Annotated in this window: 44 protein-coding genes, 9 tRNA genes, 1 pseudogene and 1 riboswitch; of the genes and pseudogenes, 30 read left to right on the top strand and 24 right to left on the bottom strand. The window is 72.0% G+C overall.

Annotated elements, in window-relative coordinates; genetic code table 11:
- The first annotated feature begins 587 nt into the window (after nt 1–587).
- From ACFSL4_RS32260 to ACFSL4_RS32250, 3 genes are all read left to right on the top strand, one after another.
- Nucleotides 588–2,357, top strand: coding sequence for a hypothetical protein (locus ACFSL4_RS32260; protein ID WP_381090884.1), 1,770 nt, complete (start codon nt 588–590; stop codon nt 2,355–2,357).
- 691 nt (nt 2,358–3,048) lie between these two features.
- The gene (locus ACFSL4_RS32255; protein WP_381090882.1) at nt 3,049–4,548 is read left to right on the top strand and encodes a N,N-dimethylformamidase beta subunit family domain-containing protein; all 1,500 of its coding nucleotides are present in this window, start codon (nt 3,049–3,051) and stop codon (nt 4,546–4,548) included.
- Between the two features lie 86 nt (nt 4,549–4,634).
- A complete protein-coding gene (locus tag ACFSL4_RS32250; protein ID WP_381090880.1) occupies nt 4,635–5,534 on the top strand; it encodes a phosphoribosylaminoimidazolesuccinocarboxamide synthase in 900 nt (299 codons plus the stop codon).
- A gap of 157 nt (nt 5,535–5,691) precedes the next feature.
- Here the strand turns inward: ACFSL4_RS32250 and ACFSL4_RS32245 are convergent.
- From ACFSL4_RS32245 to ACFSL4_RS32230, 4 genes are all read right to left on the bottom strand, one after another.
- Nucleotides 5,692–5,764, bottom strand: a tRNA-Gly gene (locus ACFSL4_RS32245).
- Nucleotides 5,765–6,348: 584 nt separating this feature from the next.
- Nucleotides 6,349–6,424 (bottom strand) — tRNA-Gly (locus tag ACFSL4_RS32240).
- Between the two features lie 117 nt (nt 6,425–6,541).
- A tRNA-Gly gene (locus ACFSL4_RS32235) sits at nt 6,542–6,613 on the bottom strand.
- A 187-nt stretch (nt 6,614–6,800) separates the two neighbouring features.
- Entirely contained in the window at nt 6,801–7,118 is a 318-nt protein-coding gene (locus ACFSL4_RS32230; RefSeq protein WP_381090877.1) for a histone-like nucleoid-structuring protein Lsr2, read from the bottom strand.
- Nucleotides 7,119–7,478: 360 nt separating this feature from the next.
- On the opposite strand from ACFSL4_RS32230, the gene purS reads away from it, so the two are divergent.
- The 7 genes from purS (at nt 7,479) to purM (ending at nt 15,594) form a co-directional block, all read left to right on the top strand.
- The gene (purS, locus tag ACFSL4_RS32225) at nt 7,479–7,742 is read left to right on the top strand and encodes a phosphoribosylformylglycinamidine synthase subunit PurS (RefSeq protein WP_019982969.1); all 264 of its coding nucleotides are present in this window, start codon (nt 7,479–7,481) and stop codon (nt 7,740–7,742) included.
- Entirely contained in the window at nt 7,739–8,419 is a 681-nt protein-coding gene (gene purQ, locus ACFSL4_RS32220) for a phosphoribosylformylglycinamidine synthase subunit PurQ (protein ID WP_381090873.1), read from the top strand. Before purS ends, purQ begins: the two co-directional genes overlap by 4 nt.
- Complete coding sequence (gene purL, locus ACFSL4_RS32215) at nt 8,416–10,674, top strand: phosphoribosylformylglycinamidine synthase subunit PurL (protein WP_381090870.1); 2,259 nt, start codon at nt 8,416–8,418, stop codon at nt 10,672–10,674. The genes purQ and purL overlap by 4 nt, the downstream gene beginning before the upstream one ends.
- Nucleotides 10,675–10,828: 154 nt before the next feature.
- Nucleotides 10,829–11,665: a maleylpyruvate isomerase family mycothiol-dependent enzyme gene (locus tag ACFSL4_RS32210; protein ID WP_381090867.1), complete on the top strand. Its 837-nt coding sequence runs from the start codon at nt 10,829–10,831 to the stop codon at nt 11,663–11,665.
- 394 nt (nt 11,666–12,059) lie between these two features.
- Nucleotides 12,060–12,872, top strand: a complete 813-nt coding sequence (locus tag ACFSL4_RS32205) for an META domain-containing protein (RefSeq protein ID WP_381090864.1) — start codon at nt 12,060–12,062, stop codon at nt 12,870–12,872.
- Nucleotides 12,873–12,957: 85 nt separating this feature from the next.
- Nucleotides 12,958–14,484, top strand: coding sequence for an amidophosphoribosyltransferase (gene purF / locus ACFSL4_RS32200; RefSeq protein ID WP_381090861.1), 1,527 nt, complete (start codon nt 12,958–12,960; stop codon nt 14,482–14,484).
- 42 nt (nt 14,485–14,526) lie between these two features.
- On the top strand, nt 14,527–15,594 hold the full coding sequence (gene purM / locus ACFSL4_RS32195) for a phosphoribosylformylglycinamidine cyclo-ligase (RefSeq protein WP_381090858.1): 1,068 nt from the start codon (nt 14,527–14,529) through the stop codon (nt 15,592–15,594).
- A 69-nt stretch (nt 15,595–15,663) separates the two neighbouring features.
- Here purM and ACFSL4_RS32190 read toward each other — a convergent pair whose 3' ends face one another.
- Complete coding sequence (locus tag ACFSL4_RS32190) at nt 15,664–15,912, bottom strand: DUF3073 domain-containing protein (protein WP_381090855.1); 249 nt, start codon at nt 15,910–15,912, stop codon at nt 15,664–15,666.
- A 301-nt stretch (nt 15,913–16,213) separates the two neighbouring features.
- A complete protein-coding gene (locus tag ACFSL4_RS32185; RefSeq protein WP_381090852.1) occupies nt 16,214–17,308 on the bottom strand; it encodes a Leu/Phe/Val dehydrogenase in 1,095 nt (364 codons plus the stop codon).
- A 234-nt stretch (nt 17,309–17,542) separates the two neighbouring features.
- On the opposite strand from ACFSL4_RS32185, the gene ACFSL4_RS32180 reads away from it, so the two are divergent.
- A complete protein-coding gene (locus tag ACFSL4_RS32180) occupies nt 17,543–18,385 on the top strand; it encodes a DUF8083 family protein (protein ID WP_381090850.1) in 843 nt (280 codons plus the stop codon).
- Nucleotides 18,386–18,958: 573 nt separating this feature from the next.
- Nucleotides 18,959–19,135, top strand: coding sequence for a BldC family transcriptional regulator (locus tag ACFSL4_RS32175; protein WP_381090892.1), 177 nt, complete (start codon nt 18,959–18,961; stop codon nt 19,133–19,135).
- 485 nt (nt 19,136–19,620) lie between these two features.
- Here ACFSL4_RS32175 and ACFSL4_RS32170 read toward each other — a convergent pair whose 3' ends face one another.
- From ACFSL4_RS32170 to hrpA, 3 genes are all read right to left on the bottom strand, one after another.
- The gene (locus ACFSL4_RS32170; RefSeq protein WP_381090847.1) at nt 19,621–19,815 is read right to left on the bottom strand and encodes a DUF6274 family protein; all 195 of its coding nucleotides are present in this window, start codon (nt 19,813–19,815) and stop codon (nt 19,621–19,623) included.
- 436 nt (nt 19,816–20,251) lie between these two features.
- Nucleotides 20,252–20,326 (bottom strand) — tRNA-Asp (locus tag ACFSL4_RS32165).
- Between the two features lie 117 nt (nt 20,327–20,443).
- The gene (gene hrpA, locus ACFSL4_RS32160; protein WP_381090844.1) at nt 20,444–24,463 is read right to left on the bottom strand and encodes an ATP-dependent RNA helicase HrpA; all 4,020 of its coding nucleotides are present in this window, start codon (nt 24,461–24,463) and stop codon (nt 20,444–20,446) included.
- A 723-nt stretch (nt 24,464–25,186) separates the two neighbouring features.
- On the opposite strand from hrpA, the gene ACFSL4_RS32155 reads away from it, so the two are divergent.
- Entirely contained in the window at nt 25,187–25,648 is a 462-nt protein-coding gene (locus ACFSL4_RS32155) for a hypothetical protein (protein ID WP_381090841.1), read from the top strand.
- A 180-nt stretch (nt 25,649–25,828) separates the two neighbouring features.
- On the opposite strand, the gene ACFSL4_RS32150 is transcribed toward ACFSL4_RS32155, so the two are convergent.
- Entirely contained in the window at nt 25,829–26,455 is a 627-nt protein-coding gene (locus ACFSL4_RS32150; RefSeq protein ID WP_381090838.1) for a hypothetical protein, read from the bottom strand.
- 351 nt (nt 26,456–26,806) lie between these two features.
- Between ACFSL4_RS32150 and ACFSL4_RS32145 the strand changes: the two genes are divergently transcribed.
- Both ACFSL4_RS32145 and ACFSL4_RS32140 read left to right on the top strand, forming a co-directional pair.
- Complete coding sequence (locus ACFSL4_RS32145) at nt 26,807–27,001, top strand: hypothetical protein (protein ID WP_381090835.1); 195 nt, start codon at nt 26,807–26,809, stop codon at nt 26,999–27,001.
- Between the two features lie 427 nt (nt 27,002–27,428).
- A complete protein-coding gene (locus tag ACFSL4_RS32140) occupies nt 27,429–27,650 on the top strand; it encodes a tyrosine-type recombinase/integrase (protein WP_381090832.1) in 222 nt (73 codons plus the stop codon).
- Between the two features lie 98 nt (nt 27,651–27,748).
- Here the strand turns inward: ACFSL4_RS32140 and ACFSL4_RS32135 are convergent.
- The 4 genes from ACFSL4_RS32135 to ACFSL4_RS32120 form a co-directional block, all read right to left on the bottom strand.
- Nucleotides 27,749–27,822, bottom strand: a tRNA-Phe gene (locus ACFSL4_RS32135).
- 24 nt (nt 27,823–27,846) lie between these two features.
- Nucleotides 27,847–27,921, bottom strand: a tRNA-Asp gene (locus tag ACFSL4_RS32130).
- Nucleotides 27,922–27,958: 37 nt separating this feature from the next.
- Nucleotides 27,959–28,031, bottom strand: a tRNA-Glu gene (locus tag ACFSL4_RS32125).
- An 80-nt stretch (nt 28,032–28,111) separates the two neighbouring features.
- A complete protein-coding gene (locus ACFSL4_RS32120) occupies nt 28,112–29,701 on the bottom strand; it encodes a metallophosphoesterase family protein (protein ID WP_381090829.1) in 1,590 nt (529 codons plus the stop codon).
- Nucleotides 29,702–29,786: 85 nt separating this feature from the next.
- Between ACFSL4_RS32120 and ACFSL4_RS32115 the strand changes: the two genes are divergently transcribed.
- The 4 genes from ACFSL4_RS32115 (at nt 29,787) to ACFSL4_RS32100 (ending at nt 33,755) form a co-directional block, all read left to right on the top strand.
- Entirely contained in the window at nt 29,787–30,137 is a 351-nt protein-coding gene (locus tag ACFSL4_RS32115) for a metallopeptidase family protein (RefSeq protein ID WP_381090826.1), read from the top strand.
- A 146-nt stretch (nt 30,138–30,283) separates the two neighbouring features.
- Nucleotides 30,284–30,862, top strand: a complete 579-nt coding sequence (locus ACFSL4_RS32110) for a hypothetical protein (protein WP_381090823.1) — start codon at nt 30,284–30,286, stop codon at nt 30,860–30,862.
- Between the two features lie 254 nt (nt 30,863–31,116).
- Nucleotides 31,117–33,474 carry a DEAD/DEAH box helicase gene (locus ACFSL4_RS32105; RefSeq protein ID WP_381090820.1) on the top strand — a complete coding sequence of 786 codons (2,358 nt, stop codon included), beginning with the start codon at nt 31,117–31,119 and terminating at the stop codon, nt 33,472–33,474.
- A 208-nt stretch (nt 33,475–33,682) separates the two neighbouring features.
- Nucleotides 33,683–33,755 (top strand) — tRNA-Lys (locus ACFSL4_RS32100).
- 99 nt (nt 33,756–33,854) lie between these two features.
- On the opposite strand, the gene ACFSL4_RS32095 is transcribed toward ACFSL4_RS32100, so the two are convergent.
- Nucleotides 33,855–34,349 carry a DUF6415 family natural product biosynthesis protein gene (locus ACFSL4_RS32095; protein WP_381090817.1) on the bottom strand — a complete coding sequence of 165 codons (495 nt, stop codon included), beginning with the start codon at nt 34,347–34,349 and terminating at the stop codon, nt 33,855–33,857.
- The gene (locus ACFSL4_RS32090) at nt 34,346–34,522 is read right to left on the bottom strand and encodes a hypothetical protein (protein WP_381090814.1); all 177 of its coding nucleotides are present in this window, start codon (nt 34,520–34,522) and stop codon (nt 34,346–34,348) included. Before ACFSL4_RS32090 ends, ACFSL4_RS32095 begins: the two co-directional genes overlap by 4 nt.
- Before the next feature lie 229 nt (nt 34,523–34,751).
- On the opposite strand from ACFSL4_RS32090, the gene ACFSL4_RS32085 reads away from it, so the two are divergent.
- Genes ACFSL4_RS32085 through ACFSL4_RS32075 form a run of 3 tightly spaced genes read left to right on the top strand, consistent with a single transcriptional unit; the run spans nt 34,752 to nt 36,394 of the window.
- A complete protein-coding gene (locus ACFSL4_RS32085) occupies nt 34,752–35,018 on the top strand; it encodes a hypothetical protein (protein WP_381090811.1) in 267 nt (88 codons plus the stop codon).
- Nucleotides 34,990–35,517, top strand: a complete 528-nt coding sequence (locus ACFSL4_RS32080) for a DUF6879 family protein (protein ID WP_381090808.1) — start codon at nt 34,990–34,992, stop codon at nt 35,515–35,517. Before ACFSL4_RS32085 ends, ACFSL4_RS32080 begins: the two co-directional genes overlap by 29 nt.
- A gap of 25 nt (nt 35,518–35,542) precedes the next feature.
- Nucleotides 35,543–36,394, top strand: a complete 852-nt coding sequence (locus tag ACFSL4_RS32075; RefSeq protein ID WP_381090805.1) for a helix-turn-helix domain-containing protein — start codon at nt 35,543–35,545, stop codon at nt 36,392–36,394.
- A 512-nt stretch (nt 36,395–36,906) separates the two neighbouring features.
- On the opposite strand, the gene ACFSL4_RS32070 is transcribed toward ACFSL4_RS32075, so the two are convergent.
- Nucleotides 36,907–37,590 (bottom strand): GTP cyclohydrolase II, encoded by a 684-nt coding sequence (locus ACFSL4_RS32070; RefSeq protein WP_381090802.1) that lies wholly within the window; start codon nt 37,588–37,590, stop codon nt 36,907–36,909.
- A 125-nt stretch (nt 37,591–37,715) separates the two neighbouring features.
- Nucleotides 37,716–38,258, bottom strand: coding sequence for a MarR family winged helix-turn-helix transcriptional regulator (locus ACFSL4_RS32065; RefSeq protein WP_381090799.1), 543 nt, complete (start codon nt 38,256–38,258; stop codon nt 37,716–37,718).
- A 111-nt stretch (nt 38,259–38,369) separates the two neighbouring features.
- Between ACFSL4_RS32065 and ACFSL4_RS32060 the strand changes: the two genes are divergently transcribed.
- From ACFSL4_RS32060 to ACFSL4_RS32050, 3 genes are all read left to right on the top strand, one after another.
- Nucleotides 38,370–39,518, top strand: coding sequence for a dihydrofolate reductase family protein (locus ACFSL4_RS32060; protein ID WP_381090796.1), 1,149 nt, complete (start codon nt 38,370–38,372; stop codon nt 39,516–39,518).
- A 172-nt stretch (nt 39,519–39,690) separates the two neighbouring features.
- Nucleotides 39,691–39,764, top strand: a tRNA-Met gene (locus ACFSL4_RS32055).
- A 497-nt stretch (nt 39,765–40,261) separates the two neighbouring features.
- A riboswitch (cyclic di-AMP (ydaO/yuaA leader) is annotated at nt 40,262–40,418 on the top strand.
- A 10-nt stretch (nt 40,419–40,428) separates the two neighbouring features.
- Nucleotides 40,429–41,463: a M23 family metallopeptidase gene (locus ACFSL4_RS32050; RefSeq protein ID WP_381090793.1), complete on the top strand. Its 1,035-nt coding sequence runs from the start codon at nt 40,429–40,431 to the stop codon at nt 41,461–41,463.
- Nucleotides 41,464–41,652: 189 nt separating this feature from the next.
- On the opposite strand, the gene ACFSL4_RS32045 is transcribed toward ACFSL4_RS32050, so the two are convergent.
- The 4 genes from ACFSL4_RS32045 to ACFSL4_RS32030 all read right to left on the bottom strand — a co-directional run bounded on the left by ACFSL4_RS32045 (nt 41,653) and on the right by ACFSL4_RS32030 (nt 46,714).
- Nucleotides 41,653–43,005 carry a PrsW family intramembrane metalloprotease gene (locus ACFSL4_RS32045; protein ID WP_381090790.1) on the bottom strand — a complete coding sequence of 451 codons (1,353 nt, stop codon included), beginning with the start codon at nt 43,003–43,005 and terminating at the stop codon, nt 41,653–41,655.
- Between the two features lie 63 nt (nt 43,006–43,068).
- Complete coding sequence (gene trmB / locus ACFSL4_RS32040; protein ID WP_381090787.1) at nt 43,069–43,926, bottom strand: tRNA (guanosine(46)-N7)-methyltransferase TrmB; 858 nt, start codon at nt 43,924–43,926, stop codon at nt 43,069–43,071.
- 58 nt (nt 43,927–43,984) lie between these two features.
- Complete coding sequence (gene lhgO / locus ACFSL4_RS32035; RefSeq protein ID WP_381090784.1) at nt 43,985–45,193, bottom strand: L-2-hydroxyglutarate oxidase; 1,209 nt, start codon at nt 45,191–45,193, stop codon at nt 43,985–43,987.
- Nucleotides 45,194–45,289: 96 nt separating this feature from the next.
- A complete protein-coding gene (locus ACFSL4_RS32030; RefSeq protein WP_381090781.1) occupies nt 45,290–46,714 on the bottom strand; it encodes an MFS transporter in 1,425 nt (474 codons plus the stop codon).
- Nucleotides 46,715–47,387: 673 nt separating this feature from the next.
- On the opposite strand from ACFSL4_RS32030, the gene ACFSL4_RS32025 reads away from it, so the two are divergent.
- Together ACFSL4_RS32025 and ACFSL4_RS32020 are read left to right on the top strand one after the other, a co-directional pair.
- Nucleotides 47,388–49,472: an asparagine synthase-related protein gene (locus tag ACFSL4_RS32025; protein ID WP_381090778.1), complete on the top strand. Its 2,085-nt coding sequence runs from the start codon at nt 47,388–47,390 to the stop codon at nt 49,470–49,472.
- 364 nt (nt 49,473–49,836) lie between these two features.
- Nucleotides 49,837–50,196, top strand: a pseudogene (locus ACFSL4_RS32020) (BTAD domain-containing putative transcriptional regulator); the annotation flags it as partial.
- A gap of 572 nt (nt 50,197–50,768) precedes the next feature.
- Here ACFSL4_RS32020 and ACFSL4_RS32015 read toward each other — a convergent pair.
- Nucleotides 50,769–51,530 carry a TetR/AcrR family transcriptional regulator gene (locus ACFSL4_RS32015; protein ID WP_381090775.1) on the bottom strand — a complete coding sequence of 254 codons (762 nt, stop codon included), beginning with the start codon at nt 51,528–51,530 and terminating at the stop codon, nt 50,769–50,771.
- Nucleotides 51,531–51,907: 377 nt separating this feature from the next.
- Between ACFSL4_RS32015 and ACFSL4_RS32010 the strand changes: the two genes are divergently transcribed.
- Both ACFSL4_RS32010 and ACFSL4_RS32005 read left to right on the top strand, forming a co-directional pair.
- Nucleotides 51,908–53,308, top strand: a complete 1,401-nt coding sequence (locus ACFSL4_RS32010) for an NAD(P)/FAD-dependent oxidoreductase (RefSeq protein ID WP_381090772.1) — start codon at nt 51,908–51,910, stop codon at nt 53,306–53,308.
- 214 nt (nt 53,309–53,522) lie between these two features.
- Nucleotides 53,523–55,175, top strand: a complete 1,653-nt coding sequence (locus ACFSL4_RS32005; RefSeq protein WP_381090769.1) for an ATP-binding SpoIIE family protein phosphatase — start codon at nt 53,523–53,525, stop codon at nt 55,173–55,175.
- Between the two features lie 42 nt (nt 55,176–55,217).
- Here the strand turns inward: ACFSL4_RS32005 and ACFSL4_RS32000 are convergent, their stop codons facing one another.
- A complete protein-coding gene (locus tag ACFSL4_RS32000; RefSeq protein ID WP_381090766.1) occupies nt 55,218–56,477 on the bottom strand; it encodes an MFS transporter in 1,260 nt (419 codons plus the stop codon).
- Between the two features lie 181 nt (nt 56,478–56,658).
- On the opposite strand from ACFSL4_RS32000, the gene ACFSL4_RS31995 reads away from it, so the two are divergent.
- A complete protein-coding gene (locus ACFSL4_RS31995) occupies nt 56,659–57,207 on the top strand; it encodes a MarR family winged helix-turn-helix transcriptional regulator (protein WP_381090763.1) in 549 nt (182 codons plus the stop codon).
- Nucleotides 57,208–57,671 lie beyond the last annotated feature (464 nt).

Here is a 57,671-nt window from a genome sequence, read left to right as displayed (position 1 = left end):
GCGTTGCGGAGCCGGGCGCGCCGCCGCGGCCCGTTGCGCGGGGGAGCGGCCTCCGTGACCGGTGACCCATGCGGTGGCCCGGCGCTCCCTGCCGGGGCCGGGGCCGGGGTTCCGCGCCGTGTGACCGGTGTCCCGTGCCGCGCTCGGTGTCCCCGTGCCGCGCTCGGTGTCCCGTGCCGCGCTCGGTGTCCCGTGCCGCGGCCGGGCGCTCGCGCGATGGTCCGGCCGGGCGATGAACCCCGTGGAGCCCGAAGCCGTCCCCCGAATCGGGGCCCTTGGCCCCTGCCGGGGACCGAAGCGCCCCTGGGCCTGATCCGTGCCCCTGCGTCATCCACCTCTCCCCAAAGCCATTCCATCGAGTGAGCAGTGGCCCATCCGGCTGACGAGGGCCTGGGCCCCAACTAGGGTGCGGCGCAAGCGTTCCGGCACTTGGCCCACCGGCATTGCGATGTCAGTGACGGGTGCCACAGTGGGGGAGTGAGCAACGCACGGGCATTCACCGGCGACCTCTGTGACGCAGACCGTCACGGGGTGCGTCGCGTGGATCAGAGGCGGGACAGAGGGGGTGACGTCCGATCGTGACCGGTATGGCCGTGGAAGCGGGCGCGCAGGCCGCGCGTTCCCGGGCTCTCGCCGTGCTGCGGATCCGCAGCAGGGCGCTGGCCGTCGCACTGCTGCCCGCCGCCGTCGCCGTCGTGCTGCTCGCGGGGGGTGCCACCGGCCACATCAGCGGTGGACGGTGGGGGATCGCGCGCTGGATCACGACCGGCGTCGCCGCGGTCGTCCTGCTCTCCGCCGCCGGCATCGCCCTCGTCGTCACCCGGGCACGACCGGCCCTGAGCCCCACGGTCCCGATCAGCGAGGCCTCGGCCCCCGATCTGTACCGGATGGTCCGGGACCTGGCCGACCGCCTCGACGTACCCGCACCGTCGGCGATAGCGCTCACACCGGACTGCGACAGCTGGCTGGAGGACCGCACCCACCCCGCCCACGGCCCGCCACCTCCCGAATCCGGCGACGGGACACCGGGGCCACGGGGGATACGCGGCCTGCCGACCACCCGGCACCATCGCGCCCCCGCCGCGCCCGTGCTCGTCATCGGCTCGCCGTTCCTGTGGTGGATGCGGGTGGGCGAACTGCGTGCGGTCCTCGCCCCGGTCGTCGCGGGTACGGGACCGTCGGCGCACCCGGATATAGCGGCGGCACGCCGTTTCATACGAGGGCTGGACGCCGCTGTGGCGGTGACGTCCGCGCCCGCGCGCGGCCCCGTGACCCGTACGGTGCTCGCCGGGGCCGGCTGCGTGGCGCGCCTGCTGCTGCGGAACTGCCGGGGACACGCGGCCGAGATGGAACGGGGGGTGGCGGCCGCCGCGGCCGAGCGCGCACAGGCTGTGGACTACGGACTGCGGATCGTCGCCCAGGAGCAGGTGGGCCTGGCCTATGCGGGCTGGGACCGGCTTCTGACCCGGGTCGCGCTGCCGGCCTGGCGGATGGGCCGCTGGCCCTCGCGCCTGGACGCCGGAGTGGTCGCGGCGCTCACCGAGCTGTCCCGCCGGGACCGGCTGGCCGAGGGCTTCGCCTCCCGCCTGGGGGAGCGCCCGGCCTGTGACCTGCTCGAAGAGCCCGGCGCGGTGGACGAGGCCGCGTCGCTGCTCGCGGCCCGCCTCTTCCACGGGGGCCGGGCCGAGTCCGGCCCCGACTGGGCCCCGGTGGACTGGCAGGAGTACCCGGACGAGGTCGTCGACCGGAAGTGGCGCACGGACGCGGCCCGACTCCACCGCGTTCTCAACGCCCTGGGCGTCCGCCGCACCCGCCGCACCACCGCACCGGACGCGCACGGGCCGACGCTGGAGCGCGTGCTGGAGTACCTGACGGTTCGGGCGACCGAGGGCGAGGGGGGAGTGCGGGAGGCCGAGGCCGCTCCCGACGACGACGGCGCCGTCGCGAGCGCGCGCACGGCGGTTCTCGCCGCCGGGCTCAGCGCCGAGCTGGCCCGGGAGGAGGCGGCCGAGGGCGCGATAGCGGGCGGCGCCTCCGCGGGGCAGCCGCCGGGGCCGGACGGGGCGTTGTGGGACGACGCGACGTTCCCGCTGTTCCCGCTCCAGCAGCCCCGCACCGGCCGGGAGCTGCTCGTCGACCACGTCACCGCGATGGTGTGCTGCGCCGCGATGGACACGGCGGGGGCGCTGCCGGGCCTCGACTGGCTGGACGGCCCGTCCCTCCTGGTCAGGGGCGAACGCACGACCGATCTGACACCCCAGGTTCTCTCGCTCGTCGAGGAGGGCGACCCGGCCCCGCTGCGCAACTGGCTCCTCCACCTGGGCATACGCCCCGACAAGCCGGTCCGGCTGGTATGACACCGGCCGCCCCGTCGGCGGCAGCGACACCCGACACCGGCCCCTCCGCCGCACCGCCCCTCCGCCGCACCGCCCCTCCGCCACACCGCCCCTCCGCCGCACCGCCGCACCGCGGCGTCGCCCAGGCCACACCTACCGGCCCAGGACGGCGCCTCCGCCCAGGACGGCGCCCCCACCAGGGGGGCACCCCGCCTCCACCCGACGACGGCATGTCCGCCCGCCGCCGTTCCCGCCACCGCGCCCGCCGCGTCGCACGCCCGTGCCCGCACCACCGTGCCCGCCGCGTCGCACGGCTGTGCCCGCACCGCCACGCCCGTGCCCGCACCACCACGCCCGCAAGCCCCTTCCAAGTCCGCCGACCCCACGGATCCCGCGCCGACCTCACCGGTCCCCCACCGGGCCCCCACCGGTCCCCCCACCGATCCCGCGCCGACCCCCGTCGACCCCGGATAGGGCCCGTCGGCAGCCGTTTCCCGCCCCAACCCCCCTCACCTGCGACGACACCCCGCATCACGCCACCGCAACCCCGACTCCTGGCCGGAGGATCCCACTCCGTTCACGTCAATTCGCGACGAACGGTGACGGAGTGGGTGCGTAATGTGATGTGCTGGGACCGATCGCGCACGAGGCGAGGCACGCGAGCACACGACGGACGTCGGTACCGCTCACGGGGGATGAGGGAGGGGACATCATGGGGTCGGAGCACATCCGCCGCTGGGAGTCGGGCGCTCTCGCGCACGCCGTGTCGGACCCCTTCGGCCTGGGCCCCGTGCCCTGGCTCCGGGGAAGCGAAACGTACTTCGACGACACGGGCCACGTGGTCCCCTGGTACGTGGACCCGGCCCCGCCCCACGTCCCGGCCCAGGGTCCCGTCGGGGCGCGCATCCCGGCACCCCGCAGCAGCGGCCCGCGCTCCGCGGACGACGTCCACCGCCAGATCAAGGGCTTCACCTCCACCGGCGCGGTCGCCCCGGGGGAGGCCATCGACTTCCGCATCACGGTCGACCCGCCCCAGGAGTTCGCCGTCGACATCTACCGGATCGGGCACTACGCCGGCGACGGAGCAGCCAAGATCACCACCAGCCCCCGTCTCTCCGGCATCGTGCAGCCGCCCGCGCTCACCGCGGACCGGACGGTGTCCTGCCACCACTGGTGGCTCTCCTGGCGGCTGCAGATTCCGTCGTACTGGAATGTCGGCGCGTACGTCGCCGTCCTCACCACCGCCGACGGCTACCGCTCCCACGTGCCCTTCACGGTGCGCGACAGCCGCCCGGCGGACCTGCTCCTGCTGCTCCCGGACGTCACATGGCAGGCGTACAACCTGTACCCGGAGGACGGCCGTACCGGCGCCAGCCTGTACCACGCCTGGGACGAGCACGGCCGGCTGCTCGGCGAGGCCGACGCGGCCACCACGGTCTCCTTCGACCGCCCGTGCGCCGGCGCGGGACTGCCCCTGCACGTCGGTCACGCCTACGACGTCATCCGGTGGGCCGAGCGCTACGGCTACGACCTCGCCTACGCCGACGCGCGCGATCTGCACGCCGGCCGCGTCGACCCCACCCGCTACCGCGGCCTCGTCTTCCCGGGCCACGACGAGTACTGGTCGAGCGCGATGCGCCGCACCGTGGAACGCGCACGTGACCACGGCACCTCGCTCGTCTTCCTCTCCGCCAACACCATGTACTGGCAGGTGGAGCTGGGCCCGTCACCGTCCGGCATCCCCGACCGGCTGCTCACCTGCCGCAAGCGCCGAGGCCCCGGCAAGCCCGTGCTGTGGCGGGAGATCGACCGTCCCGAGCAGGAGCTGGTGGGCATCCAGTACGCGGGCCGGGTTCCCGAGCCCCACCCCCTGGTCGTCCGCAACGCCGACCACTGGCTGTGGGAGTCGGCGGGCGCCCACGAGGGCGACGAACTGGAGGGGATGGTCGCCGGAGAGGCGGATCGTTACTTCCCGCGCGCGCCGCTGCCCGAGCACCGGGGCCGCATTCTGCTCGCCCACTCCCCCTACCGGGACGGCGAGGGCGTCCTGCGCCACCAGGAGACCTCCCTCTACCGTGCCCCGTCAGGCGCGCTGGTCTTCGCGGCCGGAACGTTCGCCTGGTCTCCCGCGCTGGACCGCCCCGGCCACGTGGACACCCGTATCCAGCAGGCGACCGCGAACCTTCTGGACCGCATCTGCAAACGGGACTGAGTCCCGCCCGTACCGGCCCCCTGGATGGGCTCTCCGCCCGTATACGGGAGAATCGAGTCAACAGGAGAGAACGGCGGGGAGGAACCGTGTCCGGATTCGTCGAAAAGCCCGAGCCCGTCCAGGTGCCGGGTCTGGTGCATCTGCACACCGGAAAGGTGCGCGAGCTGTACCAGAACGAGGCGGGCGACCTCGTCATGGTCGCCAGTGACCGCACGTCGGCGTTCGACTGGGTGTTGCCGACCGAGATCCCGGACAAGGGCCGGATCCTCACCCAGCTCTCGCTGTGGTGGTTCGACCAGCTCTCCGACCTGGCCCCGAGCCATGTCCTGAGCACCGAGCTCCCGCCCGGCGCCCCCGCCGACTGGGCGGGCCGCACCCTGGTCTGCAAGTCGCTGCGGATGGTCCCGGTGGAGTGCGTGGCCCGCGGCTACCTCACCGGCTCCGGCCTTGCCGAGTACAAGGAGTCCCGTACCGTCTGCGGTCTCGCCCTGCCCGAGGGCCTGGTCGACGGGTCGGAGCTGCCCGCACCGATCTTCACCCCCGCCACCAAGGCCGCGGTCGGGGAGCACGACGAGAACGTCTCCTACGAGGAGGTCGCCCGCCAGGTCGGCTCCGAGACCGCCGCCCAGCTGCGGCAGGCCACCCTCGCCGTCTACGGCCGTGCCCGCGACATCGCCCGCGACCGCGGGATCATCCTCGCGGACACCAAGTTCGAGTTCGGCTACGACGGCGACACCCTCGTCCTCGCCGACGAGGTCCTCACCCCCGACTCCTCGCGCTTCTGGCCGGCCGAGCGGTGGCAGCCGGGCCGCCCGCAGCCGTCGTTCGACAAGCAGTTCGTACGGGACTGGCTCACCTCCCCCGCCTCCGGCTGGGACCGCACCAGCGAGCAGCCCCCGCCGCCGCTGCCGCAGGAGATCGTGGAGGCGACCCGGGCGAAGTACGTGGAGGCGTACGAGCGCCTGACCGGCCTCCGCTGGTCGTAGCCGCCACCGAGCGGGTCCGGCGACCCGCCGTCGAGGGATCGGCCCCGACGACCCGCCGTCGAAGGATCGGCCCCGACGACCCGCCGCCCTCACCCGGCACCCCGGACACCGCGCACGAAGAAGCCCCCCGGCCTGGGCCGGGGGGCTTCTTGCCACGAGCGGACGACGAGGCTCGAACTCGCGACCTCAACCTTGGCAAGGTTGCGCTCTACCAACTGAGCTACGTCCGCACTGCGCGCTGCGCGACAGCAACTATACCCAACCTCGCTCACCCGCGGGACGCACCGCCGCACGACGGTTCGCCGCCCCGTGCCCCGGGACGCCAGACGGGAGGTCGCCGCGTACGGTCCCGCGGCCGCGCGGCCCGCTCGGCGGGCCGCGCCACGGTCGCCCCGCCGACGGCGGATTCGCGTGACTCGGCTTTCCACGCGGCCGCTCCGTATGCCTCGGACGCAGAGAGCGGCGGCGGCCAACTCGGGTGCTCCGCGTCGGTTTCCGCGCGTACCGCACGGAGGGTCTCCGCGAGCCGCCGCGGCACGGACGCACTGCGGGACGAAGCTGCGGACACCCGCCGTCCTGCCCGGCTCCGGACGCGCCGGCCGCCCGTGCCGGTGACGACCGGAGCCCGCTTCCCCGGCAGTTCGGTGCGGGGCGATGTGGTCACCGTCACACCGGCGGCCCGGCGGTCGGCAGATGAGGATCCGGCACCCCCGTGCCGCCACGGTGCGCCCGCAACAGCATGGCGTCGGCGCCGCGTTGAGGGCAGGCGCATACGAGCAAGGGCCCCGGTCGACTGACTGGGGCCCTTGCTCTCTGGAGCGGACGACGAGGCTCGAACTCGCGACCTCAACCTTGGCAAGGTTGCGCTCTACCAACTGAGCTACGTCCGCATGGCTCCCGACCGGCTTTCACCGATCGGTGCGGGCACCAGCCTACCTGATCCTCCCCCAAGCTCTCGACAAGCCTGAGCAGGAGGGCTCCCATGAGCGGTCCGGCCGATGCCGTAGAGCGGGTGACAGGGATTGCACACTGCGCCTCCCCCTTGGAAAGGGGGTGTTCTACTACTGAACTACACCCGCGCGACTCCCGGGGTCTCGGCCTTTCGGTCTTGCCCCTCGGCGTGCTCCAGACTCTAGCTGATCACCAGGGGGGCTCCGCAAGTCGGTTGTGAGCGGGGCCCGGTGAGGTACTCGGTGCCGACGGAGCCGGTTGCCGGGCCCGGACCCGGCAACCGGCTCCGTCGGCCGCCGCACGCCTCAGTGCACCTCAGTGCGCCTGCGCGAACGCCTCGTACACCTTCTTCGGGATACGGCCCCGTGGCGGCACGTCCATCTGGTGGGAGCGTGCCCAGGCGCGGACCGCGGCCGGGTCGGGGGTCAGTGCCGTGTGCGTGTAGGCCTTCCCGGACTTGGCCTTCTTGCGGCCGGCCTCGACGTAGGGTGCCAGCGCCTTACGCAGTTTCTTGGCATTGGCTTGATTGAGGTCGATCTCGTACGACTTGCCGTCCAGTCCGAAGACGATCGTTTCCGCCGCTTCTGAGCCGTCGATGTCGTCAAAGAGAGTGACCACGACACGCTGCGCCACGAATATCGGTCCCTTCGTGCGGCACCTCCGTGATCACACCATGACGTGCGCAGACGCCCGGGGTATGTCGAGGAGATGTCGACTGTCCGGCAGTAATTGAGCAAAGTATCGGCTATTGCCTTTTCCTTTGTACAGTGCTCGGCATTGCATTGGGAAGCCCGGTTGAATACTTCCGCGTGTCCAGGTGCAATGGCCGCCCGTCGCTCTTCTGTGATTTTTCCGAGGATTTTCCGTGCGAGGCGCCCGCGCCGATGCCGGATCGTGATGACGGTCACGTAGGATGCTACGAATCTACGCGAGTAGAAAATCTGGCCGGGTAGTCTGAAGGAACCTGCTCAGCACCACACACCGGGAGTGCCAGTGGCACGCGTCGTAGTCGACGTCATGCTCAAGCCGGAGATCCTCGACCCCCAGGGCCAGGCGGTGCAGCGCGCACTGCCGCGGCTGGGTTTCGAAGGCATCTCCGACGTACGTCAGGGAAAGCGATTCGAACTCGAGGTGGACGGGCCGGTCGACGACGCCGCGCTCGCCCGCATCCATGATCTTGCGGAATCCTTCCTCGCCAACACCGTGATCGAGGACTTCACCGTCAAGGTGGAGGAAGTCGCGGAGGCCGCAAAGTGACCGCTCGTATTGGCGTCGTCACTTTCCCCGGCAGCCTGGACGACCGGGACACGCAGCGCGCGATCCGTCTCGCCGGCGCCGAACCCGTCGTGCTCTGGCACAAGGACAAGGACCTCAAGCAGGTCGACGCCGTGGTGCTGCCGGGCGGCTTCTCCTACGGCGACTATCTGCGCGCCGGCGCCATCTCACGCTTCTCGCCGGTGATGGAGACGGTCATCGAGCAGGCGAAGGCCGGCCTCCCCGTTCTCGGCATCTGCAACGGCTTCCAGATCCTCACCGAGGCCCACCTCCTCCCGGGCGGGATGCTCGGCAACAACCACCTCCACTTCATCTGCCGCGACCAGAAGCTGCGGGTGGAGAACGCGGAGACCACGTGGACCGCCGACTACACGGCCGGCCAGGAGATCCACATTCCGCTGAAGAACATGGACGGCCGGTATGTCGCCGACGAGTACACGCTCGACAAGCTGGAGGCCGAGAACCGGGTCGCCTTCCGCTACGTCGACTTCAACCCCAACGGCTCGCTCCGCGACATCGCCGGCATCACCAACGAGGCCGGTAACGTCGTGGGCCTCATGCCGCACCCCGAGCACGCCGTCGAGCCGCTGATCGGCACCGGCCGCACAGACGGCCTCCCGTTCTTCACCTCGATCCTCAAGAAGCTGGTCAACGCATGAGCCGGACGCCTCTGGACACGGTCGAGCACGCGGCCGCGACCCCCGACGTCGAGCTGCCCTGGGCCGAACTCGGCCTGAAGAAGGACGAGTACGAGCGGATCGTCGAGATCCTGGGCCGCCGCCCCACCGGCGCCGAGCTCGCCATGTACTCGGTCATGTGGTCCGAGCACTGCTCGTACAAGTCCTCCAAGGTCCACCTCCGCCAGTTCGGCGAGAAGGCGCCCCAGAACGACGCCCTGCTGGTCGGCATCGGCGAGAACGCCGGTGTCGTGGACGTCGGCCAGGGCTACGCCGTGACCTTCAAGGTCGAGTCGCACAACCACCCGTCGTACGTGGAGCCCTACCAGGGCGCCGCGACCGGCGTCGGCGGCATCGTGCGCGACATCATCGCGATGGGAGCCCGCCCGGTCGCCGTCGTGGACCCGCTGCGCTTCGGCGCCGCCGACCACCCCGACACCAAGCGCGTCCTGCCGGGCGTCGTCGCGGGCATCGGCGGCTACGGCAACTGCCTGGGCCTGCCCAATATCGGCGGCGAGGTCGTCTTCGACGCCTGCTACCAGGGCAACCCGCTGGTCAACGCCGGCTGCGTCGGTGTGATGCGGCACGAGGACATCCACCTGGCGAAGGCGTCCGGCGCGGGCAACAAGGTCGTCCTGTACGGCGCCCGCACGGGCGGCGACGGCATCGGAGGTGCCTCGATCCTCGCCTCCGAGACCTTCGACGACGCCAAGCCGTCCAAGCGCCCCGCCGTCCAGGTCGGCGACCCCTTCCAGGAGAAGCTCCTCATCGAGTGCACCCTGGAGGCGTTCCGGGAGAAGCTGGTCGTCGGCATCCAGGACCTGGGCGCGGCCGGTCTGTCGTGTGCCACCTCCGAGCTGGCCTCCAACGGCTCCGGCGGCATGCGGGTGACCCTGGACGACGTGCCCCTGCGCGACTCGACGCTCTCGCCGGAGGAGATCCTCATGAGCGAGTCGCAGGAAAGGATGTGCGCGGTCGTCGAACCGGAGAAGGTCGACCGGTTCCTGGAGATCTGCGAGAAGTGGGACGTCATCGCCACCGTGATCGGCGAGGTGACGGACGGGGACCGGCTGGAGATCTTCTGGCACGGCGGGAAGATCGTCGACGTCGACCCGCGGACGGTCGCGCACGAGGGCCCGGTGTACGAGCGTCCGTACGCCCGTCCGGAGTGGCAGGACGCCCTGCAGGCCGACGACGCGGACAAGCTCCCGCGCCCGCGGACCGGCGAGGAGCTGCGCGAGCAGGTCCTGAAGCTGGTCGGCTCCCCCAACCAGGCGTCCAAGCACTGGATCACCTCCCAGTACGACCGCTTCGTACAGGGCAACACGGTCCTCGCCCAGCCCGAGGACTCCGGGATGATCCGCATCGACGAGGAGTCGGGGCTCGGCGTCGCGCTGGCGACCGACGGCAACGGCCGGTACGCGAAGCTCGACCCGTACGCGGGCGCGCAGCTCGCGCTCGCCGAGGCGTACCGCAACGTGGCGACCACGGGGGCCAGGCCGCTCGCCGTGTCCGACTGCCTGAACTTCGGCTCGCCCGAGGACCCGGCCGTGATGTGGCAGTTCGCGGAGGCCGTGCGCGGGCTCGCGGACGGCTGCCTCCAGCTGGGCACCCCGGTGACCGGCGGCAACGTCTCCCTCTACAACCAGACCGGCCAGGCGGCCATCCACCCGACGCCCGTGGTCGCGGTACTGGGCGTCATCGACGACGTCGCCCGCCGTACGCCCGTCGCCTTCCAGGAGGAGGGCCAGTTGCTCTACCTCCTCGGCGACACGCGTGAGGAGTTCGGCGGTTCGGCCTGGTCGCAGGTGATCCACGACCACCTCGGCGGTCTGCCGCCGAAGGTGGACCTGGAGCGCGAGCGGCTGCTGGCCGAGATCCTCATCTCGGCCTCCCGCGACGGGATGATCGACTCGGCCCACGACCTGTCCGACGGCGGTCTGATCCAGGCCGTGGTGGAGTCGGCGCTGCTCGGCGGCAAGGGCGCGCGGCTGGTCGTGCCGGACGGGCTCGACGCCTTCACCTTCCTCTTCTCCGAGTCGGCCGGCCGCGCGATCGTGGCCGTGCCGCGCTCCGAGGAGGTCCGCTTCAACGACATGTGCGGCGCGCGGGGCCTGCCCGCCACCCGCATCGGTGTCGTGGACGGTGCCACGGTCGAGGTGCAGGGCGAGTTCGAGCTGTCCCTGGAGGAACTGCGCGAGGCGCACGAGGGGACCATCCCGGCGCTGCTCGCGTGACCGCACCGCAAGCGGCGGCGGATACGTCGGTGAAGGCCCCGCCCGGTTCGCCGGGCGGGGCCTTCCTCCAGCGGGCGCGGCGTCCGGCGGCCCCGGCGCCGGCCTGGTCGGAAACGGCCTGAACCGCTGCGCCGTGACGGCATAGGCTCGTCCCATGCCCCCGGCGAAGAAGCGCGCGCGTACCTATGACTCCGCCACGATCCGTTCCGCGGTCCTCACCCAGTTCGGGAATGTGCGGAAGGCGGTGGGCACCCTCACCTCCGAGCAGCTCGCGCGCCCCTCGCGGCTCGGGGAGTGGACCGTGCGGGAGCTGGCCGCGCACATGACCATGGCCGTGGAGACCGTCAGCCGCAACCTCGACCGGGAGGAGCCGCCGAAGCCGCAGCTCGCTCTCCTGGAGTGGCCCTTCGTCACCGCCGTCCGCGCCGCCGACATCGCCGAGGACACGCGCGGGCTCGCGGCGGACAACCCGGACCTCGGCGCCCTGTACGCCCGCACCGAGGAGCGGCTCAGCGAGCGCCTGGCCACCGCTTCGGGGACCCGGGTGGTCGCCGCCCTCCCCCAAGCTCTCGGCTGTGCTCGAGCAGGGGGGACCCCCATCGGTGCCATGACCCTTGCCGACTACCTGGTCACCCGCACCGTCGAACTCGTCGTCCACACCGACGACCTGAACACCGCCGTCCCGGGGCTCGACATCCCGTACGACCGCCAGGCCCTCGCCGCCTGCACCCGGCTGCTCGCCGACGCGCTCGTAGTGAAGGCGCCCGGTGCCTCGACGGAGGTGCGCATCCCGCCGTACGCGGTCGTGCAGTGCGTCGAGGGCCCCCGCCACACCCGGGGCACCCCGCCGAACGTCGTCGAGACCGACCCGCTGACCTGGATCCGGCTGGCGACCGGCCGCACGGACTGGCACTCCGCCCTCGCCGACGCCAAGGTCGGCGCGAGCGGTGAACGAGCCGACCTCAGCGGACTGCTGCCCCTCATGGCGTGACGGCCGAGGCTCTTCCCGGCTGACCGTGCAGAAGACCTGGGATCGGCAGATCCGTCCCACTCACGCTGTCGGAAGGGCCTCGTCTCGGCCTCCGGCCGCGGGACGGACATGCCCGTCGTCCCCGGGCGACAGCCGCAGCCGTCCGCCTCCCGGCGTGACGGCCGCGGTGCCCGGTGTGACCTCCCTGGGCGGTGCCCGGTGTGACCTCCCTGGGCGGTGCCCGGTGTGACCTCCCTGGGCGGTGCCCGGTGTGACCTCCCTGGGCGGTGCCCGGCGTGACCCCCCTGGGCGGTGCCCGGCCTGACGGCCGCGGTGCCCGGCGTGACCTCCCGGGCGGCACCCGGCCCGGGAACCGCACCGGGAACCGCCCCGTACCCCCACCCGTCCCACCTCCATGGACAAGCACCGACTGACCCTCACCGTCCTGACGCTCCTCCCGCTCGCCGTGGCCTGCGGAACGCAGACGGGCCCCGGTGGCGGCAGCGGCTCCGTCGGCCCGGCCCCTGGCACCCCGGCCGTCACGGGCGTCCACTGGCGCGTCGACAGCCTCACCAGCGGCGGCGCCACCAAGGCCGCCCCCACCGGTGCCTACCTCCAGATCGACGACCACGGGCAGGCCCACGGCAACTACGGCTGCAACAGTTTCGGTGCCTTTGCCGCGGTCCGGGGCGACCGCATCGACTTCGGCCCCGCGCAGTCCACCGAGATGGCGTGCGAGAAGGCCCCGATGGCGTTCGAGGCGGCCTTCTCCCGCGCACTCGCCGGACGTTCCCTCACCGCGGCCGTCGAACGGGACCGGCTGACGCTCACCACCGAGGACGGCGACCGGGTGCGCCTCACCGAGGAGAGCGACGCGCCGCTGTACGGCACGCGCTGGCAGGTGACATCGATGGTCGACGGCGGCGTCGCCTCCTCACTGCCCGCCGCGGCGGCCGGCAAGGCGTGGTTCGTCCTCGACGCGAAGGCCGGCACGGCGTCCGGCAGCCTGGGCTGCAACCGGTTCACGGCGAAGGCGACGGTACGCGACGGTCATCTCACCCTGGGCGCTCCCCGTACCACCCGCAGGATGTGCGACGGCTCACTCGTGGACGCCGAGAGGTCGCTGGGTACGCTCTTCGACGGGGCCCTCGCCTACCGGATCGACCACCGCGGCATCTCGCTGACCAGCGAAAACGGCAAGGGAGTCAGCGCGGTCGCGGAGCAGTGACCCCGGAGGGCCGCCCATCCGGGGTGCCGTACGGGCCGGTTGACGGGATTCGGACCAGTGCGCGATCTCGCCTACACTCGGTGGCGTGCCACGTGGTGACGGTCGACTCAATCACGATCTGCTCCCCGGCGAGAAAGGCCCCCAGGACGCGTGTGGCGTCTTCGGTGTCTGGGCTCCGGGTGAAGAGGTCGCAAAGCTCACGTACTTCGGGCTGTACGCCCTCCAGCATCGGGGCCAGGAATCCGCGGGCATCGCGGTCAGCAACGGCTCCCAGATCCTCGTCTTCAAGGACATGGGCCTGGTCTCGCAGGTCTTCGACGAGACCTCGCTCGGCTCCCTCCAGGGTCACATCGCGGTCGGCCACGCCCGCTACTCGACCACAGGGGCCTCCGTCTGGGAGAACGCCCAGCCGACGTTCCGCGCCACGGCGCACGGCTCCATAGCGCTCGGCCACAACGGCAACCTGGTCAACACGGCGCAGCTCGCCGAGATGGTCGCCGACCTTCCCAAGGAGAACGGCCGCGCCCCGCAGGTGGCCGCCACCAACGACACCGACCTCATCACCGCCCTCCTCGCCGGCCAGCACGGCGAGGACGGCAGGCCGCTGACCGTCGAGGAGGCGGCCGTCACAGTGCTGCCGCAGGTCAAGGGCGCCTTCTCACTCGTCTTCATGGACGAGGGCACGCTCTATGCCGCCCGCGACCCGCAGGGTATCCGCCCGCTGGTCCTCGGGCGCCTGGAGCGCGGCTGGGTCGTCGCCTCCGAGACCGCCGCCCTCGACATCACCAGCGCCAGCTTCGTGCGCGAGATCGAGCCGGGCGAGTTCATCGCCATAGACGAGAACGGCCTGCGGACATCCCGGTTCGCGGAAGCGAAGCCGCGCGGCTGTGTCTTCGAGTATGTGTACCTGGCCCGCCCCGACACCGACATCGCCGGGCGGAACGTCTACCTCTCGCGGGTGGAGATGGGCCGTCGCCTCGCCAAGGAGGCGCCCGTCGAGGCCGACCTGGTCATACCGACGCCCGAGTCCGGCACGCCCGCCGCGATCGGCTACGCGGAGGCCTCCGGCATCCCGTTCGGCGCGGGCCTGGTGAAGAACGCGTATGTCGGCCGCACGTTCATCCAGCCCTCGCAGACCATCCGCCAGCTCGGCATCCGCCTGAAGCTGAACCCGCTGAAGGAAGTCATCAAGGGCAAGCGCCTGGTCGTCGTGGACGACTCCATCGTCCGCGGCAACACACAGCGGGCCCTGGTGCGGATGCTGCGCGAGGCGGGTGCCTCGGAGGTGCACATCCGGATCTCCTCCCCGCCGGTGAAGTGGCCCTGCTTCTTCGGCATCGACTTCGCCACCCGTGCCGAGCTGATCGCCAACGGCATGAGCATCGAGGAGATCGGCACCTCGCTGGGCGCCGACTCCCTGGCGTACATCTCCATCGACGGCATGATCGAGGCGACCACCATCGCCAAGCCCGACCTGTGCCGCGCCTGTTTCGACGGCGAGTACCCGATGGAACTGCCCGATCCGGAGCTGCTGGGCAAGCAGCTGCTGGAGACCGAGCTCGCGGCCGGTCCGGCCGCCACGGCCGCGACCGACGCGATCCGCCGCCCGTAGACGGCCCGTAAGACCCGCCGTACGACACGAAAGTTTTCAGCCATGCCTGAGACCACAGGTGCCAGCTACGCAGCCGCGGGCGTCGACATCGAAGCGGGCGACCGCGCCGTCGAGCTGATGAAGGAGTGGGTGAAGAAGACGCAGCGCCCCGAGGTCCTCGGCGGCCTCGGCGGCTTCGCCGGCCTCTTCGACGCCTCCGCCCTGAAGCGCTTCGAGCGTCCGCTGCTCGCCTCCGCCACCGACGGCGTGGGCACGAAGGTCGACATCGCACGCCGGATGGGCGTCTACGACACCATCGGCCACGACCTGGTGGCCATGGTCATGGACGACATCGTGGTGTGCGGCGCCGAGCCGCTGTTCATGACCGACTACATCTGCGTCGGCAAGGTCCACCCCGAGCGTGTCGCCGCGATGGTGAAGGGCATCGCGGAGGGCTGTGTGCTGGCCGGCTGCGCCCTGGTGGGCGGTGAGACGGCCGAGCACCCGGGCCTCCTCGGTCCGGACGACTTCGACGTCGCCGGCGCCGGTACGGGCGTCGTGGAGGCCGACCGGCTGCTCGGCGCGGAACGCATCCGCGAGGGCGACGCGGTGATCGCCATGGCGGCCTCCGGACTTCACTCGAACGGGTACTCCCTCGTCCGGCACGTCCTCCTCGACCGGGCGAAGCTCGATCTCGACCGGCACATCGAGGATTTCGGCCGCACTCTCGGCGAGGAGCTGCTGGAGCCCACGAAGATCTACTCCCTGGACTGCCTGGCCCTGATCCGCACCGCCGAGGTGCACGCGTTCAGCCACATCACGGGCGGCGGACTCGCGGCCAACCTGGCCCGGGTGATCCCGGACGACCTGCACGCGGTCGTCGACCGCTCCACCTGGACCCCCGCACCGGTGTTCGAGCTCGTCGGGAGGACCGGCGATGTCGAGCGGCTGGAGCTGGAGAAGACCCTGAACATGGGCGTCGGCATGATCGCCGTCGTGCCCGACGAGTCGGCGGAGGTCGCGCTCGCCGCCCTCGCCGACCGCGGCGTCCATGCCTGGGTCGCCGGCGAGATCACCGCCCGCGGCGACCGCGGTACGGGTGCGGCACTGGTCGGTGACTACGCGAGCTGAGCCCTCGCGGACAGCACAGAAGCCGGTCCGTGGCCAGGGCCACGGACCGGGTGAAAGCTCAGCGCAAGGTCAAGCGCCGCGACGGTGCTGCGAGGACTGGTCGTCCTCGTCCTCCTCGTCGTCCTCGTAGAGGTCGGCGTACCGTGCGTACAGGTCGTCGTCCTGCTCATCGTCCTCGAACCGGTCGCCGTTCGGCGACGTGTTCGACGTCGATGCGCCCAGCTCCTCGGCCAGGCGTGAGAGGTCCGTCCCACCGCTGTTGTACTTCAGCTGGCGGGCGACCTTCGTCTGCTTGGCCTTGGCCCGGCCGCGCCCCATGGCTCGACCCCCTCAACGACGGGGCTCAACGGCCCCAGAGTCTGACACGCGTTCATGATCCGGAACGGACTCTCCGTAGAGAGGCCGGTCCGTAGGGCTTCCACGGTACCTGAGCCCGCGCCCATACGGTACGTCGCCCGCAGGACGGGCGTGTGCCCAAGACCGTCGAGGCGCCCCGTCCTCGCTGGTCACGGCCGATTTTAACCACTTATTGGCGGACGACCCGCCGATAAGAGTGAGAGTTCTCTCTAACTGCCCATCGGCGGGTACCGGTCAAACCCGGGGGCCGGACCGGGAAGGATCAGCGTCCGCGTGCCTCCGCCATCCGCTGTTCGGCGATCCGGTCGGCCGCGGCGGCCGGCGGAATACCGTCCTCCTTCGCACGTGCGAATATGGCCAGCGTGGTGTCGAAGATCTTCGCCGCCTTCGCCTTGCAGCGCTCGAAGTCGAAGCCGTGCAGCTCGTCGGCGACCTGGATGACGCCGCCCGCGTTGACGACGTAGTCCGGCGCGTACAGGATCCCGCGGTCGGCGAGGTCCTTCTCCACGCCCGGGTGCGCGAGCTGGTTGTTGGCCGCGCCGCACACGACCGAGGCCGTCAGCACCGGCACGGAGTCGTCGTTCAGCGCCCCACCCAGCGCGCACGGGGCGTAGATGTCCAGCGCCCCGAGGGGATGGCCGCCCCGGATCAGGGCGTCGGTGTCGGAGGCCACGGCGACCTCGGGGTGCGCGTCGGTGACCCGGCGCACGGCGTCCGGCCGCACGTCCGTGATCACGACCCGGGCACCGTCCTCCAGCAGGTGCTCGACCAGGTAGTGCCCGACCTTGCCGACGCCCGCGACACCGACCGTGCGGCCGCGCAGGGTCGGGTCGCCCCACAGGTGCTGGGCCGAGGCCCGCATGCCCTGGAAGACGCCGAACGCGGTCAGGACGGAGGAGTCGCCCGCGCCGCCGTTCTCCGGCGAGCGGCCGGTGGTCCACGGGCACACCCGCGCCACGATGTCCATGTCGGCCACATAGGTGCCGACATCGCACGCGGTGACGTAGCGCCCGCCCAGCGAGGCCACGAAACGGCCGTACGCCAGCAGCAGCTCCTCGGTCTTGATCCGCTCGGGGTCACCGATGATCACGGCCTTGCCGCCGCCGTGGTCGAGCCCGGCCATGGCGTTCTTGTACGACATCCCGCGCGCGAGGTTCAGCGCGTCGGCGACGGCCGCCTCCTCGGTCGCGTACGGATAGAAGCGCGTACCGCCGAGGGCGGGGCCCAGGGCGGTGGAGTGGATCGCGATGACGGCCTTGAGGCCACTGGCCCGGTCCTGGCAGAGCACGACCTGCTCATGGCCTCCCTGATCCGAGCGGAACAGGGTGTGCAGGACGCCGTCGGTTACGTCGGTCACTGTGGTGACTCCCGGTGGTGTAGCGGCGATTGACGGGCGGGTCCCGTGCGGGTGGCGGGGCCCGTGGGCATGAGCGTAGAGCGTGAGCGCGCCGGCCAGCCGCGCAGTGCCCGGGAACACCCTCCCTCGGAGTACGCCGGGGCGGGTTCGTGGGACGATTTGCAGTGGTTTTCCACCCCGCCCGGGCCCTGCTCGGACGGGTTTCGGGTCCGGTCCGATGGGGAGGGAGCAGGCGTGCCCAAGGTGTCCTCGGTGATCGTCCCGTACGCGTCCTACTTGCGCGTGTACGAGCCGCTGGCCGCCTTCCCCGAGCCGGAACGCGACCACTGGGCGCGCTACGCGCGGCGCCCCGACCGTCCCTCGTACCAGGACGAACTGCGCCGGTCCCTGGCGGACTTGCTGCCCACCCCGCCGGTCCCGGTGCCGGTGCACGAGAGCAGCGACGCCTTCGTCACCGAGGTCGACGCGGTGCTGTACGTCTGCCCCTGGCGCACCCGGCTGCGCGGCTGGCAGGCGCTGGGGGAGCTCGCGGAGGAACTGCCGGCGCCGGTCCTGGACGCGGTGCTGCCGCCCGTCGTGCGCCGCCAGGCCGCCCAGGACTACGAGCGCTGGCTCGCCGGCAACCCGGATGCCCGCCCGTGGATCCGCACCGCGACCTGGCAGGTGCCGCTGAACTGGTTCGTGCTGGTCTCGGACGCCGAACGGCGCTATGACAAGGGCTCCGGCGAGGTTCCCCCGATGCTGCGCTACCGCACACCCATGGTGCAGGCGCGGCGCCGCACCGCGCGAGCGCTGCGGACGCTGCGGGAGACGATCGACGAGGGGCCGCTCATCGACGGCCTGGTGGACGTGGGGCGCTGGCTGGAGGAGTTCCATCCGCGGTCGCTGGTCGAGCTGGACTACGGCGGGCTCGTCCATGTCCTGCCGGCCGCGGAGCTGGACGGGGACCATTCCGCGGCGGACGTCGCCGAGGGCATCGAGGCCCTGCGCCAGGGGGACGGGGCGGCGGCCGGGGAGGCCTACGGGCGGCTGGTGGAGCGCTGGCGGGCCGTACGGGACCGCCGGTCGGCGAACTGAGCCCGGGGCTCGGGCGAACCAGTGCACGAATTGTGACCCGCGTGACATAGTGAAGTGACGACCCTTGGCCCATGGTTGACCTGTCACAGGTCCTACGGGGGACGTAGGGCTCGATCCGGGCTTATGCCGTCAAGCGTGACGGACGGCACTTACATGGACCTTGCGTCGTACGACCCTCCTCGTGCCAAAATAGGACAAGGAGCCCGGCAAGTGCTCTCTCCATCCATCTATGGGTGGAGAGTCGGCATTTACCGGCTTTGGGGGGTCTGACGCCTCCTGATCGCGCTGTGACTGATCGTCACAGTGGCGTGACTGTCCGTTATGGCATGGTCCATCGGCTTCCGTCGCTGATGAACACCTGGGAGGGCAATTCCATCGGTTTGGCCGACGCGGCTGGACAGATGGTGTAGTTGTAGTGCCGAGGACAAGCCGTTCGTCCTATAACCGACTCGACTCGCGTCCGCCATTTCGGGCAACGCGGGTCAAGGTGCAGAATTTAGAGGAAAGAACCGAGAAGGTTCGGTTCTCCCGAGGAGGCCGCTCAGGACCGCTCGCACCCCTGATGCCGAGCCGCTGCTGACCCCGGCTGAGGTCGCCACCATGTTCCGCGTCGACCCGAAGACGGTCACGCGGTGGGCGAAGGCCGGCAAGCTCACGTCGATCCGTACCCTCGGCGGACACCGCCGCTATCGCGAGGCCGAGGTCCGCGCCCTGCTCGCGGGCATCCCGCAGCAGCGCAGCGAGGCCTGAACAACCGCATAGCCGGGCACACCGGCAGGTTCCCCCAATCTGCCGCGACGCCCGGACAACAGCTCCATGCGACGCGGGTCCTGCCCCAACAGGATCCTCGCCCGGGCTCATCAGAGGCACGACAAGGGTGCGTCGTCGATCGCGCTGGACTCCGCCGGGTCCAGCGCGATCTTTTTTGTGCCTCGGTCTGTGAGCGGGGGCCGGTCTGTGAGCGGCCTTGTCGGAGTCTGGGGAGGGGTGTCGGATCTCAGGTGCGCGACTTCGTACCGGAAGTGCAATTGCACATATTAAATTGACTGGTTGTAGGGGGGCGGTAAGTGAGGCACTCTTCGAAACTTCTATGGTGACACCCGTCACACCGCAGGATGCTTGTTGGGCGAGCGGGGCCTTTGCTAGAGGAACACGCCGGTGCGGGGCGGGTGTTGGGCGGACGTACGTCCACGAGTGCCCACCCGGAGGCGGTGCGAACCTTCCGGACCGCTACGTCACGCGGCGGAGGGACTGTCGTCCTCGGAGGGCGTCTCGGCGCGCTCCTCGCCGGGCTGCTGGGAAGGCTCCATGGCCAGACGCAGGAGCTGGCGGCAGACCGGACAGTGCCGGGTCAGATGTCGGTACCCGGAAGCGGCCGACAGATGGGCACGGAGCAGAGCACGCGTCTCGTGCCGAGCGGACGCCGCCATACGCCACCTCCCCGGGACCGGACAGTCGCTGCCCTGAATTACGGGGTACCGGCGGAATGTGACGCCGTCAAGACGCCCCGAAACGCATACGCCACCGGGCCGGGCCCCGGCTCGCCCCGGCGAGGGGGTCTTGACGGGGCCGCTGGTGCGGGCGGCGTCCAGGGGGACACCGGTTGTGGGACGGCCGGCGCCGCCGCCCGGCGCGTGTGCCGGTGTGCGGCGCGTGTGCCGGCGTGCGGCGGCCGTGCGGCGCCGGGACCCGGGACCCGGCCCGCGCCTTCGGCCGGTCCGGATCGCCAAAGGCGCGTGCTGTGTTCGAGGGGCCGAGCGGATCGCGGTGCCCGGCCGCCGTCCGGCGCCGCCGGGTGGTGTTCGATGCCGGGTGCCGGCGTATGCGAAAAGCCCCGCGTCGCGAGGACGAGGGGCTCCTTTGGGGCGGTCCTGACGGGATTTGAACCCGCGGCCTCCACCTTGACAGGGTGGCGAGCACTCCAAACTGCTCCACAGGACCTGGTGTCGCCGCGCCCGCCCGCGGACCCGATGACCGGCACTGCGTGCGATGCGCTGCGAGAAGAGACTGTACAGGAGGGTGAGCGCCTGGTCGAACTCACCCGGCGTGAACGGGCCGTCACGGAACCGCGGCGTCGATCGCCTTCACGATGCGCTTGTCGGAGACCGGGTAGGCGGTGCCCAGCGCGTGCGCGAAGTAGCTGACGCGCAGCTCCTCGATCATCCAGCGGATGTCCAGCACCGGCGCGGGAACGGGCCGTCCCTGCGGCAGCTGCTCCAGCAGCCACGCGTATTCGTCCCGCATCTCGTGCACCTTCGCCATGCGCGTCGTGTCCCGCTGGACGTTCGTCGGCATCTGCTGCAGACGGCGGTCGGCGGCGACCAGATAGCGCATCAGGTCCGGCAGTCGCCGTACGCCCGCCTCCGTGACGAAGCCGGGCTTCACGAGGGCGTCAAGCTGCGCCCGTACGTCCGCCAGGTTCGGCAGCAGTGCCGGGCTCCGTACCGCCTTCAGACGGCGCTCGCACGCCTGCCACGCGGCCAGCACCTGCTGCACCTGCCCGACCGTGCGGACCGTCGTGTCGACGATCTCCGCGCGCACCCTGTCGTACAGCTTCCGGTACGACTCCTCGTCCCAGGCCGGTCCACCCAGGTCCCCGATCAGCTTGTCCGCGGCCGCCGTCGCGCAGTCGTCGAACAGGGCCTGGATCGAGCCGTGCGGGCTCGCGGAGAGGGCGAGCTTCTGGGCGTTCGTCAGCTTCTCGGACGCGAACTTCGCCGGGTTCACCGGGATGTTCCGCAGGATCAGCCGCCGTGTGCCCTTCCACATCGCCTGTGCCTGCTCCTCCTCCGTGTCGAAGAGGCGTACGGAGACGGTGTCGCCGTCGTCTACCAGCGCCGGGTACGCCTTGACCGGCTGGCCGGCGCGCCGGGTCTCGAAGACGCGGGTGAGCGAGCCGATCGTCCAGTCCGTGAGGCCCGTACGCTCCAGGGACTGCCCGCCCCGCCGCTCGGCGGTGGCCGCCGCGGCCTGCGAGAGGGCCTTGCGCGCCTTCGGCCTCAGCCGCAGCTTCAGCGCCTCGATGTCCTTGTCCTCGGCGAGCCTGCGGCGCCGTTCGTCCACGATCCGGAAAGTGATCTTGAGGTGGTCGGGGACCTTGGACCAGTCGAAGTCCTCCGGCCCGAACGGCACGCCGACCATGCGCCTCAGCTCCCGGGCCATGGTCACGGCCAGCGGCTCCTGAAGGGGGACCGACTTCTCCAGGAACGCCGTCGCGTAGTTGGGCGCCGGGACGTAGTTGCGGCGGATCGGCTTGGGCAGGGAGCGGATCAGCTCAGTGACCAGCTCCTCCCGCAGGCCCGGGATCTGCCAGTCGAAGCCCTCGTCCGTGACCTGGTTGAGGACCTGCAGAGGGATGTGGACGGTCACGCCGTCCGCGTCCGCGCCCGGTTCGAACTGGTAGGTGACCTTGAACTTGAGGCGGCCCTGGCGCCAGGTGTCGGGGTAGTCGTCCTTGGTGACCGCTCCCGCCTTCTCGTTGATGAGCATCTCGCGCTCGAAGTCGAGATGGTCGGGCTGCTCCTGCCGCTTGCGCTTCCACCAGGAGTCGAAGTGCGCACCCGACACGACGTGCTCGGGCACCCGCTGGTCGTAGAAGTCGAACAGCGTCTCGTCGTCGACCAGGATGTCGCGGCGCCGGGCGCGGTGCTCCAGCTCCTCGACCTCGGTCAGGAGCCTGCGGTTGTCGGCGAAGAACTTGTGGTGGGTGCGCCAGTCGCCCTCGACGAGCGCGTTGCGGATGAACAGCTCGCGGCTCGTCTCCGGGTCGATGCGGCCGTAGTTCACCTTCCGCTGGGCGACGATCGGGACGCCGTACAGCGTGACCTTCTCGTACGCCATCACGGCCGCCTGGTCCTTCTCCCAGTGCGGTTCGCTGTACGTCCGCTTGAGGAGGTGCCCGGCGAGCGGCTCCACCCACTCCGGCTCGATCTTCGCGTTGACCCGGGCCCAGAGCCGGGAGGTCTCGACGAGTTCGGCGGACATCACGAAGCGCGGGGGCTTCTTGAAGAGGACCGAGCCGGGGAAGATCGCAAACTTGGCGTTGCGGGCGCCGAGGTACTCGCCCCGTCCGCCGCCGTCCCTGCGCGCGCCGGGGCCGGAGTCCCTGGACTCCTTCACGTCCTTCATCCCGATGTGCGACAGCAGGCCGGCGAGGAGTGAGACGTGGATGCGGTCGGCCGGGGCGTCCTGCTCGTTGAGGTGGATGCCCATCTGCTTGGCGACGGTCCGCAGCTGCGCGTAGATGTCCTGCCATTCGCGGATGCGCAGGAAGTTCAGGAACTCCTGCTTGCACATCCGGCGGAACGACGACGAGCCCCGCTCCTTCTGCTGCTCGCGGATGTAGCGCCACAGGTTGAGGTAGGCGAGGAAGTCGCTGGACTCGTCCTTGAAGCGGGCGTGCAGCTGGTCGGCCTGGGTCTGCTTGTCGGCGGGGCGCTCGCGCGGGTCCTGGATGGACAACGCGGCGGCGATCACCATGACCTCGCGGACGCAGCCGTTGCGGTCCGCCTCCAGGACCATGCGCGCGAGCCGGGGGTCGACCGGCAGCTGGGCGAGCTTGCGGCCGGTGTCGGTCAGGCGCTTGCGCGGGTCCTTCTGGGCCGGGTCCAGCGCGCCCAGTTCCTGCAGGAGCTGGACGCCGTCGCGGATGTTGCGGTGGTCCGGCGGGTCGATGAAGGGGAACTTCTCGATGTCGCCGAGGCCGGCCGCGGTCATCTGGAGGATGACGGAGGCGAGATTGGTGCGGAGGATCTCGGCGTCGGTGAACTCGGGGCGGGCGGTGAAGTCCTCTTCCGAGTACAGGCGGATGCAGATGCCGTCGCTGGTGCGGCCGCAGCGGCCCTTGCGCTGGTTGGCGCTCGCCTGCGAGACCGGTTCGATGGGCAGGCGCTGGACCTTGGTGCGGTGGCTGTAGCGGGAGATGCGGGCGAAGCCGGGGTCGATGACGTACTTGATGCCCGGAACGGTGAGCGAGGTCTCCGCCACGTTGGTGGCCAGCACGATCCTGCGGCCCGAGTGCGGCTGGAAGACGCGGTGCTGCTCGGCGTGGGAGAGCCGGGCGTACAGCGGAAGGATCTCCGTGCCCTGCCAACGGGCGCCTCCGGCGCGGGTGTCCTGCCTCCTGCTGAGCGCGTCCGCGGTGTCGCGGATCTCGCGTTCTCCGGAGAGGAAGACCAGGATGTCGCCCCGGCCCTCGGCCATCAGCTCCTCCACGGCGTCCGTGATCGCCGTGATCTGGTCGCGGTCGGGGTCCTCGCCCCCCGAATCGGACACAGCCTCTTCGAGGAGGGGGCGGTAGCGGACCTCCACCGGATACGTGCGGCCGCTGACCTCGATGATCGGCGCGTCGCCGAAGTGGCGTGAGAAGCGCTCCGGGTCGATGGTCGCCGAGGTGATGACGACTTTGAGGTCCGGGCGCCGGGGCAGCAGCTGGGCGAGGTAACCGAGCAGGAAGTCGATGTTGAGGGACCGCTCGTGGGCCTCGTCGATGATGATCGTGTCGTAGGCGCGCAGCTCGCGGTCCGTCTGGATCTCGGCGAGCAGGATGCCGTCCGTCATGAGCTTGATGAAGGTGGCGTCCTGGTTCACCTGGTCGGTGAAGCGGACCTTCCAGCCGACGGCCTCACCGAGCGGGGTGTCGAGCTCCTCGGCGACGCGTTCGGCGACGGTGCGGGCGGCGATGCGGCGGGGCTGGGTGTGGCCGATCATGCCGCGGACACCGCGGCCTTGCTCCAGGCAGATCTTGGGGATCTGCGTGGTCTTGCCGGAGCCGGTCTCGCCGGCCACGATCACGACCTGGTGGTCGCGTATGGCGTCGGCGATCTCGTCCCTCTTCTGGCTGACGGGAAGCTGCTCCGGGTAGGTGACGGAGGGCACACGGGCGGTGCGCGCGGCGATCCTGTCCTCGGCCTTGGCGACCTCCGCCTCGATCTCGGCGAGTACGGCGGCCCGGGCCTCGGGCTTGCGGATCTTGCGCGCGCCTTCGAGCCTGCGGCCGAGGCGGTGCGCGTCGCGCAGGGACAGCTCGGTCAGGCGGGTGGCGAGGGTGCCGAGAGCGGGGGCAGGATGCGTAGACATACGCGGTCCAGGATCTCACCTCGGTGAAATGCGTGGCTAACGATTTGCCCGCGGCGGTTCGGCCCCGGGTGTGGTGCGCGCCACCCCCGTCCCGCGCCGGCTCAGCGGCCGTCCGGATGCCGTGGTGCCGGGGGTGCGCGAGTGGCTCGCGGCTCGGCCGTCGAGGGCCCGATCACAACGAAAGCCCCGTCCCGGAGGGGCGAGGCCTTCGAGGCGGTGGCTGGGGCCGGGGCCGAACCGGCGACCTTCCGCCTTCCAGGTGAGGTCCGACGCCGACCGCCGCTGTTCGCGCCTGTTGGCGTCAGCCGTTGGTGCCAGCCGCTCCATGCGGTCTTGACGAGCGTTGCCGCGTTCACCCTGCGTTCCGAATGCGGTCTTCTTCCTCAACGTGAAACTTCTATCTGATGCGGCTCGCCTTGCAACCGCTGCTCTCTCCGCCCGCGGTATCCGACGGCTCCACGCGCACCCGCCTGCCGTCTCCACCTTCGCCGCCCTGGCCGGTTGATCACTGGCGTATCCTCCGGATGCCCGCGCGCAGGGCAGACCGAGGGGGCGTTGGTGAGTGATTCCTGGAGAGCCGGTTCGGAGACCAGGCGCGGGGACCGGGTGGACGAGGAGCCGGGAGGGACGCCGTTCCCAGAGAACGCGAGCGGTGCGCCCGACAGCGGGACCGGGCCGTGGCGCATGCTGTCGTGCCTGGGGGTCGTCGTGATCGTCCTGGCAATGCCAGCCGGAGGGATCGTCTGGCTGTTCCGGGATGAACTGTTCCACCCGTTCGGCGACGTCCGAGCATGCGAGGGAAGCGACATGCAGTTGCCGGGCGTGATCCGAGCCGGGGGCGCATCGATCCCAGCCGGTGCCCACGACATCCACTACTTCACCCGGAACGGCAGCGCTGAGGTCACCTTCATGAGCGGCCAGATACCGGACTACCTCCACCGCGCGGGCATCCTCCCGGACGGCGAGCCCCTGTTCGACGAGAAGTACGGCAGTAAAGCGGTCGCCGACGATGAGATCGATCTCCCGGACGGTCTGTGCGGCTCCCCCCTGCGGGGCCCCGTCTGGATCTACCACTCCACAAGCGCCACCGGTTCCAGCGTCAACGTCATGGTCGAGCGCTCTCCCACGGTCAACGACAACTTCCGCTCGCCGGCCCGCGTCGTGGTCACCTACAAACTCCCCTGACGCGCACGGTGGAAAATTGCCGGTCTGCTGATCAGCCCTCCCGCCGACCAGCACGACTGAAGAAGCCCACGGCGCTGACCAGTTCAGGGCCCGTGGGCTTCTGCCGTCGTCGGTCGTTGCACCAGTCCAGCGATGCCCGGCACGGAAGACCGTGGTGGGACGCTGGCGTCCTCGGACATCTCACTTCGGCGCTGTGTCCTTGCAGCTCTCCGAAACCTTCACCACCTCGAAGATCACCGGGAAATCGGTGATCTGCTGGTTCGGGCCCGGCTGGGAGTTGCAGATCTTCCACTCGGCCGGGGCGTCCACCGGACGGCCCTGTCCGCTCGCGTCCTTGAAGATCATGTCGAGTTTGGGGCTCATCTGCTCGGACGCGCGCCCGGCGTTGCCGCCGATGACATCGGGCATGATGGCGGCGACCGGCTCAGGGTCTGCCGAACGACGCGTCTCGGCGGACCCCGAGCCGGTCGTGGTGCTTGCCGAGACATCCGGCACGGACGACGCGCCGCAGGCGGTGACTGAGGCCAGGAGCGTGGCGGCGAGGGCGGGTCTCAGAAGCTTGGTGACGGTCATGTTCCCCCCGAGCGTGACGGCAGTTCGGAACGGTATCCGTGGTGAGACAAGAGGAAGCACCGCTTTCTCGGTCAACTTTGATCCGGTGGCCGTGCCCGGTCGCAGCTCGGTCAGCGGAACGGCTCGGGACGAGTGACAGCGGAGGGCCTGTTCCTTGCCGCCCTTCCCACCACTCACCCCGGCTCCCATCCCGTCCGCCGTCGACCGGCACACCGTGGAGCGGGCGTGGTTCACGGCGTTTGGGTGGAGCGCGCCACTGTACGAACGACCTGGACGCCGTGGGCCGCGCCCGCTCGGCTCTGCCCGGGGTCGATGGCGGACGGGATGGGAGCACCCCGCGCACGCCGCCACGGACCCGCAGCCGGGAACGGAGTCCCCTCCTCCCGGTGCCGGCCGATCCCCGCCGAAGGCGTTGCCTCGACCGTGGGCCGCTCTATGCAGTGATCGGCTCATGGTCCCCGACCCTATCCACCTGCGGGCGCGCGTCGGCGCAGTGCGGGCGGAGCGGGCCGGAGGCAGGAGCGGCGCCCGCAGCGGAGCCGGGAAGCGCGCCGGGCGGCCTCGGCCCGTGAGCTGCTGGCCACGGTGAAGGGGGATCGCCTCTACGCGCTGTACCTCCTTGCCCTGACGATGGGGCTCCGCAAGGGCGAGCAGCTCGGCCTGCGCTGGGACGCCGTGGACCTGGAGAAGGGCGAGAGCCCGTCCCATGTGCGCGGGCTTTCCCCGGCTCGGAGTACTACGGCGGCTCCGCCCCGTCCCAGGCCGATCGGCGGTCGGTGAGCCCAGCCCGGCCCCCGCGCCGGACGCGCGGGCTTGGGGCAGGCCCGGGACGGTTCCCGTGTTCACAGTGATTCGCTCGTCGAAGTAGGAGCCCGACTATGCCCCTGCGGCATCGTTGCGAGTACGCCGCAGTCCTTCCTCGCAGCCTCCCTGGCAGCTCATGCCCACCGCCTCGGGAGTTCCCCGCCCACACGCTCGACGGGTGCGCGCCGCTCCCGGCCCAGATCCGCCAGATTCGAGCCGGTGTCGCATAAAGGGGGTGTCACACGCCGGTTCCTCGCGTACTCCTCTCCGTCCCGCTTGCCGGACCCGCACCATCTGGCAGTACTGGCACGTCCCGGCGTTGTCAGGGCTGCTCCCACCCTCCCCGGCACCACCCGGTTCAGGCTGCCCTCAGCTCCACCGTCCCGCTGCGACGGGATCAGCGGTGAAGGTCTCTCACCTCCACTCGAACCACTGCGCCTCACGGCGCACCCACGACCTCCGACACTCGACCGCCACGCTGCTCCTGGACCTCGGGGCCGCGCCGCACATCGTGCGGGAGATCGCCGGTCATAGCGATCTTCAGGTCACCCTCGGCGTGTACGCCCACGCGTCGGCGGAGGAGAAGCGGAAGGCGTTGACGCAGCTCAGCAAGCTCTTCCAGTAGGGCCGATCTGAGACCCACTGCCGTCGTACTGCCGTCAGGACGGCAACGAAAGACCCCCGCCGGAGTCCCGACGGGGGTCTTTTCGCTGTTCAGCGTTGTGGCTGGGGCCGGGGTCGAACCGGCGACCTTCCGCTTTTCAGGCGGACGCTCGTACCAACTGAGCTACCCAGCCACGGGGCTTCATGGGAAACCCCAGCGGTCCTGACGGGATTTGAACCCGCGGCCTCCACCTTGACAGGGTGGCGAGCACTCCAAACTGCTCCACAGGACCAAGCATTGCGTACGACAGTGTCGCACACGATTGTGCGTGCCCCCAACGGGATTCGAACCCGTGCTACCGCCTTGAAAGGGCGGCGTCCTAGGCCGCTAGACGATGAGGGCTATCGGCCCGCCTGGGCGCTTCTCAGCGCGTCGGGGACGTGAGAAGCATATGGGATGGGGGGAGGGTTCGCCAAAACGGTTTACGGGGTGCTCGGCGAGGGGGTCGCGCGGGTACGGGCCGGGCCGGTCGGGGGTCCGGCGCCCGGGGCGGGGCTGGCGCCCGGCTGGTTCTCCTCGGGCAGGTGGCGGGTCACCTCCGCGGTCGTCCGGCCGAGGCCGCCGAGCCTGATCTCGTCCCACGCCTGGAGCCGGCGGGTGCCCCGGTCCAGGTAGAGGATCGACGCCTCGATCGGGGCCGGGTAGCTGCCCTCGACCGCGCGCAGTCCGCTGCCGCCCGTCGATCCCTCAAGGCGCAGCCGGGTGCCGTACTTCATGACCTCCATGTCCTCGTGGTGCAGGTGCCCGGCCAGGACCAGCGGTACCTCGCCGTCCGTCTGGCGGGCGGCCGTCGGCTCATGGGCGACGGCGATGTCGACGGGCGTCCCGGCGGCCCTCTGGTCGCGCAGGGAGGAGGCCAGGCGCGCGCCCGCCAGCTCCTCCGCGCGTTCGCCGCCCGGGGCGACCGAGCGGTCCGGAGTGAACTGCGGATCGCCGATCCCGGCGAAGCGCAGGCCCGCGACCGTGATCGCCCTGCCGTCGTCCAGGACGCGGACGTTCCCGATGTGCTCCAGGTAGCGCTGGGTGGTGCGGGAGTCGTGGTTGCCGCGGACCCAGACGTACGGCGCGCCGAGGTTCGCGACGGGGTCCAGGAAGCCGTTCTCCGCAGCCGAGCCGTGGTCCATGGTGTCGCCCGAGTCGACGATCACGTTGACGTCGTACTGGCGCACCAGGGAGGCGATGATCTTCCAGCTCGCCGGGTTGAGGTGGATGTCGGAGACGTGCAGGACCCGGATCGTCGTCGGGTCGGGTTGGTACGCGGGAAGGGTGGACGTGACGTCGTACAGCTTCGCCACGTTCGTCACCAGTCGCGCCAACTCCTTCTGGTAGACGTCGAATTCCGTGACGATGCTGCGCGCGTTGCCGACCAGGGACGGGGCGGAGGAGAGCAGCCCGGAGAACTTCGGCTCCAGGACCGACTTCGGGTTCCAGGTGGCGTACGCGGTCGCTCCGGAGGCGGCGAGGAGGGTGAGCGCCAGGCCGCCCGCGGCGACGGCCCGGCGGGGGCGGCGGTAGACGGCCAGTCCCAGGGCCGTGGCGCCCGAGACCACCGCCACACAGGAGCGCGCGGCGAGGTCCAGCGTGCCGTGCTCGACGTCTTGGGTGATCTCCCGCTGGAGGCCGGAGATCCGCTCGGGGTGGTCGACCAGGGCCTGGGCGCGGACCGGGTCGAGCTGGTCGACGTTGACGTCGAGGCGGACGGGGGCCTTGTGGCTGTTCAGCTCCAGGGCGCCGAGCGGCGACACGTTGATCTTCGTGCCGCCGGTGAGGGAGGGACGCAGGGTCATGGTCGTGTTCATGGGACCCACCGGGACGCGCACGTCACCCACGATCAGCAGGCCGAGCCAGCCGCCCAGGATCACGACGGTGACCATGCCCAGGGCCCGGAGCCAGGGGTGGGGCTGCGGGACGAGTTCGGCGGCCGGGTGGGGACGGAGTGATCGGTAACGCCGGGCGAACGTGCCTGACGCCCTTCGTATGCGGTGCAGAGCTGTGGCGGGGACGCGGGCCATTGGTCCCATATGCCCAGGTGCGGCGCTCGGTATGCGGGACGGTTCGCGGGTCTCCTCCGAGGGCGTCGTAGCGGACAATGGGCCTGTGCTGGAGATGACGCGCGAGGAGTTCGAGGAACTGGTCGCCGAGGCGCTCGACCGGATCCCGCCGGAGCTGACGCGGCTGATGGACAACGTTGCGGTGTTCGTCGAGGACGAACCGCCCGCCGGCGACTCCGAGCTGCTCGGACTGTACGAAGGCACCCCGCTGACGGACCGCGGGGAGTGGTACGCAGGGGTGCTGCCGGACCGCATCACGATCTACCGGGGGCCGACCCTGCGGATGTGCGAGACGCGCGAGGACGTGGTGTCCGAGACCGAGGTGACGGTGGTGCACGAGATCGCGCATCACTTCGGGATCGACGATGCCCGGCTGCACGCGCTCGGATACGGGTGACCTCTGTCTGCGGATTCGCCTGACGTTCTCCGTGCGGGGCGCGTGTCCTCGCACGGACGGCGGGAGTTGGGCAGGGGGACTTCCCGGACCTTCCCCCAGCTCTCGGCCGCGCCCCGGCGGGAGAGCCCCATCGGAGGTGGCTGCCCGTGCGCGCCTGCAACGTACCCGTCCGTCTGGCCGCCACGGTCATGGCCGTCACCGCGGCCGTCGGCTGCATGAGCGTGGGGGACGACGCGGGCAGCCCTTCCCCGTCCCACTCGGCGGGCCGGCACGGCGGGGCCGCGCGGGGCGGGACGCCGGGGATGGGCGGGCGCGGCATCGGGGACCGGGACGGCGCGAAGCCCAAGGGGGGCTCATCCAGGCCGGACGAGTCGGGGTCCGGGGCCTCCGGGTCGCCGTCCGCGTCCGCGTCGGCGTCCGGGCGCGGTGCCAAGGACGGGAAGGGCCGGCCGACGGGCAGGGGGACGGCGCAGGGCGGCCCGGGGGGCGGCGGTGTGGTGCCGCCGCCCGCGCCCACGGATCAGGAGCCGACCCCCACGCAGACGTCGGCGGATCCCTCGCCGACGCAGGTGCCGGATCCCCCGTCGCCGCCCCCGACGACCGCGGAGCCGTCGTCCTCCGCCCATGAGCAGGCCGCGCAGATGCTGGGCACGCGGGTGCCGGCCCCCCGGGCGGGGGAGCCGGTCCGCGGCCGCCGGTGGCTCGGGCGTCCCGCCTCCGGCTGACGGACGGGCCGGGCGCCCTCCGCGGGGCGTCCTGTGGTGAGGGTCACCCGCCGGGGGAGGGCTCGGTTTGCGCTGGGCGGGGGCGGGTGCGTATGGTGGTAGATCGTTTGATCCCATTTGCCCGGCGCCGGTAAAGACGCGCCGCGTGTGGCGCGTACTCTCCCTTGCCGTGGCCGGACCGCATCGAGGCGGTCGATTGCGACTTCACGGATGTCTGGGCGCGTGCCGTGAACTCCGGAAGGTTCGCATTTCGCATGTCTGTCGTCAGTAGTGAGCACCTTGTCCTGACCGAGACCACGGAGGCCGCCGAGGCCGCCGAGGCCGGAACCGAGGCGGCCGACACCGCTCCCCAGGTCACCTTCGCCGATCTCGGACTGCCCGAGGGCGTCGTCCGCAAGCTCGCACAGAACGGTGTGACCGTCCCCTTCCCGATCCAGGCCGCGACCATCCCGGACGCCCTGGCCGGCAAGGACATCCTCGGCCGCGGCCGGACCGGGTCCGGCAAGACGCTGTCCTTCGGCCTGCCGACCCTGGCCACGCTGGCCGGCGGCCACACCGAGAAGAAGAGGCCGCGGGCCGTGATCCTCACGCCGACCCGCGAGCTGGCCATGCAGGTCGCGGACGCGCTGCAGCCCTACGGCGACGTGCTCGGGCTGAAGATGAAGGTCGTCTGCGGCGGCACGTCCATGGGCAACCAGATCTACGCCCTCGAGCGCGGGGTGGACGTCCTGGTCGCCACGCCGGGCCGGCTGCGCGACATCATCAACCGTGGCGCCTGCTCCCTGGAGGACGTGCAGATCGCCGTGCTCGACGAGGCCGACCAGATGTCCGACCTGGGCTTCCTGCCCGAGGTCACCGAACTGCTCGACCAGGTCCCGGCCGGCGGCCAGCGGATGCTCTTCTCCGCCACCATGGAGAACGAGATCCGGACGCTCGTCGACCGGTACCTGAACGCGCCGGTGAGCCACGAGGTGGACGCGGCCCAGGGGGCCGTGACGACCATGTCGCACCACATCCTCATCGTGAAGCCGAAGGACAAGGCGCCGGTCACCGCCGCCATCGCCTCCCGCAAGGGACGCACCATCGTCTTCGTCCGCACGCAGCTCGGCGCGGACCGCGTCGCCGAGCAGCTGCGCGACGCCGGTGTGCGGGCGGACGCGCTGCACGGCGGCATGACCCAGGGCGCGCGTACCCGGACGCTGGCCGACTTCAAGGAGGGCTACGTCAGCGTGCTCGTCGCGACCGACGTCGCGGCGCGCGGCATCCACGTCGACGGGATCGACCTCGTGCTCAACGTGGACCCCGCCGGGGACCACAAGGACTATCTGCACCGCGCCGGGCGTACGGCTCGTGCGGGCCGTACGGGCACGGTCGTCTCCCTCGCCCTGCCGCACCAGCGGCGGCAGATCTTCCGGCTGATGGAGGACGCGGGCGTGGACGCCTCGCGCCACATCATCCAGGGCGGGGCCGCGTTCGACCCCGAGGTCGCCGACATCACCGGTGCCCGCTCCATGACGGAGGTGCAGGCCGAGTCCGCCGGGAACGCCGCACAGCAGGCCGAACGCGAAGTCGCCGAGCTCACCGAGCAGTTGGAGCGGGCCACGCGGCGCGCCGCCGAACTGCGCGGGGAGGCCGACCGGTTGACCGCGCGGGCCGCGCGGGAGCGTGGCGAGGACCCGGAGGCGGCGGTCGCCGCGGCTTCCGCCGCCGTCGAAACGGTCCACGAGGACCCCGCCGCGGACGCGGCGCCGGCCCCCGAGGTGTCCCTGCCGGAGCAGCCGACGGCGCGGGACGCCGGACGGGCGGAGCGGGCCGGCCGGGGCGAGCGCGAGGAGCGTACGGCCGGATCGTGGTCGTACGAGCGCCGTGAGCGCCGTGACGAGCGGGGCGGTTTCGACCGCGACCGTCGTTTCGACCGCGACCGCGACCGCGACCGCGACCGCGACCGCGACCGTGACCGCGACCGTGACCGTCGTCCCTTCGACCGCGACCGTGGCGACCGTGGCTTCGAGCGCCGGGACGGTGACCGCGATCGTGGCGGGCGTTCGTTCGAGCGGCGTGACGACCGTGGCGGTTTCCGCCGTGACGGCGACCGTGACCGCGACCGTCGTCCCTTCGACCGCGACCGTGGCGACCGTGGCTTCGAGCGCCGGGACGGTGACCGCGATCGTGGCGGGCGTTCGTCCGAGCGGCGTGACGACCGTGGTGGCTTCCGCCGTGACGGCGACCGCGACCGTCGTTTCGACCGCGACCGCGACCGCGACCGCGACCGCGACCGCGACCGTGACCGTCGTCCCTTCGACCGCGACCGTCGTGACGGCGAGCGGAGGTCGTTCGAGCGGCGTGACGACCGTGGCGGTTTCCGCCGTGACGGCGAGCGGCGGCCCTTCGAGCGGCGCGACGAGCGCGGCGGGCACCGGGGCAGCGACCGCCCGTTCAACCGCGACCGCCAGGGCGACCGCCCCGGCTTCCTCCCCCACTCTCGGCTTCGCTCGAGCGGGGGGACCCCCAGCGCCACCCACGACCGCCCCTACGGCCGCCGTGACGACCACCGCGGCACGGGTACGTTCGGCCGCCGCGAGGACAAGCCGCGCTGGAAGCGCAACGGCTGACGCGGGGCCGGGCGGGCGGCTCAGCCGGCAGCACGGCATCCACGGGCACGAGCGCCGTGGCCCCCGCGGAACCGGGGCCACGGCGCCAGGCATGCGGCCCCGGGCGTGGGCCCATTCGCAGGATCTCGGCCGTTGGTGTGGCCGGGACACCGATACCCGATCGGCGTCCCGCCTTCCTCCGGCTATGCTCGGGGAGGCACCATCGCCAGGGCCCTTAGCTCAATTGGCAGAGCAGTGGACTTTTAATCCATTGGTTGTGGGTTCGAGTCCCACAGGGCCTACGCAAGAGCCCCCAGCTCAGAAGCACTCGGAGCTGGGGGCTCCGCCGTTTTCGAGGGTTCGGTGACCGTCGGCCCAGCCGAAGCCCAGCCGAAGGCTCTTCAGCGGCGGCGCACGGTGCCGGCGCAGCGGGCGTGGATGCGGCCTGACCCGGCGGCGACACCGGATGGGCTGACGTGGTCGTAGGGCCGAGACTCGTCGCCGTCGCGGATCGGCTGGTCGCAGGCGAGGCACATCGTGACGCCGGTGAGCGTCTCGTAGTGGTCGACGAGGGCGTTCAGCGAGCGGGCCAGGCGCCGGGCATAGGTGATGGCGCCGCCGGGCGCGGGGCTCGGTTCGGCGGCGAGTTTCTGGCGGGCCTCTCCCAGACAGGCGAGCGCGCAGTAGCGGGGGATGCTGTCCTTCGGCAGGCGCGCGGCCAGCCGCTCCACCTCGGGCATGAGCAGTGCCATGTGACCGCGCAGCAGTTCGGTGGGCGCCGTCTCGCCGGTCGTGGGCGGGTCGGTGCTCTCGGCGATCAGGCGGCGTGCCGTGGCGCGCATCGTGTCGACGTCCAGCGGCACGGTGCTGCCGGCGGCCTCCACGGTGCCCGTCACCGGTGCTCGCCCTCGTGGCGGCGGGGGAGAGCGCAAGGCTCCAGCGGGGGCTCGCAGCCGTGCGGCAGGCTCATCACGGTGCCGCCGTCCTGCGTGACCGAGCCGTCCCGGCCCACCCGGTAGACGCGGATGGTCATTTCGGCACCGGGTTCTGCCGGGACGGTCGGTTGCACGGTGTCGACGCTCCTTCGCAGCGTTGGCCACGCCCCCGGACGCTGTCGCGGGGCTCTTTGCGTAACACCCGACGCTAGGAACTGACGGCTTCCGTCCGCCACACATGTGCAGGGTTTTGCGCGCGAGTTCGGGCGCCACCGGCTCTGGCCGCTTCGCGCTCTTGACGGCATGGCGGGCTGGCGAAACGGTCATGCACACAGCTGCACAGAGCGATCGCGGGAGGCTGACGTGCCACTACAGTTCGTTGGGATCGACCCCGACACCGAGACCGGCGACAGTCCGACGGTGTGGATCGACACAGACAAGCAGGAACTCCTCTTCCAGGGCTGGACCGCCACACCGGACGAGGAGGCGCGCATCTACGGCGAGGCCGGCACGGCTCCTGGGCACGCTTCTGGTGTCCCGCCCCACGAGACGATCATCCGGATTCCCGCACGCATGGTGCACCTCATCAGGAAGGCATGCGATGACCTCGAACGTTCCACCGATCGGTGAACTGCTCGATGCCACCCGGCACTCCGCGGTGCACCTGGAGATGCGGGACGCCTACGTCGTTTCCAGAGAGACCAGCGAGTTTCAGCGCTGGCTGAGGACCGGCGAGCGTCCTGACGACCCGGAGGCGGACTACTGGAGGCAGTGGACGAACGCGGTACGGCGAACCGTGGACCGCGGCGTGGTCGTGCGCCGGGCCCGGATCGTCTCGGAGCCGGTCACCGACTACATCCGGTACGAGTACGCCGGTACCCCGGTCAACCTCGCGGCCGGGGAGCAGGTCCGCTGGCTTCCGCGCCGGTGCGCCTCGGACATCGCCCTGCCGGGCAACGACTTCTGGCTGTTCGACGGCAAGCTGGTCCGCTTCGGGTTCTTCAGTGGCGAGGGCGACCTCGTGGGACATGCCCTCGACGAGGACCCGGCCACTGTGAAGCTGTGCACATCTGCGTTCGAGGCGGTGTGGAGGCGGGCAATTCCGCACAGCGAGTACGAGATCCACTGATTCACGCACCGGGACAGGCCACCTCATGCCCGCATCACCGTCGACGTCGGCGCAGGCCGCGCGAGAGACCGTAGGAAGGCGTCTGAGAGAGCTGCGGCAGGACGCCGGGCTGACAGTGGTCCAACTGGCCCAGCGGTGCGGCTGGCACTACGCCAAGACCTCCCGCATCGAGAACGCCCGCACCTCGCCCTCCGTCGCCGACATCCGGGCCTGGTGCGAGGCATGCGATGCCGGCGACCAGGCGGCCGACCTGGTTGCCGCATCCCGCAACGCCGAGTCCATGTACACCGAATGGCGCCGCAAGATCCGTACCGGGCTGCGCCAGGTGCAGGAGTCCTACGCAGACCTGTTCAGGAAGACCCGCCTGTTCCGCATCTACTCGTCGAGGATCGTTCCCGGCCTGGTGCAGACCGAGGGCTACGCGGCGGCGCTGCTGCACACCATCGCGGCCTTCCACGGTGCGCCGGACGACTCGGCCGAGGCCGCCGCCGCTCGCCTGCAGCGTTCCCGGGTCATCCACGAACCCGGCCGCCGGTTCGTGCTGCTCGTCGAGGAGGCGGCGCTGTACTACCGGATGGGCGACTCCGAGGCGATGGCCGCGCAGCTCGGGCATCTGTTGACGGTGGGTGCGCTGCCGGCGGTGTCGTTGGGCGTCATCCCCTCCGGTCTGCCGGAGCGGCCCATTCGGCCCCTGGAGGCATTCCACGTCTATGACGACAGCCTTGTCGCGATAGAGCTGTTGACGGCCCGCGTGACCGTCGGCCAGCCGTCCGAGGTGGCCGAGTACCTGAAGGCGTTCGAGCAGCTGCGAGCCCTGGCCGTGTACGGCGCGGAGGCGCGCGCCCTGATCGTGAAGGCCATCGACGCGCTGCGCTGATTGGGGGCGGCGCAACGCGGCTGCCCGACGGCCGGCTGCCGCAGCGCCGCTTCCGAACCTGCCCCGGGCCGAACGCCTCGTTGGCGCAGTCGACGCCGGGATGTCGAGGATTTCCGGCAGTTCGGGGCGCAGGCTGCGGTGCGGGCGCGGGCGCGAGGTCCTCGGGGTCTTGCGGGCGAAGGCGGTGGAGCGGGCCATGCCGTGGACGTGGATGAAGGTACGGCGGAAGCCTCCGTTGCAGACCGTGTTGCCGCCCTCGCGCACCGCCTGCTGTACGAAGTCGCCGGGAAGGAGGTCGAAGCGCATGCGGGGGCTGGGCCCCAACGCGGTGGCGTAGCGGTGGACGACGCCGTTGCCCGCCTCCGGCTCGGTGCTCTGGTGCAGGCTCAGCGGCTTGCTCGGCGTATGCCCTGTGACCAGGGGGTGAGAGCCGGTTCGGGAGGCCGGCGAGAGGAGTGGCCGTGGCGCGGACCGCGTGGACGCGCTCGCTCGCCCACGGGGCCGGCCGGGTCCTAACCGGCCGTCAGCTTCGTGAGCGGCAGCGTGTGCTGCGTGTGGATCACCTTCGCGCGCAGGTAGCGGACGTTGTGCGCGGTGGTGAAGACGCCCGTGGGGACGCGGTCGGTGACCGTGAGGCCCAGGGCGCGGAGCTGGGCCGCCTTGTCGGGGTTGTTGGAGAGCAGGTCCAGGGCGTCGATGCCGAGGGCGCGGAGCATCTGTCCGGCGGCCGTGTAGTCGCGGGCGTCCTCGGGCAGGCCGAGCGCGGTGTTCGCCTCGTAGGTGTCCAGGCCCCGGTCCTGGAGGGCGTAGGCGTCGAGTTTGTTGTAGAGGCCGATGCTGCGGCCCTCCTGGCGGAGGTAGAGCAGCACGCCGCCGTGCTCGGCGATGCGCTCGACCGCCTCGCGCAGCTGGGGTCCGCAGTCGCAGCGTGCCGAGCCGAAGATGTCGCCGGTCAGGCACTCGGAGTGCAGGCGTACCAGCGGCGGCCTGCCCTCGGGTGCGCCGAGGACCATGGCCACGTGCTCCTGACCGTCGGCGAGGCCGTGGAAGGTGACCAGGTCTCCGGTGACCGTGTAGCCGTCGCCGAAGCGGAACGGGACGGTCACGCGGGTGCGGACCGTGGCGGTGGGGAGGCCGGTCGAGTGGCTGCTGTCGGCTGCGGCATCGGATGCCGCCGCGTCGCCGGGCTCGCGCATGTCTGTCACCCTTCTCCGGCCGCCGGGTCGCGGTTCCGGTATGCGCTTCCGCTGCGTCGGATGCGCCGTTGTGCTTCAGATTTGAAGCACAAGCATGGTCGGAGACAGTAACCCTGCTTTAAAGTTCAAGCAATTGATTTGGGGGGACTTTGTGGGAGTTGCGCCCTCGACGAACGCCGGCGCCAGGGCGGCGCGCCGCATGGCGAGTGCCCCTCGTCTCCCTGGAGCACCTCCGTGATCCGGTCGCAGATGGCCTCCAACTGGGCCACCTGCTCCGGCGACAGGTGGTCGAAGACGGCCGCGCGGACCGTGTCGACATGACCCGGCGCCGCACGCTCCAGCAGTGCCCTCCCCGCGTCCGTCAGGACCGCGATGCTGCCCCGCCGGTCGGTCGGGCAGCCCTCCCGGCGGACCGTGCCGTCCCGATCCAGGCGGGTGACGGCGTACGTCAGCCGGCTGCGGGTGATCTTCAGGCTCTCGGCGAGGTCGGTCATCCGCATCCGGTGGCCGGGCGCGTCGGAGAGGTTGGCCAGGACGGAGTAGTACAGGTGGGGCATGCCGGCCTCCTGCTGGAGGTGCCGGTCGATCGCGTCCTCCAGGAGCCACGACGCGGCGAGGTACGAGCGCCAGGCGCGCTGTTCCTCGCGGGTGAGCCAGCGGGTCGTCATGACCGCAGTCTAGTTATTGTTTAAAAGTTGAACCAAGCGTGCACGCCGAGGCGCATCGGATCAGACTGCTGTGTCCCGGCGCAGCGAATCCCGACCACTGGAGCGCACCTCATGGCCCACCCCTACGTCCTGTTGTCCGCCGCCGTCTCCCTCGACGGCTTCCTGGACGACACCGGGCCCGAGCGGCTCCTGCTGTCCGGGCCGGAGGACTTCGACCGGGTCGACGAGGTCCGGGCGGGCAGCGACGCCATCCTCGTCGGCGCGGGCACCGTGCGCACCGACAACCCGCGGCTGCTGGTCAACTCCGCGCGGCGGCGCGCGGCCCGGGTCGCCGCGGGGCTGCCGGAGTACCCGCTGAAGGTCACCGTCAGCGTGTCCGGGGACCTCGACCCGGAGGCCCTCTTCTGGCACACCGGCGGGGCGAAGACCGTCTACTCGACCGACAAGGGCGCCGAGCGGCTGCGCGGGCGGCTGCCGGCCGGCGTGGAAGTGGTGGCGCTCGGGCCGGACATGCAGTGGCGGGATGTGCTCGGCCACCTCGGGGACGTCAAGGGCGTGCGGCGGCTGATGGTCGAGGGCGGCGGGCAGGTGCACACTCAGCTGCTGCGGCAGGGGCTCGCGGACGAACTGCAGCTCGCGGTCGCGCCGCTGTTCGTGGGGGAGGCCGGCGCGCCGCGGATGTTCGGGCCGGGAGCCTATCCCCCGGGGCGGATGCGGCTGGTCGAGGCACGGGTGGTCGGTGACGTGGTCCTGATGCGCTACGTGCCCACGGCACCCGGGACCGGGCGGCTGGCCTTTGCCGCGGACCGGCGGTGGCTGGAGGCCGCCTGTGAGCTGGCGGCGCAGTGCCCGCCGTCCCGGACGGCCTTCAGTGTGGGCGCGGTGATCGTCGCGGCCGACGGCACGGAACTGGCACGGGCGCACTCCCGGGAGGGCGGCGACGCCGTGGTCCACGCGGAGGAGGCGGCGCTGGCCAAGCTCGACCCGGCGGACCCCCGGCTGGCCGCCGCCACGGTCTACAGCAGCCTGGAGCCGTGCGCCCGCCGCGCCTCCCGGCCCGCGCCGTGCGCCCGGCTGATCATCGACGCCGGGGTGCGACGGGTGGTCACCGCCTGGCGTGAACCGGACACCTTCGTGGCGTCCGCGGACGGGAACGCGCTGCTGGCTGCACAGGGGGTGGACGTGGTGGTGCTGCCGGAGTACGAGGACCTGGCGAAGGCCCCCAACGCCCATCTGCTGCCCCCGGCCACCCGCACGTGACGCCCGGGGACCACATCCCCACCCCCACCTCCGCCACGGCCGCCATGGCCGACGCGGCGCCGCGCCGGGGCCGCGCCGGGGCCGTGGGCGGCCGGAAAACGCTGGTGAAGGGCCCTGCGCGGAAAACCCGTGTGCCTCCTGCGGCGCGCATGGCGTACACTGATCTCACCGACGCGGGGTGGAGCAGCTCGGTAGCTCGCTGGGCTCATAACCCAGAGGTCGCAGGTTCAAATCCTGTCCCCGCTACTGATGGCCGAGGGCCGGAGTCCGAAAGGGCTCCGGCCCTCGGCGTGTGCCGTGGCCCGCCGCGGCCCCTCCCCGCCGCCGCCCCGGTCATACGCCGGCCGGCCCACAGAGGTCGTCCCGCCGGCCGCGTCCGCACCGGCCCGGGCGCCCTGCTGGCCGCCGTCACCGAGGACGTCGCCCGCCGTGCCGGCGGCCGTGCCACGGACGACATGGCCCTGCTGCCCTGCTGCCCTGCTGGCCGTGCGCCGGCCCGACCGGCCCTCGGCGTCGTCACGCCATGTGAACGAATGACGCCCCTGCGCATAACAACTGACACACCATCAATAACCGTGAGGCGGCCGAGGCGTGGTCAAGTCGCCCTATTTGGCCCGTTCCTGGCGTGAAAGTCCAGGTCAAAAGCATCAGTGATCTGGTGGAACGGCTTGGAATCCGGGCCCCGCGTCTATTAACGTTCGATAACGCAGCGCGGTCGTCCCAGCCGTCACAAGAGGCGGCTCCGTGCGCGTGTGCCGAATCCCGCAAGGGAGCCGGGGAACCACCACCTTGGGGTGAATCGGGCGGAAGCCGCCGTGGCAGCACGGCCGGTGACGCCCGTAGGAGACCTTCCTGCTCCGAACCCGTCAGCTAACCCGGTAGGCCAGTAGGAAGGAAGGAGTGCGCCCACGTGGCGTCCAACGGGCCTGCCCAGAGCACCTCGTTCGCTCCGAACGGCACTCAGACGTTCGGCTTCGCACCCCGTACCGACGAGGGCCCGTGGGAGGAGTGGAACCCCACCGAGGAGGCCCTCCGTCCCGTACGCGGCCGGCATCGCGTCACCAAGCAGCGCGGGGGCGGGCTCGCGCGCAGCTCCACCGTTCTCGGCGTCGGTGTGATGGCCGCCGTCGGCGCGGGCGGCATGGCCACCGCGCAGACCGGCAAGCCCCCGGTGTCGATATCCATGCCGGACCTGTCCTCGGTCGCGGACTCGGCCAAGGCGCTCCTCGGCGAGGACTCCGACGCCCCCAAGGGCTCCGCCACCGCCCTCAGCTCCGTCGGCCTGACCACCGCCGACGCCGCCGCGGGCAAGGCGGACGCGGGCGAGGCGCTGCGCGCCCGGATCCTGCAGCAGGCCGAGTCCCAGCAGGACCGGGTCGACAGCGCGGCCGCACAGGCCGCGGAGGACGCCGCCGCGAAGAAGGCCGCCGAGGCCGCCGCCAAGGCGCAGGACGCCGCGGAGGCCAAGGCCGCGGCCGAGAAGCAGCAGGCGATCGAGGAGGCCAAGAAGAAGGCCGAGGCCGCGCGCCTGGCCGAGCTCGCCAAGCAGTACGCGCTGCCGACCTCCTCGTACACCCTGACCTCCCGCTTCGGCGACGCCGGTTCCATGTGGTCCTCCGGCTACCACACCGGACTCGACTTCGCCGCGCCGACGGGCACGCTCATCAAGGCGGTCCACAGCGGCACCATCACCGAGGCGGGCTGGGCCGGTTCCTACGGGTACCGCACCATCCTCACCCTCGACGACGGCACCGAGCTGTGGTTCTGCCACCAGTCCTCGATCAGCGTCAGCGTGGGGCAGAAGGTGGCCACCGGTGACGTCATCGGCCGCGTGGGCGCGACCGGCAACGTGACCGGGCCGCACCTGCACCTGGAGGTGCACCCCGGCGGCGGCGACGCCATCGACCCGCTGGCGTGGCTGCGCAGCAAGGGCCTCAACCCCTGACGTCCCCTGAGGCACCGGGTCCGGGCCGTTCCCGGGCCCGAGGCGCCGCTCCCCTGACCCCGGCAGCCCTGGCGACACCCCCCCGACGGCAGGGCTGCCGGTCGTACCGACGCCGACGGACGAGGAGGCGGCGAAGCCGACGGCGGCGTCCGCGTGACCGTGCGGGGCGCGGCCGAGTGGGCCCGGCCCCTACCGGCGATACGGGTTGTACCCGGGATACGGCGCGGCCGGCCCGTGCTGTGGCACCCCGTACAGCGGCACTCCGTGCGGCGGCGCATACCCGTGGCCGTGCCACACCGGCGGCGCCATCGCGGGTGCCACCGGCGCCGTGACCCGCGCCGCGTACTCCAGTGCCGGCCGTGCCACCGCCCGACGCGCCCACAGCGCGCAGAGCAACTCCCGCTCCCGCACGATGAAATCGGCACCCGCCCGCCCCCGGCGCCCCCGGTGGCGCAGGAACGCCACCGACGTCGCGAACGCCTCGTACTCCGCGACCGAGCGCGCCGCCTCCTTCCCGAAGTGGTGGCCCGCGTACTCCCGGGCCAGCCGCCGCGCCCGCAGGGAACCGAGGACGAACGGCTCCACCGGTCCCAGCCATCCCGCGACCGCGTACGCGGGCAGCTCCTCCCGCACGGTCCTCAGCTCGCGCTGCCGGGTCCAGATCACCAGCCAGGTCAGCAGCCCGAACGCGGGTGCCATGAAGGCCGCGTAGACCGCGAAGAACCCGTACTCGCCGAACTTCGCCGACCCGTTCCACATGGCGTGCATGCCCATGGCGAGCAGCAGCCCGCCCAGCGGCGCCAGCAGCCGGCGTACGCGCTGGCGCTCCGCCGAGAGCGCGGTGATCCCGAAGCCGATGCCCGTGAGCACGGTGAACAGCGGGTGCGCGAACGGCGACATCACCACGCGCACGAAGAAGGTGGCGGCCGTGACGGAGGCGAGCCCTCGCCCCCCGCTCATCTGGTCGGTCCCGAAGGCCGTGCCCAGATAGAGGATGTTCTCGGTGAAGGCGAAACCGGTCGCGGTGACCCCCGCTATCACCACCCCGTCGACGATCCCGGTGAAGTCCCGTCTGCGGAAGAGGAAGACGAGCAGCACGGCCGCCGCCTTCGCGGACTCCTCGACGAACGGCGCTATGACCGTCGCGCCGAGCGTGTCGGCGCCGTTCGGATCGGCGGTCGTGGTCGCTATCCACCGCGTCGCGAAACTGTTCGCGACGATCGCTATGAGCGCGGCCGCGCACGCGCCCCACGCGAAGGCGAAGACCAGGTTCCGCCAGGGACCGGGCTCGACCCGGTCCAGCCAGCGGAAGGCCGCCACCAGCAGCGGCACGGGCAGGACGGCCAGGGCGAGCCCGACGAGGAAGCCCTCGGTGCCGGTCTGCTGCCGCACGAGGGCGAGGATCACGAGCCCGGACAGCGCGAGGAGGGTGATCAGCGCCCCGTACCGCACCCACCGCCTCTGCCACCAGTGCGGGTGCCGGAGCACGCCCCCGTCCACGGGACCGTCGGGGTACGTCGGGTACGGGGGAAGGGTGGCCACGGCATCGACCCTAACGAGACAGGGGCGCCGCCCGCGACGGTGCCCGGTGGACCCGCGGGGCGCTCAGCCGCCGGCGGCCGGCTGGTCTCGGTGCTGCACGCGCCGGAACAACAGATCGTTCACCACATGACCCTTGTCCAGTCCCTGGCCCTCGAAACGGGTCAGCGGCCGGAACGCGGGCCGTGCCGCACAGCCGCCGCCCGGCTGGGTGTTCTCGAACTCCGGGTGGGCGGTGAGCACCTGGAGCATCTGCTCGGCGTACGGCTCCCAGTCCGTGGCGCAGTGCACCAGCGCGCCCGGCTTCAGACGGGTGGCGGCGAGCGTGAGGAACTCCGGCTGGATGAGCCGCCGCTTGTGGTGGCGCTTCTTGGGCCAGGGGTCGGGGAAGTAGACGCGCAGCCCGTCGAGGGAGTGCGGTGCGAGCATCTCGCGGAGCAGGATGATCGCGTCGCCGTTCCCGACCCGGATGTTGGCCAGGGCGTTCTGCTCGGCGAGGTTGAGGAGGTTGCCCTGGCCGGGCGTGTGCACATCGACCGCGAGGATGTTGGTGTCCGGGTCGGCGGCGGCCATCTGCGCGGTGGCCTCGCCCATCCCGAACCCGATCTCCAGCACCACGGGTTTCGTGTCGCCGAACAGCTCGGCGAGATCGACCACCCGCTGCCCGTCGATGTCCAGCCCCCATGTGGGCCACAGCCGCTGCAGGGCATCCGCCTGCCCGGCGGTCACCCGGCTCCGGCGGGGCTGGAAGCTGCGGATCCGCCGCTCGAAGTGCGACCCGGCGGGATCGGCCTTCGGCCCGCCGGGGAAGCGGGGCTCACCCTTGGCCCGGGTGCGGGGGACGGAGGCGACGGGGGCAGCGGCGGCCCGGCCGCGGGGTGCGGCCTGGGGGTCTTCGCGGGCGACATCGAGGGAGTCAGACACAGTGGAGCCGATTTTACGGGGAGGGACGACGGCACCCGGCCGTCCGGTGGGCGGGCGCTCAGTCCCGGGCCAGCGCCGCCAGCGCCCGGCGCGCCACCTCCCGGCCGATCGGCAGGGAGGCGGTTGCCGCGGGGGAGGGCGCGTTCAGCACATGCACCGCCCGCGGGCCCTCCCGGATCAGGAAGTCGTCCACCAGCGTCCCGTCCCGCAGCACGGCCTGCGCCCGCACCCCGGAGGCCGCCGGCACGAGGTCGGCCGCCTCGACCGCGGGCAGCAGTCTGCGCACGGCCCGTGTGAACGCCCTCTTCGACACCGACCGCCGCAGCTCGCCCGCCCCGTACCGCCAGTGCCGGCGCGCTATCCGCCATGACCCCGGCCACGCCAGCGTCGCCCCCAGCTCCCGCGGCCGCAGCGTCCCCCGGCCGTACCCCTCGCGCGCCAGGGCCGGCACCGCGTTCGGCCCGATGTGCACCTGCGCGTCGATCCCCCGCGTCAGATGCACCCCGAGGAACGGGAACGCCGGGTCCGGCACCGGGTACACCAGCCCCCGCACCAGCTCCGGCCGTGCCAGGGCGTAGTACTCGCCCCGGAAGGGCACGATCCGCATGCCCGGGTCGTCGCCGGCCAGCCGGGCCACCTCGTCGCAGTGCAGCCCGGCGCAGTTGACGAGCGCCCGCGCCCGCAGCACCGTCCCGTCCGCGGTCCGCACTGCGACGCCGAGCGAGGGGCGCCGGTCGATCCGCACCACCCGCGCGCCGTACCGGACCTCCGCCCCCGAGGCGTCGCCCAGCTGCCGGGCGACCGCCACGAAGTCGCAGATCCCCGTCGTGCCCACGCGGATGGCCGCGAGCCCGCGCACCTCCGGTTCGTACTCCGTGATCTGGGCCGGGCCCAGTTCCCTGACCGGGATGCCGTTCTCCCGGCCGCGCTGGACGAGCGCGTGCAGCCGCGGCAGCTCGTCACGCTCCGTCGCGACTATCAGCTTGCCCGTGACGGCGTGCGCGATGTCGTACTCGGCGCAGAACTTGACCATCTCGGCGGCGCCCCGCACCGCGTACCTGGCCTTGAGCGAACCGGGGCGGTAGTAGATACCGCTGTGGATGACCCCGCTGTTGCGTCCCGTCTGGTGGCGGGCCGGGCCGGACTCCTTCTCCAGGACCGTCACCCGCGTGCCCGGCGCGGCACGTGTGATCGCATACGCCGTCGACAGGCCGACGATTCCTCCGCCGACCACCAGCACGTCGCAGTCATACGCGATCTTCCGCATCTGCTCCACCTCCCGGTTTCGATAGTGCACTGCGCCACTGACAGTGCGCTCAAACCCGGGAGGCGCCCGAGGGCCGACGGCCGGCGGCCGCGGGCGCTAGGCCGGAGCCATCAGCAGGGGCCGTGCCCGCTCCCGCAGCTCCGCCACGCGCGGTTCGTCGCCGTACGGCTCCAGCCGGTGTATGAGGTCCCTCACATACTCGGTGGTGCGCGCCGACGATATGCGCCCGGCGACCTCCACCGCCCGCACGCCCTGCTCGCACGCCGCGTCCAGGTTGCCCGACTCCAGCTCGGCGACCGCCGACACGACCAGGCGCAGCCCGTGGGAGCGCACGTACTCCTCCGTGGGCCGGGACAGGGCCTGCTCGGTGAAGCGGCGGACCTGGCGGGGCGCCTTGAGGTCGCGGTAGCACTCGGCGGCGTCCGCCGCGAAGCGGTCGTAGGAGTAGAAGCCGAGCCAGGACGGGTCGTTGTCGCCGTCGCGGGCCCGCTCCAGCCAGCCCTCGGCCGCCTTCAGGGACGCGCCGGCCGCCTGGGCGTCCCCCGCGCGCGCGTGCGCCCGTGCTTCGACGAGGCGGAAGAAGCTCATGGTGCGGGCCGTGGCCAGGCCGCGGTTGCGCTCCAGGGCGGCCTGGGCGAGGTCGACGCCCTCGTCGCCGAAACCGCGGTAGGTCGCCTGCAGTGACATGGAGGCCAGGACATAGCCCCCCAGGGGCACGTCGGCGGCCGCGCGCGCGAGGCGCAGTGCCTGGATGTAGTAGCGCTGGGCGGCCTCCTGCTGCCCCGTGTCGAAGGCCATCCAGCCGGCCAGGCGCGTCAGTTCGGCGCTGGCCCCGAACAGGGCCCGGCCCACCTCGTCCGAGTACGACCCGAGCAGCAGGGGTGCGGCCTCCACGCGTAAGCACTCGGGCACCATCGACGAACGCCAGTCGCCGCCACCGTACTTGGAGTCCCAGCGCCGGGCGTCCTCCGCGGCCTCGCGCAGCTTCTGCACATCGCTGTGGCCCACCTTCAGCGGTGCTCCGGGGCCCTCGCCGGGGCCGGGGTCGCGCGCCACGGAGCTGTCGGCCGGGGTGATCAGCCAGCGGGAGGCGGGGGTCGCATAGGCGCTCACGGCGAACGATCCGGCCAGCGACTGCCAGATGCCGCCACTGCCGCCCCGGCGTCCGGCGAGGTCGAGGCGGTACAGCTCCGTCGCCGACTTCACCGCCTGGCCCACGTCCCGGGGAAAAGCGAGGCCCACTTCCGGTGCGGGATCCGCGTCCGCCAGACCGATCTCGTGGAGCGGTACGGGGCGGCCGAGCTTCTGGGCGATGGCCGCGGCGATGAGGTGGGGCGCGGCGCCCTGCGGCACCATGCCCTTGGACACCCACCGCGCCACCGACGTCTTGTCGTAGCGAAGAGTCAACCCGCGTTGGGCGCCAAGGTCGTTGACGCGCCGGGCGAGTCCTGCGTTGCTGATTCCCGCGAGGGCGAGAACGGCGCCGAGCTTTTCGTTCGGCCCGCGTTGCTCCCTGGACATGCGCCACCCCTCGACACAGACGGCTGCCACGGCGGTGGCATAACCGCGCGGCATTCGTAAACCCAGCGTAGTTCGCCGCATCCCAGCCGTTAAGGGGCGTAAATCCGGATGGCGGGATTGTGGTCCGTACCTCAGTACGGAGTGTCGCGGCGTGCTCCTGGTGTGTGGCCGTGCGCCCGTCCGTGCGCTCTTCTCCGGCCACCCGGGGAGCGGTTGCATGGCCGTGCGTGGGTCGGCCCGCTGTACTGGATCCAGTGGGCTGGGGGACACCGCCGCCTTCATCCCCGCAGGCGGCGGACCGGTCCGGGAGGCGAACTCCGCCTCCCGGGCCGTGCGTTGCGCAGGGCCCTGTACGGAGCGTGCGCACGCCTGCCCACCCTCAGTCGATTTGGCCGAAAATCGACGGCGGATTCCGGGGGCGATCAAGCCTCCGACCATGGCCGTTGAGGGCGCGAAGGGGGTTCTTGGGGAGCGTATCGGGGGCGCATTCGCGTCGCTGTCTCTTCCCTACCGCCGTGTCCGAAGCCTGAGTTCACCGGCCCACGGACCTCTCCGCGCGGGCGCGTTCCCGGGTGCACAAGCGACAACTCACGCCCTCGGGGGCGCATTCTTCATGGCAGCATGGGTGCCGTTCGTACGGTGCACTGGTTGTCCACAGCCTGTGGAGGCGTCGATGCGGTGGTTGGTGGGATGGAGCAGCGCCGCCGCCGGTGCCCTCGCGCCCGGCTCCGCCGGAGCCACCGGATACGACGGCGAGACCGTTCACCCGGTGGGCTCCCAGCTGCTGTGGGGCGACCCCGATCCGCTCTGGGCGGTCGGCGACTGGCGCCCCGACGAGGTGCGCGTCGTGAAGGCCGACCCGCAGACCCGGATCGCGGTCCTGGGCACGTGCGGGGCCTCCGACGAGGAACTGCGCGTCGGTCTGTTCGCCGCCCGGGGAGGCGCCCTGCGCCATCTGACCGCATGGCCCGGCAGCTACACCGCCGTCGTCCAGGTGGGGCGCAGGATCACCGTGTGCGGCGACCTGGCGGGCGCGCGGCCCGTGTTCCACACGCCCTGGGCGGGCGGCACGGCGTACGCGACCGCCGCGCTGCCGCTCGCCGACCTCACCGAGGCCAACCTGGACTTCGGTCACCTGGCGGCCCTCCTCGCCGCCCCCGACGTGCCGGCGGCGGTGCACGACTCGACCCCGTACGACGGCGTGCGGCGCATACCTCCGGGGCACGCGCTCATCCTGCGGGCGGGGTCCCGCGAGATCGCCGGGTACGAGCCGGTCGCGTCCCTCGCCGTCGCGGCGCCCCCGGCGGACCCGGCCGACGCGGTGGACGCGGTGCGCGACGCCCTCGTCGACGCCGTACGCGCCCGGCTGGCCGCACCCCGGCACGTCCCGGGTACCGACATCGACCCGGGGCCCGTGCCCGGGATGGGACCGGCGGAACGGCGCGCCGCGCGCGGGATGCCCGTGCCCGGCATCGGCGCCGACCTCTCCGGAGGGCCGGCCTCGGGCACGCTGGCGCTGCTGGCGGCCGGACTCCCCGGCAGGCCCGGCACGGTGCTCGGGCACGGCACGGGGGCCGGCGAGCGCCTGCTGGCCGTCACTTTCAACGACCTCGCCGTCCAGGGCCGCGAGGCCGAACTGGAGCGGGCCGGAACCCTGGCGGCGAACCCCCGTCTGCACCACGTGGTGGTGACCGGCGGTGAAGACGTGCTCCCCTACGCCGACCTGGAGGTCCCGCTGACCGACGAGCCCGGCCCCTCCCTGGTGACGGCCGCCAGGCACCGGGCGCGGCTGGCGTCGGGCAGCGCGGACCACTTCACCGGCTACGGCGCGCGGCAGGTCCTCGACGCCCACCCGGCCCGGCTCGCGGACCTGCTGATGGACCGCAAGCGACGCCATCTCGTGCGCCCCGTGGCCGCCCTGGCGAAGGCCGACGGCTCGGTGCTGGTCCCCGCGCGCGTGTACAGCGCGGCACGGAAGCTCGCCCGCACCCCGTACCGGGCCGGACTCGACGCGCTCGCCGACCGGCTGATGCGGCGGCGGTTCGAGGAGCCCGGGGGCGCCGTAGGGGCGTCGCTCGCCGCGCTCACCTGGGCCAGACCCGGGCCCGCGGCGCGCTGGCTGACCGGCGAGGCCCTCGCTGAAGTATCGGTTCGCCTCCAGGGAGCCGCAGGTGGGGCGGGGGTGGGTCCGGGGGCGCGCCCGGGTGACTTCCGCGCGCGCACGGCCCTGGCCCGGCACGCGGCGGACCTCCGCGTCCTGGAACAGGCCGCCGAGGTCCGCTCCCAGCGGCTGCACGCGCCGTTCCTGGACAACCAGGTCGTGCGCGCGTGCCGCGCGCTGCCCGAGGCCCTGAGGGTGCAGCCCGGGGCGCGCGCCGCGATCCTGCGGACGGTCCTGGAGGGCGCGGGCGTCGGCGGCCTGCCACCCGGCTGGGGCGCCCCCTCGCACGCCTCCTCGGCGGCCGCGGCCCGCACGGGCCTGCGGGTGGCCGCGGACTCCCTGATGGCGTTGTTCGACACACCGCTGCTGGCGGAGGCGGGCCTGGTGGAGGCCCGGGTGGTGCGCAAGGCGGTGCGGGCCGCGGCCGAGGGCGCACCGCTTCCCCTGGACGGCCTGGCGGACCTGGTCGCCCTGGAACTGTGGCTGCGCCGGCTGCTGGCCCGCCGGGGCACCTGCTGGACGGGCACCCCGGCACGGGCCCGCGCGGTACCGGCGGGGATCGCCCCGCGGGGGCGGGTGCTGGGTGCCGGGGCGTAACGGTTGCGGGGTCGCGGGCACACCGCCGCCCACTCCCTCGCAAACCCCGTGCCATGCCACCCGCCGCCGGTGAGAATGGGGCGGTGCGGTACAGGATTGTCGGAGTTGCCCAGGTGGAGGACGACCGCGGGCCCCGCGAAGGGTACGGGGGCCCGCGCCCGTCGCGGACCCCGGGTCCGCGCGCTGCTCACCGCGCTCGCCCTGCGCCCCGGCCGTACCACCGACCCTGACCGAGGGGTGTGGGCCGCTCGACGCCCCCGCCGCCCTCCAGGCGCAGGCCGGACGGCTCCGCCGTGCCGTCGGCCGGGACGCGGTCGTCTCCGGGCCCGGCGGCTACTACCGGCTGGCCGCCGCCGGCGACAGCGTGGATCTCTTCGTCTTCGGGGACTTCGTCCGGTGCGGTAGCTCGGCCCTCGCCCGGGGCGACGCGCACACCGCCGCCCGCGAACCGCGTGCCGCGCTCGCCCTGTGGCACGGCCCCGCCCTCGCCGACCTCCCCGACCGTGCGGCCGCCGCCCGCCCCGAGGCCCTGCGCCTGGAGGCGACCCGCGCCCGCGTCGAGGCCGACCTTCGGCGGGACCGCGCCGCCGACGCCGTACCCGAGCTGACCGAACTGACCACCGCCCATCCGCACGACGAACGCCTCCACGCCCTCCTCATCCGCGTCCTGCGCGCCACGGGCCGCGGCGCGGACGCCCTGGCGGCGTACGAGGGAATACGCCGCGCCCTCGCCGAGGGGCTGGGCGCCGACCCGGGACCGGAACCGCGCGTGCTGCACGCCGAGCCGCTGCCCCCGGACCCGCCCGCACCACCGCCGGACACCCGCCGCGGTGCCGGCCCCGCGGCGTCCGGCACCCACCCCACCACCCGGGCCGCCCACGCTGCCCCCACCGGCGGCAATCTCCGCCCCTGCCGGACTCGTCCGTCGGGCGGGAACGCGAACTCGACGCCATCCGTACGGATCTGCGCGGGGCCCGGACTGGTCGCCCTCACCGGGCCGGACGGCTCCGGGAGGACCCGGCTCGCCGAGGAGGCCTCCGCCGGGCTGCCGCAGGCGCCCCCGGCCGAACGGGCCTCCGCCCGGACCTCGTCCTGTGGAAAATCACCGAAACGGGTGATACGGGACCCCGGCGGAAGCCACCGGACGGACGTGACCCGCGGACGCGGGCAGACCCGTCGGCCGCACCGGACCCGTGCACGGGCGGCGCAGCACCCGCGCACGCACGGCCCGGGAGGCCCCGGACCTCAGGGGCCCGGCCGCGGCCGCCGCCTAGGCATCACAACGGTGACGCCCGCTCACGCCGGGCGTGACCGCAGCCCCTCCAAGAGGATGTCGAGCAGCCGGGACGAGGCCGCCGCCTGCTGGGCGGGGTCCGGCAGCGAGGGCGCCGCCGTCGCGATCACCAGCAGCACGTCCGACACGGTGACGTCCGACCGCAGCTCGCCCGCCGTACGCGCCCGCTCCACGAGCTGTCCGACGACCTCCAGCAGCGTCTCCGCACCCGCGTCGTCCAGCACCGCGGCGGCCCGCTGTCCGACGAGCCGCAGCTCGGCGGCCGGCTGGGGCCGCTGCTGCGGCACCCGCGCTTCCTCCGCCGGCACCGCGTCGGACCTCTCGGCGTCCTCCTCGGAGTCCTCCTCGACGACCCCCACGCGCAGCACCTGCGGCGGCAGCAGCCGGCCGGCGCCCGACGCCACCGATGTGCGCAGGAAGCGGGAGAGGGCCGACCACGGCTCGTGCTCCTGGCCGAGTGCCGCCCGGGCCTGGTCGGTCAGCCGGGCGGTCTCCTCCTCGGCTATCCGGCGCACCAGGACGTCCTTGCTCGGAAAGCGCCGGTAGACCGTGCCGACGCCGACCCTCGCGCGCCGCGCCACGTCCTCCATCGGCGCTCCGTACCCCAGCTCGCCGAAGACCTCGCGCGCCGCGCGCAGTACATGCTCCAGATTGCGCTGTGCGTCCACGCGCAGCGGTGCGGTCCGCGCACCGTCCCCGCGTCCGTCACCCGCCGCGCCCGCCGGTGCGACGGCGGACGGCCAATGAGAGTCCTGAATGTGCATAAGCGTTCCCCCGGTAATGACGTCTCCCCCCGGAGACACTCCCCGTCATCGGAAGCCGGGGCATAGGGAACAAGCGTCGTACCGGCCGGACCGCCCGTCGCGGACCCGCCGAACGCATCCCCCGCACCCCGTCGACACACGAACATAGTTGAGCGGGAGTCAATTCAGAAGGGGCAGGTTCCGCACGGAGCGCCCCCCGATCGGAGTACGGGCCGGTTACATCCTTTTTGTACCTCCCGGGCTCGTGCTCCTCATACCCGCTGACCTGCGCTGATTCTCCACACCCCGGCAATTCGCTCAACTCCGGCCGGAGCTTGTGTCCGGTCACACAATTTGCTGGGCCTGTGGACAAACCCCGGCGCCGGGTGCGTCATGGGATGGTGACGGCTGCATCCCAATGGGCGACACCCCCCGAAACCTCGAAGTGCGTGCGCATCCTCATCGTCGGCGGTGGCTCCGTCGGTCTGTACACGGCCCTGCGTCTGCAGCAGAAACTGAAAGCGGAGCTCGGCCGGGACGAGGCGGAGATCGTGCTGGTCTCGCCCAACCCGTACATGACGTACCAGCCGTTCCTGCCGGAGGCGGCCGCCGGCGCCATCTCACCGCGCCACCTCGTCGTGCCGCTGCGCCGGGTCCTGGACGGCTGCCGTGTCGTCGTCGGTGAGGTCACGGCCATCGACCACGCCAAGCGCACCGCGACCGTCGCCACGCTCGCCACCCAGGAGACCGGGGAGACGACGCAGGTCTCCTACGACGAACTCGTCCTCGCCCCCGGCTCCGTCTCGCGCACCCTCCCGATCCCCGGTCTCGCCGACCACGGTATCGGCTTCAAGACCGTCGAGGAGGCCATCGGCCTGCGCAACCACGTCATCGAGCAGATGGACATCGCCTCCTCCACCCGCGATCCCGCCGTCCGTGAGGCCGCCCTCACCTTCGTCTTCGTGGGGGGCGGCTTCGCCGGCGTGGAGGCGCTCGGCGAACTGGAGGACATGGCCCGCTACGCCTCGCGCTACTACCACAACGTGAGGCCCGAGGACATGAAGTGGATCCTCGTGGAGGCGTCCGACCGCATCCTGCCCGAGGTCGGTGAGGAGATGGGCCGGTACACGGTCACCGAGCTGCGCCGCCGCAACATCGACGTGCGCCTCCACACCCGTCTCGAATCGTGCGTCGACCGCGTCGCCGTCCTCAGCGACGGCGCGCGCTTCCGCACCCGTACGGTCGTGTGGACTGCCGGGGTGAAGCCGAGCCCCGTCCTCGCGGCCAGCGACCTGCCGCTGAACGAGCGCGGGCGCCTCAAGTGCACCCCCCAGCTGGCCGTGGACGGCGTCGCGCACGCGTGGGGCGCGGGAGACGCCGCCGCCGTCCCCGACGTCACCGCCGCCGAACCGGGCAGGGAGACCGCCCCCAACGCCCAGCACGCCGTGCGCCAGGCGAAGGTGCTCGGCGACAACATCGCGCACGCGCTGCGCGGCGAGCCCCTGGAGACGTACGCGCACAAGTACGTCGGCTCCGTCGCCTCCCTCGGACTGCACAAGGGCGTTGCGCACGTCTACGGGCGCAGGCTGAAGGGCTACCCTGCCTGGCTGATGCACCGCATGTACCACCTCGGCAGGATCCCCACCTTCAACCGCAAGGCCCGCGTGCTCGCCGAATGGACGCTCGCGGGACTCTTCAAGAGGGAGATCGTCTCCCTCGGATCACTCGAACATCCCCGTGCGGAGTTCGAACTCGCGGCCGGTGGAAAGTCTTCAGGAAACCCGAAGGGGTCGTCCTGACCGGATCCAGGAACTCCGCCGGAGAGGCGGGCGTCTGACGGATGTCGGTCCGGTCGGCCAGACTGGTCCCCGACGACCATGGGCGGGCCGACCCCCGCCGCGACGCATCCACCAGGCTCTCCCCACCGCGTTGCACACCCCCCGGGGGCAGGCCCCCGGACCCCCGACCGGTTCCGGAGCCGGCCGGCGACGACAACGACGAGGCAAGGAATCGGTGAACTTCACGCGCTGGAGCGCCCGGCTCCCCGGAACGCAGCGCCGCGCGGCAGCGCGGACCGGGCACGCGGTCCCCCCGGACCGGCGGGGGGACGGCTCCGTGCCCGCGGCCCGCGCCGAACGGCCCTCCGACGACACGCCGAGCGTGCCCGCGGTCGACGAACTGCCGGTGCGCGAGGTCCTCGACCGTGTTCCGGCCCTCGTCGCCCTGCTGCACGGCCCCGACCATCGCATCGCGTACGTCAACGGCGCCTATGCGGATGCCTTCGGCACCCGCCCGGTCGGCGCACCCGCGCGCGAGGCGCTGCCCGAGCTGGACGAGCTCGGTCTCCTCCCGCTCCTGGACCAGGTGCTGCGCAGTTCCAGGCCGCGCACGGTCAAGTCCCGCAAGGCGCCCGGCGGCCGTTCGTACACGTTCACGTGTACGCCGGTGGACGTGCGCGACGACAAGGCCAGGGGCGTGCTGATCTTCGCCGCCGACGTCACCGACCACGCGGAGGCCGCCGAGCGGCTGCGGGCCAGCGAGCGCGAACAGCGCGAGGCCGCGGTGACCCTCCAGCGCTCTCTGCTGCCCCAGGAGCTGGAGCAGCCCGACGACCTGCGCATCGCCGCCACCTACCAGCCCGGCGGCACGGAGGCCGCGGTCGGCGGCGACTGGTACGACGTGATCACCCTCGGCGGCGGCCGCACGGCCCTCGTCATCGGCGACGTCATGGGCAGGGGCGTACGGGCGGCCGCCGTGATGGGCCAGCTCCGCACCGCCGTCCGCGCCTACGCCCGCCTCGACCTGCCCCCGCACGAGGTCCTGCAGCTCCTGGACGGCCTCGCCGCGGAGATCGACGCCAACCAGATCGCGACGTGCGTGTACGCCGTCCACGACCCGAACGAGGGCCGGCTGCTGTACGCCTCGGCGGGCCATCTGCCGATCCTGGTCCGCGATGAGAACGGCAACGTGCTGCGCGCCGACGAACCCACCGGCCCGCCGCTGGGCACCGGCGGCTGGATGCACGCCTCGGGCTCGGTGCCGCTGGGCCCCGGCTCCACGGCCGTGCTCTACACCGACGGCCTGGTCGAGCGCCGGGACGCCGACCTGGACGAGGGCATCGCGGCCCTGGAGGGCGCGCTCGCGGGCGCCACGGGCACGCCGCAGGTGATCTGCGACCGCCTGGTGCGCTCGGCGGGCGTCACCGCGGGGCACGACGACGACGTGGCGGTCCTCGTCCTCCAGCACCCGGCACGCACGGGCCCGGACGGCGACCTCTTCCGGAACGCCGCCCTGGAGCTGCTCGGCGGCGTGGAGGCGGCCCCACACGCGCGTGCGTTCGCCTCCGGGGTGCTGACGAGCTGGCGCTTCCCGGTGGATCTGCACGATCTGGGGGTGCTGGCGGCGAGCGAGCTGGTCGCGAACTCGCTGCAGCACGGGATTCCGCCGATGCGCCTGCGGCTGCGGCGCACCGACCGGCGGCTGATCATCGAGGTGACGGACGGGGACGAGCATCTGCCCCGCCGCCGCCGGGCGGAGCCGGCGGACGAGGCGGGGCGGGGGATCGCGATCGTGGCGACCATCGCCTCCAGCTGGGGGTCGAGACGGACGCCGGGGGGCGGGAAGGCGGTCTGGTGCGAGTTCGCACTGCCGCGCGGGACGGGCTGACCGCCCGTGGCGTCCGGGCCGGCCGGCCCGGACGCGCTCAGGTCAGGCACGCGCCGTCGCGTGTCCCGCCGCGGCACCCCCCTGCGCCACCACACGGCTCTTCGCCGACGGCTGGTTCTGCACCGGCGTGAGCAGCCGCCCGAGCCTGAGCGCGAGGAACGTGATGCCCAGGGAGCACAGCAGGAACGTCACGATGTACGGCGCGGGCAGCGCCGCGGCGAGCGGGCCCCCCACCGCGGGGCCCAGGGCGAGCGCGAGCTGCTTCACCAGGGCGAAGGCCGCGTTGTACTGGCCGGCCAGGCCCGGCGGCGCGAGGTCGGCGACCAGCGGCGCGACCGTCGGCGACAGCATCGCCTCGCCGAGACCGAAGAGCCCGTACGTCGCGACGAACGCGGCGGTCGCCATGGCCCGGCCGCCGTCCCCCAGACCCGCGTACCCCGCCACGGCCCACGCCGCGGCCCAGATCAGCCCCACGGCCGCGATCACCCGTGTCCGCTTGCGCCGCTCCACGAACCTCAGCACCGCGAACTGCGCGATCACGATCACCGCCGTGTTCGCCGCCAGCGCCGTACCCAGCGCGGACGTCGAGATCCCGGCCGTCTCGACGCCGTACGCGCTCAGCCCCGACTCGAACTGTCCGTAGCAGGCGAAGAACAGCACGAAGCCCAGCACGGACAACCGCACCATGGCCCGGTCGCCCACCAACCGCCTCCAGGCCGCCCCGCCACCTCGGGGAGCGGCGGCCTGGAGCGCCGGCGCCCGCGGCACCCGTACGGTCGACATGATCACGACGAGCAGCAGGAACATCGCCGCCTCGATCGAGAACAGCAGGGTGAAGGACGCGGCGCGTGAGACGTCGACGAGATGACCGCCGATCAGCCCGCCCACGCCGAGCCCCAGGTTCTGCAGGAAGAACTGCACGGCGAAGGCCCGCGACCGGGTCTGAGCCGTCGAGCAGTCCACGATCATCGTGGCCAGTGCCGGCTGCATCACGGCCTGCCCCGCGCCGAGCACGGCCGCCGACAGCAGCACGGACACCGGACCGGTCGCGAGCCCCAGGCTCAGCGCGCCGGCCGCGGTCGTGAGCAGGGCGGCGAGCAGCACCGGAAGCGGGCCGCGCCGGACGATGACCCGTCCGGCGAACGGCAGCACGACGAGCGCGGCCACGGCGAAGACGGCGAGCACGAGACCCGCCGTCACCGCACCGAGCTCCCGCACCCGCGCCACGTAGACGTACAGGTACGGGACGGTGAAGCCGAGGCCGAACGCGCTGAGCGCGCTGCCCACATGGATCCGGCGCATCGCTGCGCCCCTTGCCCTGGTCACGTTCACCTGCCTTGGAAAGAGGGCACTGGTGAGGTCCGACCCCGCGGGTCTTACACTCGAAGCAGTTAGCCCTGAAGACTTCGAACCTAAAGTTAGATACTAAACAGTACAGCCTGAAGTACTTCGACGCCAAGCGCCGCATGCCATACTGCGGGCTATGGGCGACACCCACGGCGTCAGCGAGCCGACCCTCGACGAGCAGATCGCCGCCTATCAGCGCGAGTTCCGGGACCTGGACCCCCAGGTCGAGAAGATCGTCTCGGCCCTGTCACGCCTCAACCGCCGGATGAACGTCGCCTACGGCCGCCAGACCGCCGGGCTCGGCATCAGCAACGCCGAGTGGGAGGTCCTCAAGGCCCTCGTCCTCTCCGGCGCCCCCTACCGCATGGGCCCCGGAGAGCTGGCCAAGCGACTCGGTCTGACGCCGGCCGCGATGACCCACCGCATCGACCGCATGGTGAGCGAGGGGCTTGTCACCAGGGAGCGCGACGAGACCAACCGTGTCCGTGTGATCGTCGAGCTGACCGCCGAAGGCCGCGAGAAGTGGCTGGAGGCGATGCGCCTCGCCTCCGTCTTCGAGGAAGACCTCCTCCAGGACCTCTCCCCCCAGGATCGCGCCGTCCTGGGTGACGTGCTCACCCGCCTGCTGCGCCGGGTCGAGCACGCCCAGCCGGACGCCGGCGGCCGCCTCAACGACCTGGACTGACACCACCGGAGGTTTGGCGCCGCCGAACCCGGGGGAGGCTTGACAGTCCACCCCCTGATCCGTAAAGTTCTCCGGGTTGCCACGGAGCCGTAACGGTCCTGAGGCAGCACCTCCCGCCGCAACAGCGGCACCCAAACCATCGAGCTCGATCTCCCAACAGGGTTGAATTTCGGCGCGCCCGAATTCAAATCGATTTGGGTTCGACGACTCCCGGTCCGACCGGATTGGGAATCGCCGGAGAGATCCGCTAGGGTTTGGGACGTCGGAACGGCTCAACAGCCGCGAGGACAAACCCGGTTGACAGGGATCGGGCCCGAAAGGGTCTGGTAGAGTCGACAACGCCGGAAGGTCGAAAGGCCGGAAAGCGCCGAGGAAATCGGATCGAGAGAGATCTGATAGAGTCGGAAACACCGAAGGGAAGCGCCCGGAGGAAAGCCGTGAGACTGGTTCTCGTGGTGAGTACG

Source organism: Streptomyces caeni (assembly GCF_042678285.1).
In the GTDB taxonomy this organism is placed as follows: domain Bacteria; phylum Actinomycetota; class Actinomycetes; order Streptomycetales; family Streptomycetaceae; genus Streptomyces; species Streptomyces caeni.
The sequence above is the reverse complement of the archived record's forward strand: the minus strand, read 5'-3'. Positions and strand labels throughout refer to the sequence as shown.

Excerpts from the sequence above, each read along its gene's own strand:
- ACFSL4_RS32170 (WP_381090847.1), bottom strand. The coding sequence starts at position 19,815 with ATGGCGGCGTCCGCTCGGCACGAGACGCGTGCTCTGCTCCGTGCCCAT.
- ACFSL4_RS32060 (WP_381090796.1), top strand. The coding sequence starts at position 38,370 with ATGGCCCACCCCTACGTCCTGTTGTCCGCCGCCGTCTCCCTCGACGGC.
- ACFSL4_RS32010 (WP_381090772.1), top strand. The coding sequence starts at position 51,908 with ATGGTGACGGCTGCATCCCAATGGGCGACACCCCCCGAAACCTCGAAG.
- ACFSL4_RS32205 (WP_381090864.1), top strand. The coding sequence starts at position 12,060 with ATGGACAAGCACCGACTGACCCTCACCGTCCTGACGCTCCTCCCGCTC.
- ACFSL4_RS32190 (WP_381090855.1), bottom strand. The coding sequence starts at position 15,912 with ATGGGGCGCGGCCGGGCCAAGGCCAAGCAGACGAAGGTCGCCCGCCAG.
- ACFSL4_RS32065 (WP_381090799.1), bottom strand. The coding sequence starts at position 38,258 with ATGACGACCCGCTGGCTCACCCGCGAGGAACAGCGCGCCTGGCGCTCG.
- purM (WP_381090858.1), top strand. The coding sequence starts at position 14,527 with ATGCCTGAGACCACAGGTGCCAGCTACGCAGCCGCGGGCGTCGACATC.
- ACFSL4_RS32255 (WP_381090882.1), top strand. The coding sequence starts at position 3,049 with ATGGGGTCGGAGCACATCCGCCGCTGGGAGTCGGGCGCTCTCGCGCAC.
- lhgO (WP_381090784.1), bottom strand. The coding sequence starts at position 45,193 with ATGCGGAAGATCGCGTATGACTGCGACGTGCTGGTGGTCGGCGGAGGA.
- ACFSL4_RS31995 (WP_381090763.1), top strand. The coding sequence starts at position 56,659 with ATGGGCGACACCCACGGCGTCAGCGAGCCGACCCTCGACGAGCAGATC.
- ACFSL4_RS32070 (WP_381090802.1), bottom strand. The coding sequence starts at position 37,590 with ATGCGCGAGCCCGGCGACGCGGCGGCATCCGATGCCGCAGCCGACAGC.
- ACFSL4_RS32155 (WP_381090841.1), top strand. The coding sequence starts at position 25,187 with ATGCCAGCCGGAGGGATCGTCTGGCTGTTCCGGGATGAACTGTTCCAC.
- ACFSL4_RS32075 (WP_381090805.1), top strand. The coding sequence starts at position 35,543 with ATGCCCGCATCACCGTCGACGTCGGCGCAGGCCGCGCGAGAGACCGTA.
- purL (WP_381090870.1), top strand. The coding sequence starts at position 8,416 with ATGAGCCGGACGCCTCTGGACACGGTCGAGCACGCGGCCGCGACCCCC.
- ACFSL4_RS32025 (WP_381090778.1), top strand. The coding sequence starts at position 47,388 with ATGCGGTGGTTGGTGGGATGGAGCAGCGCCGCCGCCGGTGCCCTCGCG.
- ACFSL4_RS32015 (WP_381090775.1), bottom strand. The coding sequence starts at position 51,530 with ATGCACATTCAGGACTCTCATTGGCCGTCCGCCGTCGCACCGGCGGGC.
- ACFSL4_RS32260 (WP_381090884.1), top strand. The coding sequence starts at position 588 with ATGGCCGTGGAAGCGGGCGCGCAGGCCGCGCGTTCCCGGGCTCTCGCC.
- ACFSL4_RS32105 (WP_381090820.1), top strand. The coding sequence starts at position 31,117 with ATGTCTGTCGTCAGTAGTGAGCACCTTGTCCTGACCGAGACCACGGAG.
- ACFSL4_RS32000 (WP_381090766.1), bottom strand. The coding sequence starts at position 56,477 with ATGCGCCGGATCCATGTGGGCAGCGCGCTCAGCGCGTTCGGCCTCGGC.
- ACFSL4_RS32120 (WP_381090829.1), bottom strand. The coding sequence starts at position 29,701 with ATGGCCCGCGTCCCCGCCACAGCTCTGCACCGCATACGAAGGGCGTCA.
- ACFSL4_RS32210 (WP_381090867.1), top strand. The coding sequence starts at position 10,829 with ATGCCCCCGGCGAAGAAGCGCGCGCGTACCTATGACTCCGCCACGATC.
- ACFSL4_RS32030 (WP_381090781.1), bottom strand. The coding sequence starts at position 46,714 with ATGTCCAGGGAGCAACGCGGGCCGAACGAAAAGCTCGGCGCCGTTCTC.
- ACFSL4_RS32080 (WP_381090808.1), top strand. The coding sequence starts at position 34,990 with ATGACCTCGAACGTTCCACCGATCGGTGAACTGCTCGATGCCACCCGG.
- hrpA (WP_381090844.1), bottom strand. The coding sequence starts at position 24,463 with ATGTCTACGCATCCTGCCCCCGCTCTCGGCACCCTCGCCACCCGCCTG.